This window comes from Sandaracinaceae bacterium (assembly GCA_020633055.1).
In the GTDB taxonomy this organism is placed as follows: Bacteria; Myxococcota_A; Polyangia; order Polyangiales; family Houyiibacteriaceae; genus JADJJE01.
The window spans coordinates 1-48,299 of sequence record JACKEJ010000018.1 but is presented as its reverse complement, the minus strand read 5'-3'; the positions used below and the strand labels follow the sequence as shown (position 1 = coordinate 48,299).

Genomic DNA, 48,299 nt, shown 5'->3' with positions numbered 1-48,299 from the left:
ATGCTGGTCATGACCTCCGCGCCCACCGACACGGGGGCGGTGCTCGAAGGGGACAAGGACGCGTTCGACGAGCTCGTGGCTCACATTAGCGAGGACCTCGGCGAGGGCATGCTCACCGGCGGCGCAGCAAAGGCGCTTACCGCGATGTGCCTGAAGATCGACCCGCGCTGCCGGGCCTGGCTCGGCCAGTAGCCCCCGGCGCAGCCGACCTCCTCCTCGAGAACAAGCCATGACCCGCAAGCAGACCACTCCCCGCGGCCGGACCGGCCCGAAGAAGACCGCCAGCATCGAATGGATCGGCGGCACCATCACGTTGCCCAGCTACGTCGCGGATCCCGGCGGGGAGCCGTATCGACCCGAAGCGCTGTTCTGGATGGGCGCCGAGGGCGCGCTGCTGGGCTCGCAGCTCACCAAGCCGGACGAGCTCCTGCGCATGGCCAGCGACAGCTTGGCGAGCACCATCGAAAACACGATGTTCGGCGAGCCGCACGCTCCGACGCGCGTGCGGGTGGCTTCACCCGAGCTGGCGGACGCCCTGCGCGCAGGCCATCCGGGGCTCGACGTGGTGTGCGCGCCGACCCCCGAGCTGGACGACGTGCTGGCGGCGATGCGCGAGTCGCTGGGCCAGGCAACGGGCGACCCAGGCGCACAGGAGCCGTCCTTCCTCGCGTGGGACATCACGGCGGAGGCGATGGGGGCGTTCTTCACGGCCGCTGCCGCGCTCTATCGCGCCAAGCCGTGGAAGGTGGTGCCCGACGACCAGACCTTGTTCGCGGTCACCATCGAGCGCTTCGACGTGCGCGACGGAGCCCTGTCGGTCATCGGCCAGGCGGGCCAGAGCTTTGGGCTCATCCTGTTCTCCAGCTTGGACGACTTCGAGGCCTACCTCGACGGGGCGGACGCCATGGAGCGCGGCGAAGCGCCGGAGCTGCCGGAGCACTTGGTCCTGAGCTACGAGCGCCGCGCCGTGCTGCAGCCCGCGCTGGTGAAGGAGGCCACCGCGCACGGCTGGGAGGTCGCTACCAGCAGCGCCTACCCGCTGCTGATGTCGCTCGACGAGGAGCTGATCGCGGGGCCGCCCGAGAGCGAACAGGTCACCATGGTCGAGGCCCTCGCGCTGGCGCTCACCCAGGTGCTCGCCGAGAAGAAGGCGCTGAAGAAGGCCTGGGCGGGGGGTGAGCCCTTTGCCCGCACGTTGACGGTGAGCACCGCCGAGGGCGAGGTCGAGGTCACGCTGCGCACGCCCTACGCGCGGACGCCGCTCGTGTTCGACGCATCGCACGACCTGCTCGCGGACTTGGCCGCGCTCGCCCGACACGAGCCCATGGACGACCACAGGCGGCAGGCGCTGGAAGACGCGCTGATGGAGCGCTTCGCCGCCGCCCCCGAGGCGCAGGACGTCGAGGACCCGCACGCGTGCCGCTTCCTGATGGACTTCGCGGCCAACTACCTGGGCCACACGGTCGCCTCCTTGGGCGCCGCGGACCTGCGCCGCGTGGTGTTCCAGCTCTTCCCACGCAAGGTCAGCATCGAGCCGTCGGAGGCGAGCTGGGTCGTGGACACGCTGCGTGCGTTCTACACGTTCCTCAAGCGCGAGCTCGGGCTGAAGCAGGCCGACGCGTGCCTGGCCGTGCTGGGCGGCGACGCGGTGAAGAAGCTGGAGGCGGCGCTCTCGAACCCCGGCAACTTCGGCATGGCCAAGTCCATGGTCATGGCTGGCGCCGAGGCGGGCTTCGACGTGCAGTCCCAGGAAGGCCTCGAAGCGTTCATGCAGTCCATGAGCAGCATGCCGCTCCCGGCGTCGTTCCCCGTTCCGGGCCTCCCGCAGCCGACGTCCAAGACGGCCACGCAAGGCAAGGCGGCCAGCCAGGAAAAGAAGGGCAAGCGCAAGGCCGCCCGCAGCGCGCGGCGGAAAAACCGGTAGGCCGTGCGCGTGCGCGTGACGACGGCCCGAGCGAGCAGGACCGATGCCCCGCAAGAAGACTGACGAAGAGCAACACGAAGGCGCCCCCATGCGCGCGTTCGCCACCGTGCGAGACTGGCGCGCCTGGCTATCGCGCCACCACGAAGCGGGTGAGACCCTGTGGGTGAAGTTCGCCAAGAAGGGCAGCGGCCTGCCGTCCATCACGTACGAGGAGGCGCGCGACCACGCGATCGCGTTCGGCTGGATAGACGGCCTCAAGCACGGGCTGGACGAGCAGTACTACACCATTCGCTTCACGCCCCGCCGGGCGCGCAGCAAGTGGTCGCAGATCAACCGCGACGTGGTGGAGAAGCTCATCGCGGCGGGCGAGATGGCGCCGGCCGGGCTGGCCCAGGTGGAGGCGGCGAAGCGCGATGGGCGCTGGGACGCGGCCTACGCCGGCCCCGCCAAGATGGAGGTGCACCCCGACCTCGCGCGCGCCCTCGAGGCCAACCGCGCCGCGCGGGAGTTCTTCGCCACCGTGAGCAGCGCCAACCGCTTCGCCATCCTGTACCGCGTGCAGGACGCCAAGCGCCCCGAGACGCGCGCGCGGCGCATCGCCCAGTTCGTCGACATGCTGGCGCGCGGCGAGGTGCCGCACCCCGACCGCTAGCTGAGCAGAACGGGACGTGACGAAGCACATCGTGTTGGAGCCGGTACGCAGCCGCGCGCATGTTCCTTTGATCTCGGTGTCGACGCCCGGCCCTTGCGCTGGCTATGGTCGCGCCACAGGGGATGCACCCATGGACGACAAGCACCGCACCGCCATCAGCAAGTTCCTCAGCTACGTGCTGCGCCACGAGCCCGGCGCGGTGGGCATCACGCTCGACGCAGCGGGCTGGGTCGAGGTCGACGTCCTGCTCGACGCGTCCGCTCGGCACGGCCGCCACCTGACGCGCGCCGAGCTTGACGACGTGGTGGCCACGAGCCCCAAGCAGCGCTTCGCCCTGTCGGAGGATGGTCAGCGCATCCGCGCGAGCCAGGGGCACACCACCGCCGTGGACCTCGGCTACGAGCCCGCCGAGCCGCCCGACGTGCTCTTCCACGGCACGGCGTCGCGCTTCCTGCCGGCCATCCGCGAGACAGGCCTGCTGCGCATGGAGCGCCACCACGTGCACCTCTCGAAGGACGAAGCCACCGCGCGCGCCGTGGGCGGCCGGCGGGGCAAGCCCGTCATCTTGTCCGTCAATGCCCGCGCGATGCGCGCCGCGGGGCACGTGTTCTTCGTCACGCCCAACGAGGTCTGGCTGACCGAGACGGTGCCCCCGTCGTTCATCTCCGGTTGGGACGCGGAGTAGGCGCGGGCCGCCGCGACACGACGTCGTGCTGGACAGTGAACGGTCCTCGACGCATGGCGCTGGACCCACGGTGGGCGCCAGGCAGTATCCGATGTGCAAGGGAACACGCGGGGCCATGCGCTTCGTTCGGCGCACCATGAAGGTCTCCCCACCGCTTGCGCTCCTGGCCTGCCTCCTGAGCGCGTCGTGCTCGAGGGGCTCGCAAGCCACGCCATCGACGGTCGCCGTCACGCCCTCAGCCGCGCGCGCGCACGTCCCCGAACGCTACGCGCTGGAGTGGCCGCCGATGAGCGCGTACGAGGACAGCCTCGTGTTCGTGCCGGAGGGGCTCTCGGCCGAGCACGGAAACGGCGCGCTGTGTCACACCAACGACGTGCAGGACGCGGAGACCCTGCCTGACGGCTCGGCGCGCTGCGTGTTGCCCGTGACGTCGCAGCTCATCGTGGGCGGCGAGGTGCTGCTGCTCGGCCTGGTGACACGTGGTTTCGAGCACGACGGCATGTACGGCCGGTACCGCGGCGTGGTCGCGGGCGTCGACGCGGGCCAAACGGACGATGGCCGCTGTTGCCGCGTGCGGCCCGTCGCGCTGTTCACGCAGTGGGACCACGAGGTCTACGACGCCGGCACGCAGGTCGTCGTGCAGGGCCATGTGGTGCTGGACCTCGACGGCGATGGCCGCACCGAGCTGTGCGTGGAAGAGCGGCAGGAGCGGGGCCCGGGCTTGTTCGAGCTCATGGACCTCGAGGAGCGCGGCGAGCGCTGGACACCGACCACGGAGCACAGGGCACGCTTCGCCTACACCTTCGATGGCGAGCGCCTGCGGCTCTTGGATGCGCTCAGCCCGCGTTGCCCAGTCGCCGGATACCAGCCGTTCATCCCACAGCCCGACTACCCCGACGGCGTCGGGTGGCGCGCGAGCGTGGGCGCGCGCTGAGGTCCGCTACGCAGCCCAGACGCCGCGACGCAAAGAATGGTCGTGCGACGGTCGGGGCCAGTTGCCAGAGCCACTCCCCTCTCGCTAGTGTGTCCCCATGCAACGGAGGGTCTCATCCCCTTGCGGCCGCAAAGCCCGAAGCGCAGTCAGCGTGTTGGTTGGTCTCGCGTTCGTCTCCGCGCCCGGGTGCTATTTGTCTCACCGGAACGCCGACGACGCGCCGAGCGGGACCGACGATGGCGGACTGCACCTCGACGCGAACGCTCCCTTGGACGCTGCAAGCGACGCACCTGACCCCTTGGACGCGGAGATCCCCACCGACGCCTCTGAGTCGTGCGCCCCGCCCGGTAGCTACGACACACCCTTGCGAGTGCTCCTCGAGGAGCCGGAGGGCTGCGCGGGGGTGAGCCCTGACACTCAGCTTGTGACCTTCCCGTTCGAGAACAACTTCGCCGTCGACACCTGGTGCGAGGGCGGTCTCACCCTTCTTGGCCCGTGTGAGTGGCGCGTATCGTACGTGTGCTCGAGCCCACTCCCAGGCTACGGCTCGACGGTGACAGGGGTGATTGGGATGCGCGACCGGCAGGTGGTTGGCCGACTCGAGCTGGAGGTGAGCTCCGACCCTGGCGGGGTATGCCGCGTCACGACGTTGTTGGGCGATGCGATGGAGCCCTTCTGAGTGCCGTCGCACCTACCCGCGATGGCGCACGCCCGCATGTACGGACTAGCGCTGGGCCACGGCCCCATGGGCAGTCGGCGCTCTCCTCGGAGCGCTCCTTCTCGTGCGCAGGCTCGCCGCGCGCGCAAGAGCACGGCGCCGCTGAAACACACGCGAGGACTCACGTCCTCAGCTGCGCGCCGAGGTTGTCCAGCGCCGCGTTCATTCCGACGCGAGTTCCGGCGACCATGTCCTCGCCGACGAAGGACGCCAGCTGAACCGTCACCTCGAGCCGCGTGCCGTTCGCCCGCGAGGCAAAGGTCCACGTCACGAGCGACGCGGAGAGGGGCGCCCCAGCCGCACGGATGATCTCGGAGTAGACGATCCGCGCATCTGGGACGATGTCCACGTAGCGGACCTCGCCGTCGTACTGCGGCTCCTGCTTGTCGCCGCAGCGAAACGTGTCCACACCGCCCGCGCGGAAGTCGTGTGCGGTGTACGTCACCACGGCAGTGTCCGAAGGCGCGCTCCAGCGCGCTCGCGAGTCGATGTCCTCGTAGGCCGAGAACACCACGTCGGGTGTCGCTGCGTACTCGCGCACGAACGTGAGCGTCTCGTGCCGTAGGGTCGTTCCGTTCATCGTCATCCTCCTCGCCTAGTCTCTTCCCGCTCCGGACCGCGTCTCGCGTCGACGCGCTGGCCCCTCGCCTACCCCGCGTGCTCCGCGCTCCCAAAGCGCTCGTCCAGCTTGGTGAGCTGACTGCTCATCCCCTCCAGCTGGCGCTGCGTCCACTCCGCGTCGTGCAGCGCGTCGAGGGTGAGCACCATGCGCACGGCCTCGCCCTCTTCCGTGAACACGGCTTCGATGCGGCTCTCGTACGTGGCCACGCCCGGCAGGAAGTCGATGACGTTGGTGAGCACCAGGCGCGTGCGGGGCTCCACTACGGTGAAGCGCGAGTGCGTCGGGTGCGAGGTGGGCTGCCCCATCTCGTTCATGGCGGCCACCATCTCCGGCGTGTCCGCGATCATGTCGTAGTGGAGCGCGCCGCCCGCGCGCGCGTCCAGCTCGTGCACCTCGGTGCGGAACCCCTGCGGCCCCCACCACGACTCGAAGCCGTCCTTGGTGGTCCACAGGTCCCACACGTCCGCGAGGCTCGCGCGGTAGCGGCGCTCGATGACGGTCTGGGCTCCTCGTCGTGCGTCTTCTCGGCTCATGGCTGCTTGCTCCTGTTGCTCTTGCGGTCGGCCGCTCGTTGCTTCGCCTCGACCGCCGCGCCGAAGCGGTCGAGCCGGGCCTCCCAGAGGTCCCGGTAGGGCGCGAGCCACGCATCCAGCTCGCGGAAGCGCTCGGGCCGGAGCGCGTAGAGGCGCCGCTGCCCGTCGGGCCGCATCGAGACGAAGCCCGACTCCGAGAGGATGCGCAGGTGCCGCGACACGCCGGACTGGTGGATGCCCGCCTTTGCGACGACGTCGCCCACTTGCTGCTCGCCACTGCGAAGGACCTCGACGATGCGACGACGCGTCGGGTCGGCAAGGGTCTGGAAGGCATCTGCGTGCATGATCATGTATATGCATGCTCATGCATTCATCGTCAACCTCGACGGGCCTGGCCGGGACGCGCGGATGGAAATCGGCCTTGACCGAAGGCGCTCTACGTGTGATTAACCGATGCGATAATTAACCAATCAGAAAACTACGAGAGAGCACGACATGAGCCACACGACCACCGCACACGACTGGGCCATGGACCGAGAGATCGTCATCACACGCGTGTTCGATGCGCCCCGCGAGCTCGTCTTCGAGGCGTGGACAAACCCCGAGCACCTCCCCCGCTGGTTCGGGCCGAGCGGCTTCACGGTGACCACGGAGGAGCTCGACGTGCGCGTGGGCGGGCGCTGGCGCTTCATGTTCGAAGGCCCCGACGGCACCCGCTACGACAACCGCATGGTGTTCCTCGAGATCACGCCACCCGAGCGCCTCGTGTTCGACCACGGCACCGACCAGGACGAAGACCCCGGCCGCTTCCGCACCACCATCACCTTCGACGCGCAGAGCAACGGCAAGACCGTGCTCACCCTGCGCCAGCTGCACCCCACGAAGGCGCAGCGCGACCAGAAGATCGGGTTCGGCGCGGTGGAGTACGGCTTCCAGACGCTCGACAAGCTGGCCGCGCACTTGCGGGGGATGTGAGCGTGCACGCCGACCCGCTGAGCACCACCTTCGCAGCCCTCGCAGACCCCACGCGCCGCGCCATATTGGCGCGCTTGGCGGAGGGCTCGGCCACGGTGAAGGAGCTGTCCGCGCCGTTCAGCATGAGCGCCCCCGCCATCTCCAAGCACCTGCGCGTGCTGGAGCGCGCGGGGCTCATCCATCAAGGCCGCGAGGCGCAGTGGCGCCCATGCACGCTCACGCCCGAGCCGCTCGAGGCCGTCGCGAACTGGACCGACACCTACCGCCGCTTCTGGGAAGGCAGCTTCGACCGCTTGGGCGACTACCTCGACGAGCTGCAAGGCCGCGCGCCCGGGCCTACGCAGGCCGCGCCGCCCCCACCCACACGTCCCAGCCGCAAGCCGCGCAAGTGAGCGCGTTCGGCTACGGGATCATCACGTCGCCCACCGGGAACGGGTTGTGCGCCACCTCCCAGCGGAAGCCGTCCGGGTCCACGAAGTAGCCGCTGTAGCCGCCCCAAGCGCGCTGCTGCGCGTCGTGTACCTCGGCGCCGGCGGCCCGCGCGCTGTCGAGCGCCGCATCCACCTCGGCGGGCGCACTCACGTTGTGCGACAGCGTGAAGGGCAGCGTCCCAGCGCGGGTGACCTCGCCGATCTCCTCGCGGGCGCCGGCCTCAGTCCACAACGAGAGCACCAGCTTGGCGCCCACATGGATCATGAGCACATCGTCGCCCGCGAACGCGGCGGGCCAGCCGAGGCCCTCGACGTAGAAGCGCCGCGCGCGGTCGAGGTCGGCCACCACCAAGGTCACGAAGTTGAGTCGGGGTTCCATGCCCTTGGGTACACCGTTCGGCGCGGCACCGCCACGGGCTCGGGCGGGGTGCAGCCGCGCGCGCGCACTCCATGGCGACACGCACGCGCCCGCCCCACGAAGCGCTCCCCAGGCGGGGACATGAGTGCGCTATGCTGGCGCCATGGCGCACTGGCTCGACATCCGACGAGCGCCCTTCGTCACGTTCACCTTCCCGTCGACTTACACCTACGAGCAGCTCGACGCGGAGTTCTGCTACCTGGAGGCGTACTACGCCGAGGTGGCCGCCAAGACCACGGGCCCCGTGGGCCTCTTGGTGGACGCGACGGCCGTGTCCAAGAGCTCGGCGCGCAACCGCAAGCGCATCGTGGACTCCCTCGCAAGCGTGGAGCCGCTGCTCAAGGCACGCGCCGTGGGGCAGGCCTACGCCATCAGCAACCCCATCGCGCGCGGCGGGCTCACCGCCGTCCTGTGGCTACGGCAGTCCCCGTGGCCCGTGAAGCTCTTCGCCACGCGCGCCGAAGCCGAGGCGTGGCTGAGCGAGCGCTTCGCCGAAGCGGCCGGCTAGAGTCGATCATGGCGCACTGGCTCGACACACGACGCGCCCCCTTCGTCACGCTGACGTTCCCAGCCGCGTACACCTACGAAGAGCTGGACGCGGAGTTCGCGCACCTCGAGGCGTACTATCGCGACGTGGCGGCGAACACGACGGGGCCGGTGGCGCTGCTGGTCGACGTCACCGCCGTGGTCTCGTCGTTCGCGCGCAACCGGCGACGCATCGCGCACTCACTGCAGACGGTGGCGCCGCTGCTGACCGGACGGGCCGTGGGTCAAGCGTATGTCGCGCCCGACCCCATCGCGCGAGCGAGCCTCACCGTGATCCTCTGGCTGCGACAGTCGCCGTGGCCCGTGAAGCTCTTCGCGACGCGTCCCGAGGCCGACGCCTGGCTGGCGGAGCGCTTCGCCGAGGCGGGTCACCCGTTGAGCGACGACGGCGCAACCTGACGGTCCGGCGCGCCCTTCACGCGTGCTCTCGCGCCGCCGGGGTGATGGCGGGAGCTCGGACGGAATCCCCGGCCGAGATCGTAGAACGGGTGTTACACCTACGCGCATGACCGAGACCACACACCCCGCGGTGCTAGCCAGCATGAACTCCGCCAAGTTCGCGATGGCGGGCGACAAGCAGTCCTGGCTGAGCCTCTTCGACGACGACGCGTTCCTGGCCGACCCGGTGGGCCCCTCGCCCTTCGACCCCTCCGGCAACGGGCAACGCGGCAAGGCCGCGATCGAGGGCTTCTGGGACAAGGCTATCGGGCGCAGCAAGCTCACCATCGTCGCGTCGCAGCGCATCCCGTGCGCCAACACCTGCGCGGCCGTGCTGCAGGTCACCAACGACCTCGGCGGTGGCAAGCAGACCGTGGTGGACATGGTGGGCATCTACGAGGTCAACGACGCGGGCAAGCTGGTGTCGCTGCGTGTGCACTGGAGCTGGGACCAGCTGGTCGCGCAGCTCAAAGCCATGGGGATGATGTAGCCCGTGCAGTTCTGGCTGAACCTGGGCTTCATCCGCGAAGTGGAGCAGCTGCCCGCGCTGGCCGTCGCTGCCGAGGCGGCGGGCTTCGAGGGGATCTGCGTGCCGGACCGCATGGTCATGCCGACGCAGCTGCAGACGGACTACCCGTACACGCCCGACGGGAAGATGTTCTGGCCCAAGGACATCCCCTTCCCGGACCCGTGGGTGAGCATCGCCGCCATGGCCGCGCGCACGGAGCGCATCCGCTTCGCCACCAACATCTACCTCGCCCCCCTGCACGACCCGTTCAGCGCGGCCAAGGCCGTGGCCACCGCGTCGCTGCTGTCCGGCGGGCGCGTGGTGTGTGGCGTCTCGGCCGGCTGGATGAAGGACGAGTTCGACATCGTGGGCGTGGACTTCGCATCGCGCGGCGCGCGCCTGAACGAGATGATGGAGGCCATGCGCCTGCTCTGGACGGGCGAGCCCGTGGCGTACGAGGGCGCGCACATCCGCTTCCCGGAGGTGATCCTCTCGCCCGCGCCCAAGGCCGAGATCCCCATCTGGTGTGGCGGCGGCAGCAAGGCCGCCATGCGGCGCACGGCGGAGCACTGCCAGGGCTGGCTGGGCCTGTGGTACCCCGCCGACAAGGCCATCGAGGCGGTCACGCAGCTGAAGGCCATGCGGGCCGAGTCCACACGCGCCGACGAGCCCCTGGAGGCGCTGGTGGGCCTGGTGGGCAAGCCCGACGCGGCCACGCTGGGCCCACTCGAAGCCGCGGGGCTGACGGGCATCATCGCCACGCCGTGGGCCATGGACGACGCGCGCGTGACGTCGCTCGAAGCGAAGCAGGCCGCCATCGCAGGCTACGCGCAGCGCTTCATGACCTGACGCACGTCAGCGCGCGGTCGGGCGGACCCAGCGGTCCTCCGCGGCGTCGTAGCGGTGCACGCGCTCGATGCGCTGGTAGTCGCACATCTCCACCTCCTGCTCCGACAGGTCGTCCGGCCCGTCCGCCTCGCAGAACGCGCCCCACGACAGGCCGCGCTGCACCATGTCGAGGCGCCCCTCCGTCGCGCTGGCGATGAACACCACCTCGGCCTCTTCGGTGCGGTCGGGTTCGCCCCCTTCCGTGTCTTCCCACGACTCCGACGTCGACGCGGTGCCCTGTGTGCGCAGCTCACCGGTCAGGAACACGGAGATGGACATCGACCCGGACGGCATGCCCGGACCGCTGCGGCTGCCCGCGTCGGTGAACATGTCGATGCTCACGTTGACCCGCAGCTCCTGCTGGCCGTCGCCGTCGTAGTCCGCCACGAACACGTTGGTGGGCGGGCTGTCTGCGCACACCGCCTCGACCTCGCCCTCCACGCGCAGCGCCCCGTCGCCGCCCGCCGCGCCGCCGACGACACGCACCAGGCGCGTACGCTCGCAGTCGCCACGGTAGTCGGCGTAGTCGGGGTCGTCGTCCTCGGAGGCCTCGGGGGGGTACAGCACGGTGGCGTAGATGCCCGAGGCGGGCGGGAGCGCAGGCCCGAGCACGCGCACGGTGGCGCCACGCACGCGTTGGCGCAGCAGGGTCTGCACCTGACGCGCGAGCGCGGCGGGCACGCGCGCGGGCTGCCACGGGCGTTCGTTCACTGCGACGGCCGGGGGCAGGTCGGCGGGGACCTCGCTTTCGGCGCGCGCGGGCGTGGTCGTCTCGGCGGGCTCCACGGGAACGGGCTCTGGCGTGTCTTCCGCAGCCGCAGCCTGCTCGCCGCCGGCGCCCGTCGGCTCGGTGGACGGAGTCTCGGAGGGCTCGGTGCCCGAGCAGGCCAGCAAGACCCCCGAGAGCCCCAGCGCCAGGTAGATTGCGTGCTTCATGTGGCTGTCCTCCGTCACGTCTGGCGCATCGTTCGAGCGCGGCCGGGAGCGTATCGCACTCGCGCGGGTCGTGCTCGGGCTCGCGTGCGCGTCGACCGGGCTCGCATGTTCAGCGCCTCGGCCGGCGCCGCCCACCGCCGCGGGGCACACGGACTCCCTCGCACCAGCGTCCACGCGCGCCGTCGCGTCTCCCGTGGCCTCCGCCTCGCCGTCCTCGCTGCCCACACCGTCCCGTGACGACGCGCACCAAGGGCTCGACGAGCGCACGTCCAACGCCGCGTGCGGTGCGTGCCATGCCACGGAACTCGCGCAGTACGCGCAGAGCCACCACGGGCGCGGCCTCGACAACCCCGTGTTCCGCGACGAGTGGCTGCCCGAGGCGCTGCCCTTCTGCGCCGACTGCCACGCACCACAGGGCGGCCCCGGGAGCGAAGGCGCACGCCAAGCGGTGGGCTGCGTCAGCTGTCACGTCGATGGCGACACGGTCGTGCGGGCGGCGGGGGCACCGACCCACGCAGACGTCGACCGCGCGCTGTGCGCCACGTGCCACCAGTTCCACTTCCCGACGCTGGCGCAGGCGCCGCGCTCCGCGTTCGAGCCGTCCATGTGGCTGCAGGCCACGTACAGCGAGTGGGAGCAGAGCGCGGCCGCGCGCGAGGGGCAGGGGTGCGTCGACTGCCACATGCCGCGCGGGGCTCACACGTGGTCGTCCGGGCACCAGCCTCCGCCGCTGCACGTCACGGCCAGGCGCGCGTCGGCCACACGGCTCACGCTCGAGCTGGAGGCGCGCGCCCACGTGGGGCACGCGGTACCCACCGGCGACGTGTTCCGCGCGCTCGTGGTGGAGGTGGAGGCACGTGACGGTGGCGGCGCGCCCATCACCCGCATGTTGCGCCGGCGCTTCGCAGGGCATCGCGGTACCGACGGCCGGGTGGTGCTGCAGGCGGGCACGGACACGCGCGTGCCGCCCCCCGGGCAGGGCACCCGGCGGGTGGACTTGGTGGTCCCCAGCGGACCGCTGCGTGCGCGCGTGTGGGCGCTGCGTCGCGCGCCGCCCGGCGGCCTGAGCGGCGCCGCCCGCGAGCCCAGGCCCGAGACGAACCCAGGCGCGCGAAGGCTGCTGTGGGAAGGCGACGTGCCGTAGCGCACGGGCGACCCCGCGCTCGGGCGAGCCGCGCCGCGCGTTACGCTACAGCCCCGCGGCCTTGGCCAGCACGTCGATGGCGGCCTTGTAGTTCGTCTCGCCCGTCGAGAAGAGCGGCACGATCAGCCGGCTGACCCCCAGGTCCGTGTAGGCGCTCAGCGCGTCGGGCTGGGCGGCCACGCGCCACGTGCCCGTGATCTCGAGCGTGTCGTAGTCGCGCCCCACCTCGGACGCGATGGTGCGCAGCTCGGCGAGCTGACCCGCCAGCTGCTCCGGGCTGCCGCTGGGCGCGTACCAGCCGTCACCCAGCTGCGCCACGCGCTTGAGCGCCTGCTTGGACGTGCCGCCCACCAGCAGCGGCGGGTGCGGCGTCTGCGCGGGCGTGGGGTAGCTCTTGAAGCCGGACCACGAGAGGAAGTCGCTCTGGTGCTCCACCACGTCGCCCGACCACACCTTCTTCATGGCCGCGATGTAGTCGTTGAAGCGCGCGCCGCGGCGCTCGAAGGGCGTGCCCATGGCCACGAACTCCTCTTCCAGCCAACCGATGCCGAGCCCCAGCATCAAGCGCCCGCCGCTCAGCACGTCGATGCTGGCCGCTTGCTTGGCGAGCAGCAGCGGGTTGGTCTGCGGCAGGATGTTCACGCCGGTGCCGAGGCGCAGCGTCTTGGTGACGGCGGCCACGTGCGACAGCGCGATCAGCGGGTCCACGAACCAGCCCTCCGGCTGGATGGGCATCTTGCCGGACTTGTCGTACGGGTAGCGCGAGTTGTAGTCCACGGGCACCATCGCGTGCTCGAAGGTCCACACGGACTCGATGCCCGCGGCCTCCGCGTACTGGGCCAGGGGGATCATCTGCGCGACCACTTCCGGGCCGCCGACGTTGATGGGGACGATGCCGATCTTCATGCGCGCGAGCGTACGCGCCGAGCGTCCCATGCGCGAGTACCCGCCGCGTCACGCTGTCACAGCGGGCGACGTGTCACGCAGCACCACGCGTGCGCCAGCGCTCAGAGCGGATCGAACGGCAGCCGCAGGTAGAACTGCTGCGCGTCGTAGGTCTCGCCGAAGCCCCCCGGGCCCGCGACCTCGTCGGTGCTGATGGTCCCCACGGCGCGCAGCGCGCCCATCTCGAGGGCACTCTGACCGTTCGTCTCTTGCTCGCCGCTCGCGCCCGTCGCGCTCAGGTCCACGGCGCTGACCATCGTCGTGTAGTCCGTGCCCAGCGCGTCCACCTGGATGTTGAAGCAGGGGTCCAGCAAGCACAGCAGCTGAGTGCGCGTGAGCGCATGCACGTCCACGTCCGCAGGCACCGCCAGCGGTGTACCCCACTCCGCGATCCACGCGGCGCTCACTTGGAGGACGCCGAAGTTGCCGGCTGCCCCGAACGCGCGGGTGAGCGCGCGTCCATCCAGCAAGAACCCACCTTGCGCGCCCGTGACGCGCACCTGGTCGGCGTCCGACAGCCCGCTCGTGGTCCAGTCCAGCTCGGCGACGTAACACTCTTCCGCGCGCGTTCCGTCGGGGCATGGCGTGTCGTCCTGGTTGACCGCCTGCAGAAAGTACCCACCGCAAGCAGGCGCGGCGCAGCGTCGGGAGTCGTGTCGCGCCAGGTAAGTCGTCAACGCACCGGGGGCACCGAGATCGCCGCTCGCGCCTTGGTCGCCAGGTGCCCCGCTGCCGCCGCCGCAACCAGCGGCCAGGACGAGCGCTGCGATGACGCCTATCCCGCGCACCTCGCGCGCCCGAGCCTTGCAGCGCAGCACGCCCACACGGTCTTGCCACCACCGCCCCGCACGTGCCCGGCGTAGGCACCCACCACCGAAGTCAGTCATGGCAGCAAGGTGCCATCCCGCTGCGGCGTGTGCACACGCGTCAGAGGCGCGTGATGAACGGCAGTGGCACGTAGAACTGCGTCGCGTGGTAGGTCTCGCCGAAGCCGCCCGGCCCAGGCACGGTGTCCGTCATCACCGTGCCGGTGGCCCGCAGCGTGCCCGCTTCGAGGGCCTGCGCGCCGCGCGTCTGATCGGCCGCCGAGGCCCCAGACATGCTCAGGTCCGCCGCGGACACGTTCTGCGTGGCCGTGTCGTTGAGCATGTCCGCCCGGATGTTGAAGCACGGGTCCAGCAGGCACAGCAGCGGTGTGCGCGCGAGCGCGTGGAAGGGCGCCGTGGACGGTGGGGTCACGGCGGTGCCCCACTCGGCGATCCACGCGCTGTCCACCAGCAGCATGCCGAACACTCCGTTGGTTCCGAAGCGCCGCTGCTCGAGCCGCCCTTCGAGGAGGAAGCCCCCCGTCGCGCTCAGCGCGCGTGACTGGTCCGTCTGGCCCAGTCCGCTCGGGCGCCAGTCGAGGGCGGCGACGTAGCACTCCGCCGCGCTGCTCCCGTCGGCGCATGTGGTGCTGGCCTGGTTCACCGCCGAGAGGAAGAACCCACCGCACGCGGGGGCAGGGCAACGCCGCCCATCCGCGCGCGCCAGGTAGGTGGTGACCGCGCCGGGCATGCCGAGGTCGGTGTCACCCGCGTCGCTCGTCGCCGCGTCGGCGCCGGCATCGGCAGCCGCACCCGCGTCGCTTCCTCCGTCGAGCGCACCGCCCGCGTCGCCCATCGCGGCGTCAGTGGTCCCCACGTCGACCGCGCCATCCCCCGCGGCCGCGTCGCGCACGCCCTGGTCGTCCGCGCTAGCGTCCGTTCCCGAACCGGTGTCCGCCTGCGCGCCGTCTTGCGTGCTTCCGTCGCTCGTGGTCGTCGCGTCCTGCCCCGCGTCGCCGCTGTTCCCGCCGCCGCCGCTACAGCCCGCCTGCGTCCGTCCGCACACCAGCACGAACAGCAGCGCAAACCGCGTGCCCCGCGACGACCATCCACCGAAGCTCATGCTCAGAAGGGTGCCACCGCGCGCAGGGCGTCGACAACCACCCGCACCTCGCGCCGCCTCGGCCCCCCCGCACCTCGCACTCAGTCGGCCGCGTCGCCAGTAGGCCGCGTCGCCAGTCGGCCGCGTCGCCAGTCGGCCGCGTCGTCAGTCGTCCGCGTCGTCGAACAGCTCGGCGCGCACGCGCGCGTCGGCCTCTTCGTCGGACTCGTCGTGGTCGTCCGCGTCGTCGCCGTCACCGCGTCCGTCCGCGCCACCCACGTCTTCACCCGACGCCAGCAGCGACAGCGCCAAGCCCTCGGCGCCGGTGGGCCACAGCCAGCTCGGCCGCGGGCGGAACACGCCCTCTTCGTCTTCATCGGGCTCGCAGCCGTCCACGCAGTCGCGCCACTGCGCGGGGATGGCGCCGGCCCCGTAGACCGCGCCCAACAGCGCGCCGACGATGGCGGCGTTGGTGTCCGTGTCGCCGCCGCGGCCCACGGTCTCCACCAGACCCTCTTCGAGCGAGCTGGCCGTGAGCAGGACGTGGAAGGCGTTCTGCAGCGCCACGCGCACCCAGCCCAGCTTGTCGCTGAAGTCGCGCGGGGGGCCCTCTTCGGCGTCACGCAGCGCGCCACGCACCACGGGGTGCGCGTCGATGCGCGCGGCGTAGTCCTGCGCCTGCGAGTACAACGCGCGCGGGTCGGTCTCGCCGCGGATGGCGCGCGCCAGGGTCACGGCGAACACGGCGTTGGCGTGACGACACGCGGGGTGCGGGTGCGTCAGGTTGGCGTCGTCCATGGCGGCCTTGGCCACCCACTCGTCGCCGCGCCGCGCCCCGAAGATGGCGATGGGCGAGACGCGCATGAGCGCACCGTTGGCCTGGCTGGCCTGGTTCGCGCCGTTGCGCATGGCGGGCGCCACGTCCTCTTCGTTCTCGAGCGCGCGCTGGCCCGCGTCGGTCGCGGTGCGCACGGTGTTGCCGATGTCGAAGGGGTCGGTGGCGGCCCAGCTCACGTAGTGGCGCGCGACGGACTCCTCGAGGAAGTCGCCCTCGTCCAGCAGCGACCAGGACAGCGCCAGCGCCATCTCGGAGTCGTCCGTGGGCTGCCCTGCCAGCGTGTTGAAGGTGCCGCCGTCGTGCAGCTCGCGCACCCCCTCGGGGTAGGCCGCGGCGATCTCCGCCGCCGTCTTGAACTCCACCAGGCTGCCGAGGGCATCGCCCGTCAGCTGTCCGTACCAGCACCCAATCGCTCGCGACCGTTCACCCTTGTCCATGACCGTCTTTCTCGAACTCATAGCGCGCCAAGAGCGCCTTTGTCTCCCCCAAGAACGCTTCGCGCTCGTGGGCCGGCCCCTCTAGCACGACATCGCCCCCCTCGCGGCGAATGAAACTGAACAGTCGCGCCGTGGCCCCTCCGCGCCCCAGCCGCGGCCGCCCGCGCACCGAGAGACGGAGCAACGGCTCGTCCGCCGCGCCAGGCTCGGCGACGCCCTGCCCCGCGTCAGCAGGTCCGCCGAGCGCGCCCGTGCCGGGCCCCGCGCCGAGACTCGACCCGAGCGCGCCCTTGCCAGCTACCGCGCCGAGCGCGCCATCCCCCGCGTCCACGAACGGCACGAAGAGCTCGCCGTGCACGTAGCGCTCGTGGTCGAAGCCGGCGGGGGGCGTGAAGCGCGCGTCGCTCGGGGCCAGGCGCTTGAAGCGGGCCACCTTGAAGGTCTTGTGCTGGTCGTCCACCACGTACCACGCGCCGCGCCGCTCGATGAGCAGCATGGGGTGCAGCTGCCGCTGCGAGAGCGCGTCGCGCCCCGCCGTGTAGTACTCGGCGTCGCACACGCGGTGCTCGCGCACGGCCTGCTCCAGCAGCGCCAGGTGCGCCTCCTCTTCGCTACGCTCACCTTCGCTGAACACCACATCGTCCACCGCCGCCACCAGCGCGCGCGCGCGCTCGCTGCCCAGCTCCAGCAGGCGCACCGCCAGCGCCTCGGCCTCGCGCGAGAGCGTGGGCACGGGCGCGCTGCGCAGAGGGGCCAACACCATCAGCAGCGCCAGCAGCTCATCCGCGGTGAAGCGCGGCGCGCGCGTAAACTGCTGCGGCAGCGCCACGTGCAGCCGGTCGCCCTCGAGGTACAGGTCCACCAGCTCGTCGGGGCTGCCGTCGGGCGTGCCCACGAAGGCCACCTGGTCCACCAGCTTGGCCAGCTCGGCCTGCGTCACGCCGAGCCGCGCACACACCTCGGCCGCGGGCACTCCGTCCTCGCTCTGCGCCAGCCACGGCACCAGCACCAAGAAGCGGCTGAGGTCACTGCTGAGGTCGCTCACGCCTCGCCCTCCACGCGCTCACCGTGCGCGGCCAGCACGGCCCGCAGCCTGCGTGCCACGACCTCGCGCGCCTCGGGCGGGTGCAGCAGCTCGGCGCGCAGCCCCAGGTCCAGCACTTGCTGCACCAGGTGCGGCAGGTTGGTGGTGGTGAGCGCGAACACGCCGTCGGCGTCGGGCTCGCCCCAGCTGGCGCGCATCAGGAACGCCACCTCCGGGTCCACGCGCACCCGACATCCGAGCGGCGCGTTCACCTCGTAGCGCAGGGGGTCCATGCTGGCGTAGTCCGCCGCGCGGAAGCTCGCGGGGATGTCGTAGTCGGGGTGCCCGGGCTTCTTGTCGTTCACGCTCAGCGACAGGACCCGCGACACCCGGAACACGCGCGTCTCGGCCCGGCGGTGGTCGTGCCCGCACAGGTGCCACACGCCGCTCTTCGAGAACAGCGCGTACGGGTCCACGTCGCGCTCGGTGGGCGCCGCGTCGGGCTTCTGGTAGCGCAGCCGCACGCGCTTGCGCCGCGCGAGGGCATCGCTCAGCTGCTCGAGCGCGTCGCTCACGGGCTCCTCGCTCAGGCGCGCCGGCATCACGCGCGGCGCACGCGGGGCGTCCTGCTCCGCGTCCGCATCCAGCTTGGCCAGCGCCAGCCGCAGGGCCGCGCGCCGCGGTGAGGTCTCGCTCCCCAGGGCCGCTCGGGCCGCGCTCGCCAACAGCGCGCGGTCCTTCCCGCTCAGCTCGATGGGCGGCAGGTAGCTCGCGTCGGCGTCCAGCCAATAGCCCCCCTGGCCGCCGTGCTCGGCGTCCTCGTCCGCCACGTAGCGCAGCACCAGCCCCAGCTCCGCCAGCTCGGCCTTGTCGCGCTCGAACTTGCGCCGCGTCGCGTCGTGGTTGCCCTCGGCGTAGTCCGGGAACAGCTCGCGCAGCGCGTCGAGCGACACGGGCGCGTGGGCCGTCTGCAGCACGTGCACCAAGTCCAGCAGGCGCTCGAGCCGCTTCATCGGAGAGCCGCGGGCTCGTCGAAGCGCGCCCACAGGAAGATGCGCTTGAACGTGAAGAGGTAGGGCATGGCGGGGGGCCCCAGCGTGCGCCTCAGGCGCGCCTCGTAGGAAGCCAAGAACGCGGCGTACGCTGCGTCGTCCGGCAGCGCAACGCGGAAGGGGTGCAGCGCCGTCCCTCGCACCCACTCGAGCACGTGCAGCGGCTCGGCCAGCACGTGCGGAAAGACGCGCATGTGCACGTTCACGGCGCTGGCCCCCAGGCCGTGCAGGATGCTCAGGTAGCGCTCGGGGGTCTCCACGTTGGCGATGGAGGCCACGCTCGGGAGCTCCCCAGGGAAGAGCGCGTGCTGCTCCTGGACGGTCTCGTCGATGGCCGCGTAGGCCGGGTGGTCCCCGTTGCACGGCAGCTGGATGGCCAGCTGCCCGCCGGGTGCCAGCTGCGCGCGCAGGCGGGCCAGCACGGAGGCGTGGTCGGGGACCCAGTGCAGCGCCGCGTTGGAGAACACCAGGTCGAGCGGCTGGGGGCTCGTGAACTGGGCCAGGTCCGAATGCGCGAACGTGACGGTCTGGGGGAGCGCGCTGGGCTCGCCAAGCGGGCTGGGCTCCGCGGTCTGCGCACCGGGCTCTTGGGACGCGCTGAGCTCCGTTGGCTCTCCGCCCTCCCCTCGAGCCCGCGCCAGCATGGCCTCGCTCAGGTCCACCCCCAGCACATGGCGCAGCCCCAGACGCTCGGGCAGCTCGCGGGTCAGCTCGCCCGTGCCGCAGCCCAGGTCCACGCCCTGCCCGCCGTCGCGCCTCTCGCAGAGCGCCACCAGCGCATCGAACGGCAGCCGCCGCTCGGCGGCGAAGCGGAGGTACTGCGCGGGGGACCAGACATCCATGGCCCACGATTATGACCCCGATGGCCTGGCCGCGAAACCGACCCCAGGACATGACATCGGGTGCCCGCGTAGGTGTATGTGCGCGCAAGTGCTCGTGTTTTCAGTAATATCAATATTACATGAAAGCAACCGTGATTACAGGACAATTACGCGCACGGCCGTTCCGGCTCTGCTAAATCGTCCGTCATGAGCACCTCGACCGTCGGAATCTCCGCCCTGGGCGTCCACTTCCCCTCCGCCGCGCTGCCCCTCACGGAGCTGGGCGCGCTGCGCGGGGTGGACCCAAACAAGTACCTCTCCGGACTGGGCTGCCACGAGATGGCGCTGTGCCCTGCCGGGACCGACGTGGTCACCCTGGCGGTGGGCGCGGCGCGGCGGGCGCTCGACAGCTGGTCGGGCACGCTGGCGGACATCGGGATGATTGTGGTGGGCACGGAGACCGCCAAGGACATGAGCCGCCCGCTGTCGGCCTGGGTCGCCGAGGAGCTGGGCCTGGTGGGCCCCGTGCGCTCGTACGAGGTGAAGCACGCCTGCTACGGCGGCACCCTCGCGCTGCGCCAAGCGGTCGAGTGGCAGCTGTCGGGCGCGGCGCGCGGCAAGTCGGCGCTGGTCATCGCGACGGACGTCGCGCTCTACGCCCCCGAGGACGGCGGCGAGCCCACGCAGGGCGCGGGCGCGGTGGCCATGATCGTGGGCACCCCCGACATCGCCGCCGTGGAGGTGGCCAGCTTCCCCTACAGTCAGCCCGCGTTCGACTTTTGGCGCCCCGTGGGTCAGGCCTTCCCCAGCGTGGAGGGGCAGCTCTCGCTCGACTGCTACAAGCTGGCCGCGGCCAGCTGCTTCGCCGACTACGTGGCGCACGAGCAGGCCGAGGCTGGCGGCAAGAACGCGCCCAGCGCGCTCGACGTGCTGAACCAGCTGGACAGCCTGTGCTTCCACGTGCCCTTCCCCAAGATGGTGAAGAAGGCCGTGGCCGAGGTGGGCGAGCGCCTGGGCCTCGACGAGGGCACCACGGCGGGCCTGTACGAGAACAAGGTGGTGCCCACCATGCGCCTCAACCAGCGCGTGGGGAACTGCTACACGGCCAGCCTGTGGGTCTCCGTGGCCACGGCCCTGGCGGGGCTGAAGCAGGGCACGCGCATCGGCGCGTTCTCGTACGGCAGCGGCTTCGGCGGCGAGCTGCTCACGCTGAGCGCCGGGCCCGCGGCCGCGAAGGGCGCGTGGATGCCCGCCGCAGAGCGCGACCTGGACGAGCGCGAGATGCTGGACGCGGCGGCCTACACGGCGCTGCGGGCTGGGCACGCGAAGGCCTGAGCGAAGGCGCGGCACGGGCGGCGGGGCGCGGCCAAGGTCACGCCCCGCTTGCGATCACGGCGCGTCTCTGACAAGCATCCGACCCTGATGAGCCGCACGATGACCCGCGACGAGATCTTTGCCGAGATCGTCGAAATCCTCTCCGACACCTTCGAGCTCGAGCGCGACCAGATCAAGCCCGAGTCCACGCTCTACGAGGACCTGGACCTCGACAGCATCGACGCGGTGGACATCTTCGTGCAGCTGCGCGACATGACCGGGCGCCGCCCGGACCCGGAGACGGCCAAGCAGATCCGCACGGTGGACGAGCTCATCACGTTCGTGGAGAACGAGATCGCGGCGGCCGAGCGCGGCGAGGCCGAGCCCGACGTGCCGATGCCCACCGGCGGCAGCGACAGCTGAGCGCGCCATGGGCGAGCTGACGCACCTCTTGGCCCGCATCCCGCACCGCGGGCCCATGTGCTTCATCGACGACGTGCTGGCCGTGGGCCCGAGCTCGGTCGAGACCACGATGACGCTGCGCGCCGACCACATCCTGGCCGTGGACGGCGTGCTCTCGCCCATCGCGGCCATCGAGCTGTTCGCGCAGAGCGCGGCCGTGCTGATGAGCCACCGCACGAGCGGCAGCGACCCGAACCCCGTGGCCGGCGCGCTGCTGGGCACGCGCGGCGTGGACTTCGTGGTGCCCGAGCTGCGCGTGGGCGACGTGCTGCGCGTGGTGGCCAAGGAGAGCTGGGGCGCGGGCGCGCTGGCGCAGTTCGACTGCGAGCTGTTCCGGGAGCTGCCGGGCGGCGCCGAGCCCGAGCTGTGCGCGCGCGGGACGATCAACGTGGTGGGCGAGGCGCTGCCTCCGGGGTGAGCTGTTCGAGCTCCTCGGACTGAAGAGGCTGCCTCAATACCGGCTACCAGTTGAGCTGTGGGGCACCCGGACTGAAGCGGCTGTCTCGATTCGGGATGGCAGTCGGGCATGTGGCCACCCCGGACAAAATCGGCTGCCTGGATTCCGGCCGGCAGTCGGGCGATGGGCACCCCGGACTAAAGTCCGGGGCAGCGATCTCAGGTGATCGCCAGCTCGAAGTCCGCCCCCTGCGGAGGCGGACTGCGTCTCGTGGGTTGCTGTCGGGTGTTCGGCGGGACGGGCGCGTTCTTGGATTTGCGGTGGCGCCGAGCAAGACAGTCCTCCCCCTTGTGGGGAGGACTTTTCCGAGTGCTCGGCGGTAGCCGGGCGCTCGGAAGGACGCTGCCCCGGACTTTAGTCCGGGGTGCCCCCATGCCCGACTGCCAGCCGGTATTGAGACAGCCTCGTTCAGTCGGTGCTGCCCCTACCTGCCTGCCTCGGACGCGACGAACGCTTCGGTCGCGGTGCCTCGCGCTCGCCCTTGCCGCGCCCCTTCGCTGCTCGCTTCCGAAAGACACATCGGGCACGATGCCGCGCATGGTGGACACCAACACGCACCACGCCATCGACCCCGAGTGGGTGGGCACGCCGCGCACCCTGCGCGAGGGGTTCGCCGAGGTGGCGCTCACCACGCACGCGCGCATGGCGGCCGACGCGCGCGGCCTGGTGCACGGCGGGTTCGTGTTCGGCCTCGCGGACTACGCGGCCATGCTGGCCGTGAACGACCCGTACGTGGTGCTGGGTGCCGCCGAGACGCGCTTCACCAAGCCGGTGGTGGTGGGCGACGTGGTGGTGGCGCGTGCGACGCGCGACGCCGAGAGCGGCGCGGGCAAGAAGCAGGTGGTGAAGGTGACCTGCACGCGCGGGGTCGAGACCGTGTTCGAGGGCACGTTCACCTGCTTCGTGTTGCCGGCGCACGTGCTCGGGCCGCAGCCCAACGCGAGCGCAGAGACCCAGGGAGACCAGCCATGACCGACATCAACGGCGGCAAGCTCATCGCGGACGTGCTGCGCAAGCAGGGGGTCCAGTTCCTGTTCACGCTGTGCGGCGGGCACATCTCGCCCATCCTGGTGGAGAGCCAGAGGGCGGGCATCCGCGTGGTGGACATGCGCGACGAGAAGAGCGCGGTGTTCGCGGCCGACGCGGTGGCGCGCATGACGGGCGTACCCGGGGTCGCGGCCGTGACGGCGGGGCCCGGCGTGACCAACACGCTCACCGCCATCCAGAACGCATACCTGGCGCAGTCGCCGCTGGTGCTGCTGGGGGGCGCCACGGCCACCGCGCTGCGCGGGCGGGGCGCGCTGCAGGACATCGACCAGATCTCGCCCATCCAGTCCATGGTGAAGATGACGCGCCAGGTGAAGCGCGTGAAGGACCTGGTGGGTGCGCTCGAGGAGGGCTTCGAGGTGGCGCTGGACGGCGTGCCCGGGCCCGTGTTCATCGAGTGCCCGGTGGACCTCTTGTACTCGCAGGAGCTGGTGCGCGGCATGTACGCGGACATGACCGGCGGCGGGAAGAAGAACTCGGCGCTGCCCATGCGCGCGCTGCACAAGCTGGCCATGGCGCACCTCTTCCGCGTGTTCCAGGGCGCCGACAAGGTGGCCGCCAAGCCCGCCCAGCGCCGCACGCCTCCCACCGCGGCGCGCGCCGACGTGCAGAAGATCGCGGGCATGCTCGAGGCCGCGCGCAAGCCCGTCATCGTGCTGGGCAGCCAGAGCGTGGTGGAGAGCATGGAGGCGCAGCAGACGGCCGACGCGCTGCGTGCGCTGGGCGCGCCCGTGTTCCTGGGCGGCTGCGCGCGCGGGCTGCTGGGGCGCGACGGCAGCGACATCCAGTTCCGTCATGCGCGGGGCAAGGCGCTGAAGGAAGCGGACTTCGTGCTGGTGTGTGGCTTCCCCTTCGACTTCCGCATGGGCTACGGGCTGGGCATCAACCGCAAGGCGGACCTGGTGACCGTCAACCGCAACCCGGTGGAGCTCACCAAGAACCGGCGGCCCACGCTGGCCGTGCTGGCGGACGCGGGGCGCACCCTGCAAGACCTGGCGCGCGCGGCGCGGCCCTCCCGGCTGGTGTGGGAGCCGTGGTACGCGGAGCTGCGCAAGAACGAGCAGAAGCGCGACGCGGAGATCGCCGAGCAAGCCAGGGCGCGCACCGAGTACGTGAACCCGCTCTACCTGTGCCGCGAGATCGAGAAGGTCATGGCGGACGACGCCGTCATCGTGGTGGACGGCGGGGACTTCGTGGCCACGGCCAGCTACATCCTCCGGCCCCGCAACCCCCTGTGCTGGCTGGACCCGGGCGTGTTCGGCACGCTGGGCGTGGGCGGCGGCTACGCGGCGGGGGCGGCGCTGGCGCGACCGGGGGCCGAGACGTGGCTCTTCTGGGGCGACGGCAGCAGCGCCTACAGCCTGGCGGAGTTCGACACCTACGCGCGGCACGGCCTGCCCGTCATCGCCGTCATCGGCACGGACGCCAGCTGGAACCAGATCGCGCGCGACCAGGTGACGCTGCTGGGCAGCGACTGCGGCACCGCCCTGCGCCGCACGGACTACCACAAGGTGGCCGAGGGCTACGGCGGCGTGGGCCTGGTGGTGAAGGACCCCGCCGACGTCCCGCGCGTGCTGGCCGAGGCCAAGGAGCACGCCCGCAACGGCCGCCCCGTGTGCATCAACGCGTGGATCGGCGCGACCGACTTCCGCAAGGGCTCGCTGAGCATCTGAACCCGCGGTGGACCTCAGCCCACGCAGCCGGGTCGCGCTGATGGCCCTCGTGGTCACCGCCGTGCCCACCGCCTGGGCCGCCGAGACCGCCCTGCGCGCCGCGTTCTTCCCGGCCGACTTCGAGCAGCTGCGCGAGCTCCTGCGGCCCACCATGAGCGCGGCGGCGCGGGGCCTGGTGGTGCTCACCGTGGTGCTGGCGGTGCCCAGCTACGTGTTGATGCGCCACCTGGCTCGCCGGCGGCTACGGCAGCTGCCCCCGATGCGGCCTGACTTGCGCGCGGGGGCCCGCGTCCTAGCCTTCCTGGGCGCCAGCTCGCTGCTGCAGCTGCCGGGGGTGCTGGTGACCTTCTGCTTCATGTTTGGGGCGGCTTGGAAGCCTGTTGCCGCGTGCGTGACGCTGGGCACGCTGGGGCTCCTGGGGCTCGCCGCGCTGGCCCTCCGCGACGCCGCCCGAGAAGGGCCCCGGGGGCGCTAAAAAATCCTTGACGGGGTGCCCCGGGCACCGTAGATAAGCGGCCCTTCGCGGGAATAACTCAGTGGTAGAGTGCAACCTTGCCAAGGTTGAAGTCGTGGGTTCGAATCCCATTTCCCGCTCCCAGATTTGCTTGTGATTCCGGCCGGTTAGCGAAAGCTACCCGGCCGTTTTCGTCTGGGGGCTGGGGGAGCGTGATGCGTCCCATTCGCGAGCTTGCGACGAGCGCAGGTTGTTCGGCCAACTAGAAGCCAACTAGTTGGTCGAATGTAAACTGGAGCCTGGCCTGAACGATCTTGCGCGCCTGCTCAGCGAGCTCGACCGACTCTCGCAGCCCGCGACCCAACTCCTCGATCTCTTCGTGGTCCCACTCACGTGCGCCCACGACGCCAGCGTAGCGCCGCGCGAGCCCGTGTTTGATGTGAAGGCGCTTCTCCTCGAACGTTCGGAAAGTCTCCCCGCGCACGAGGTCGCGGCACTCCTCGCACTGGAGCACCGTCCAGAGCGGGTCCTCCGAGGTCTGCGCGGGAAGCTGCTCCTCGTCTCGGGCGAACTCGCCGCAGTACGCACACACGTTGCGGTCGAACATGAGGGTCAGCGCGAACCCGATGCCATCGAGCTCGCTGCGGCCCCGCGCGTGCAGGTAGCAGCTGGTGCACACGATGTCGCCATCGAGTTCATGTTGGTGGCTCACCGGCACATCGCAGATTGCACACGACACGAGCTGGCGAACCTGCCAGAAGGGGACACCTGCGGTCATGAAGCACTCCTTGCATATGCATTGACGGGTTACTCTATCGTAGCGGGTTGGTCGCGAACACAGCGCACATGTGTTCTGCCCGGCGCCGCAGCGAGCGTGCACCTTGCTCTGAGAGCACGACGCACCCCCAAGCGGTCTGCCAGTTGAGGCGCACTGACCGCAAAGGAGCGTGTTTCGATGCTCCCGCGCGGGTGGTGAGCGGCGACGGCCTCCCGGCAACGTTCTGGGCGGCACCGGGTCCTTGGAATTGACCCGAATTCGGGGATGGTCTTCTTACGCTGCCAGAGGCACCATGGGCTGAATGTGCCTCTCGAACTCGGCCCGGCGTAGGTAGCCGAGCGCCGAGTGCCGTCGCTGCGGTTCATATCCTCTGAACGCTACACTCCGTGAAGCGTGCGTCTACGCAGCCGTTGAGCGCATGAGGTGTCGACGCCAAGGGTGAAGGTCGCAGCGTTGGTCGGTCACGACACGGGGGTAGCACTCCGCGTGCGTGGCCTCGCGCCGTGACTCCCTGTCGATTTTGCCGTTGCCATCACCTAGGCGTTGACTTGTTCGCCACCCACAGACTAGCTTTGCGGGCCACGTGGTTGCGCACAATTGGTGGAGGACGGAGCACATCTTGGCTTTGTGTTGACCTGCTGCCTGATGCCCGTCGGGAAGGCGCGCTACGCGGGTCTGATTACGTGTCGCAACAACCATTCAGCCGCATTCTCAAGGTCCGCCCCGAGGTTCTCACCGACTCGGGGATGATCGACATGATCGATCTCTCCGCCGTCGGGGGATCGCCACCCGGGAAGCGCAAGGGGGGAGGCCGACGACTCGCCGACGAGGTGCCAGCCTTCGAAGCCCTGCAGGACCCTGCGGCGTTCTTCGAGATGACGTATCCAACGGAGGACGTGCGTCACACGTTGGAAATCCTCGCGCAGCGCATGCGGGGTGACGACGGCACCTCTGGGACTATCGTGCTCTCGGGGCGATACGGTCTCGGAAAGTCGCACATCCTGCTTGCGGCACACCATGCGCTTTCGGCTCCTCGAGTCGCTCTCGCATGGTCCAAGCGGTGGGGCATCGCGCGCATCGAGCTCCCCGACGCCTGCCGCGTCGTGACGCGCAGCTTCATCCAGCGCACGGCAGAGAACCTCTGGGACGTGGTCTACGAGGCGTTCGGCAAGTCCGAGTTGGCCAAAGATGTCTCGACCTACCCCGACGCGGACACCATCGAGTCGTTCCTCGACGACACTCCCACGGTCTTCGTGCTGGATGAGCTCGAACGCTGGTACGACGCGCTCTCGAAGCAGAACCAGAGCCGCAACCGCAACTTCATCCAAGCGCTTTCCGAGGTGGCCCGGAGGAACCCCCGCCTGACCGTCGTCACGAGCGTGCTCGGAGAGAAAGCGGAGCCCGCGGAGACGCTACGTCGTGTGCGACCGACCGAGCTCGCCTTTCGCTCGTCCACAGACCGCCAGCAGATCTTGTTGTACCGCTTGTTCGAGAACCATGGCGAGCTCGACACCGCAGAGCGAGACGCGGTGGTGGAAGCGTACATCGACGCCTATTCGGACGCGGGTCTTGCCTCCCTGGACTCGTACCGGGAGCGGATGAGAGCGACGTACCCTTTCACTCCGGAGTTCCTCGACATCCTGACGAAGAAGGTCCCCAACCTTGGTGGCTTCCAGAACACACGGGGCTCGCTTCGCTTCCTCGCCAAGGTCATTCAAGCGACTCATCAGACGCGCCCAATCGTTTCCAGCCAGGATCTTCCCTTCCGCGAGCGAGACCTCCGCCGTGACCTGCAGAATCTGGACGCGACCGGCGGCGAGGTGGTGCGTCGCGCGCTTGGTGACAACCTCGAATCGGTCCCCTCGGACCTCAAGCATCGTGACGAGCTCTTCAGCGCGATTGTCTACTACTCCATTGCCGATCCGATTCATGCCGGCATCACCGAAGACGAGGTCCTCTTCGCCGTGCTCGACCCGGGGGAGAATCCGAACGAGATCAAGGACGCACTTCGTCGGCTTCAGGAGTACGCGTTCAACCTCCACCGAATCGAGAACCGATTCGTCTTCCGGTCTCAAGAGAACCCTCAGGCACGAGTTCGCGCGGTGGCTCACTCGCAGCAGGTCACGCACGAGGCCTGGCAGACCGTCATCCGCGAGACCATCCAATCCGCGTGGGGGCAGACCAGTGGCATGGTGCTCTACACACCGTCGTCCAACGACTCAGCCGCTACGCGCAAGAAGCTACACGAAGCCACCGGCACACCTGCGACGTATCTCGTGTCGACCACCACGCTGAACGCGCGCGACCGACTTCGGCTCCAGAACCTGGCGCCCAGGCGGAACCTCATGCTGCTCATCGAGCCTGCATTCCAACCCGATCGTCGCGCTGGTGATGACTACAGCCTCCTGACCGATAGCGAGCTGATGAATCGGGCCCGGATCATCGAAGCCTGCAAGATCCTGCTCGAAGGGCGCCCTGAGGAGGAACCGGCCAAGGTCTATCAACTGACCCGCGCGGCGGAGCAAAGGCGACTTCAACAGGAGGTTTCGGAGCGCTACGGCATCTACGTGTCTTGGCATCGCGCCGGACCGGATGACGCACCCGTCGACGACACCTGGTACGAGCTTTCTCGGATCGAAGGCCTCTCTGCAATCCGGTTTCGCGAGCACTTCGAGCAGCACTTTGGTGGCCAGCCCGCCATCGAACGGCGCGTCCAGCGGCTGTGGAGCGAGTACCAAAACCGCCCCGTGCAGCAGCTGGTGGAACACTTCGAGCAGACGCCCGGCGAGCCAATCCCACACCGCGCCGACATGGTCGTCGACGCGCTCAAGAAGCTTGCTCGCCAGGGTAAGTTGAGCCTCCAGTCGACCGATGGCCGGACGCATTGCCATGGAAATGTCGATCAACTGGCGACGAAGCGCGTCGCTAGCGCAATCATTCTACCGCCGATCGTCGGCCCCGAGCCTCCATCGGACGTTCCGCTACCGGTGCATCGGTTCGTTCAGGCGCGGCACGATCCCGAACAAGACGCCATCGTCATCACGTGGCAGTACCCGGAGAGCGACGTCCCCTACCGTACGGCGGTGCAACGGTACACCAGCGTCCGCGGGTGGAACCTGGGGGAGGAATACAAGCTCGACCTGGACATCACTCAGGAAGCGAACCGCTATATCGATGCGGGTACGAGCTTCGTCGACAAGCAGTTCCAAAAGGGGGTCTCGTACTACTACTACGTGTTCCTGATTGAGCAGGAGGCCGACGCGGCTCCCCGTACGGTGCTGTCGCAGCGTTGTGACGTACTGGCTCCGCTGGAATCGGAGGAGACTCACGAGAACCAGCTCCGCGTGGCACCGCAAACGACGCGACAGAAGCTCGTGACAGAGCTCGAGAAGCTCGTGATGTCCTCCAAACATGTGCCCGTCAGCAAGGTCATCGCACGGCTCGAGATCACGGTTCATCGTGCCGAGGACATGCCGCTGCTGAGTGCGTTGCGCGACTCGCTTCCAGTGGGCGTCGGAGTGGCGCGGGTGACCGGAGACTTTCAGTTCGTGATTCGTGGACCGCTATCAAAACAGGACGTCATAAAGGTCGCACGAGCGGTCCCCAGCGTCCCGGAGGCGACGTACGACGCCCTCCTGCACCTCGAAGATCGCGAGGAAGGCTAGATGGCGACCCTCGTCGAGCTTGGGGCGGGCCCCGTGAACGAGTCCGAGCGGGCGGTCGTCCGGCGGCTCGTCGACGAGCTTCCGCACTACTACCGTGTGTTTCCCAACGTCACGTTTCGGGACCAGCGCCACGGCCATGCGTACGAATACGACGTCGTCGTGCTGACCGGACACGCCGCATATGTCGTCGAGGTCAAAGCGTGGAGGGGGCCCATCCGCGCGGTCAACCGACGAGACTGGCAGCTCTCCAATGGGCGCTTCGTTCGGAACCCGCTCCCGCTAAACGACCAGAAGGCAAGAATCCTCAAGGGCGTCCTTGAAGACGTACGCCTTGTCAGCCAAGGCGAGGAGCTTCGCGCGCCCTACGTCCAGTCCGTGCTCGTCGCGTCGGACGACGCGCGCTTCGATGTCTTTCCGGACGACGACCCGTTCTGCGTCCGAGAGAGCCAACTTTCGGCGTACATCGACGACCTGAGTCGGCTTAGCTTTCGCGCGGAGCGCGACCGATATCAGGGAGGCATGCGCAAGCTCGCGGCCGCGGTCTCGGGACAGCTCGAGGCGAGGACGCTCAAGCCCCGCCGCTTCGGTAGCTACATCGTCACATCCACCGAGGCCCAGAGCGACGATGCCAGTACCTACTTGGCTAGGCACGCCGAGTTCGACGACGGCCGCATCTTCAAGATCGAGGACCACGCGGTTTCTCACTACCGCTACTCGGCGGAGGAACGTGAACGACGCTTGACGGCCATGCGGCGGTCTGCGGAGGCCCTTCACCGCATCGGCGACCATCCGAACGTGGTTCGTCTGCGTGAGTTCGGTTCAACCGATGACGGGTTCTTCGAGGTTACCGATTGGAGTGACACCGGCACGCTCGGAACCGCTCTTGCCTTGGGTTCGGTGGACAAGCTGCCCGTCGACAGAAAGCTGGCGATCCTGATCGGCATCGCACGCGGGCTCGGCGCTGCGCATGAGCACGGCGTCTACCATCGAAACCTTCGCCCGGACGCCGCGCTGCTCGCGCCCGACGGAACACCACGGGTGTGTGCGTTTGAGCTGGCGTACATCCCCGATGCGCAGCAGACGGTCTATGGCGCTGACGCCGTCGTCGACATTGATGACAACGCGTACCGCGCTCCCGAGCTTCGGGACACGTCGGACTACGACGTCTTCAGCAACACCGACCTCTACTCGCTGGGACGCCTCGCCTATGACCTCTTCCTGGGATTCCAGCCCGATGGCCACACGGCCGAACTTCGCGCGGACGTCATGGCAACACCGTGGGGGGCCGCGCTCTCCGAGCTCGTCGGGCGTCTCACCCAAGTGGACTCCAGCAAGCGTCCAGGCACGGCAGCCGAGGTCGTGAGGGAACTCCAGCAAATCCACGCCCTCGCCACGGAGCAACGCTCCGAAGGGCCGCCAACGAGCTATGGCCCGGAGGAGCGCATCGGCGACAACCGGGTCATCGACTTGCTGGCGCGGAGCTCGACCAGCCAAGTCTACCGGGTGAAGAACGAAGTGCTGCAGGAGGAGCTCGTTCTCAAGCTCGCCGCGCCGGACGCCGACGCCGAAGCGCCGCTCCGCGAGTTCCGCCTCTTGAGCCGTATCCACCACCCCAACGTCGTCACGGCTCGCTGGGGCGGCCAACTCGGTGCCACGGACGGCGCGGGTCACCCCCGCAGCTACCTCCTGCTCGAGTGGTTGAACGGCGAGACCCTCGCCGAGCGTCTGCAGCGCGGCCCGATGACTCTCGAGGAGGCCAAGACGGTCTTCTCGAGTCTCTGCAGTGCACTCGCCGCGGTTCATCGGGCCGAGGTGGTGCATCGAGACCTGAAGCCCGAGAACATTCAGCTGACGACTCGAGGGCCCGTGTTGATCGACTTCGGGCTGGCGACGCCTTTGGATTCGGCTGGTTCGGAACCCTGCGGGACGCGGCGCTATCAGCCAGCAGATCTTTCGACGGACGGCTGGGACTATTCCGTCGACGTCTTTGCCTTGGGTGCAGTGGCCTTCGAATGCTTCGCGGGCCGTCGCCCCTGGGGCGATGCCGAGCCACGCGCGGAGGTGCCCCCGGCGTCATGGCCCGCAGATGCCGTGCTTCCCGACTCTCTCCGCTCTGTAATCAACGACGCAATCTCAAACGACCGGCGAGTTCGGTTTCCCGACGGCGAGTCGCTGCGCCAAGCTGTGGAGCGCGCCACGCGAGAGCCGACAACCCCCAAGTCGGTCCCGCCGACCGCGCATACCACGCCAACGTCATCGACCGTCGCGGCGCACGTCGATCGGGTGGTTCCCTGGTCGGCCGAGTGGATCGAGGTGATGGCGCAGACCCTAAGCCCGAGCCATCTGCTCTTCGAGAGCCTTTGGGAACTCACGACCCCCAGCGATTCATTGGCGCTCGATCACCTCCTGGCGATCGAGAAGCACGCCGCGGACATCGAGAGACCTCTGGGCGTCACCTTTCCTTCGCTCTACGACGAGCTCCTCACAGAGTGCCACCCGCTCTCGCACGCGACGTTGCCCGAGGAAGCCGCACCGCTCTCCCTGCTCCCGGACGAGACGCTCGTGGTCATCGACGGGATGACGTTCGCCGACTGGTCCTACGTGCGACATATCTGCGGTGAGAGGTTGGTCACGACGTGGATGTGGCGTACTGGGCCAGTCGCACCCGACAGCCGTCCCAAGCGGCTTGGTTCACTCGCGCGCGCGTTCTGCAGTCCTCCAGAGCCCGTGCCGGGGGGAACACCGGGCGAGTTGGGGCGCGCTATCCACAACGGCGCGCGTTGCGCTCGGCTCGACCTCCCATTGGGCCGTCGAGACGATGCGCTTGAGGAGCTCCTGGTGGAGCGCAAGACTGCGTTGGATACGGTCCTGGCCCCGGCCCTTCAGACCAAGAAGCCCATCGCGGTCACGACAACGCTCGGCGCGACCTACCTGGGACATGGACTGCGCGAGGACGTTGGAGCGGATCAGGGCGCTCGAGGGGATCGCGTGCGTCGTGCGTGGCAATCCACGTTTGGAATTCGACGCTGGAGCTCTGACGCGCCCCCAAGTTCCGCCAACGCTCAGCCGCATCGTTCTTCGAACGGTCTCGTCTTCGTGGCGGGGCGCACAGCGTGGCCCGAACCCGCCGACTCACCTCGTTTCGCTGTCGGGGGCGCGAGCCTCCCTGAGCGCTTGCTACCCCTGCTCCGGGTCTCTGGGGGACCCGCCTCGTCATGACCTCGCGCTACATCGAGAAGTCGTTCCCTATCGTTCAGCTGAACCCGCTATCGCAGCGCGAGCGGAACGCGTTCAAGCCGGTGTACAAGATGCACAAATGGTTCGCGCGGCGATCCAGCAGCATCTTTCGCGCGATCCTGCTCGGTGCCGCACTTCCCGCCGAGGAAGACGGCGCTCCGCTCGACTTGATGGCCGAGTTCTACAAGGGGCACGGCGACGACCCACGACTAAAGCGTCCGGACGGCAAGCCCTTGCGCGTCCTCGACCCGTTCATGGGTGGAGGCACCACCATCGTCGAGGCGCTTCGGCTCGGGTTCGATGTGGTGGGGGTCGACTACAACCCCATCGCTTGGTTCATCGTTCGCGGCGAGACGACTCCGGTCGACTTGGACCAGCTCGACATGGCGTTCCAGCGGGTTGCCGACAAGGTCAAAGACGAGCTCCTGGGTCTCTACAAGACGCGGTGTCCGCTGACTGGGCGCGATGCCGACATCATCTACGGGTTCTGGGTGAAGCAGGGCGTGTGCACCGATCCCCTCTGCGGTGGCGTGACGGACCTCTTCAAGGACTACGAGGTCGCTCGCAAGCGTGGTGATGCATCTATCGCCTACATCCCCGACGTCGTTTGTCCTTATTGCAGTGAGGAGTTCGACTGGGAGCTGGACCGGTGCACGGTTACCGCTGGCGGACCGCAGGTTCTCGGGGACGGGGCTGCAGGAAAGAAGCGACCGCACACGACTCGTTTCGCGTTTGGCGTGTCGACCAGGGGGGTCGACTGTCCGCACTGCGGCGGAAGCGTGCCCGCGAGCGCGATTGGACCGCGCAAGCCAAAAAAGAAAACGGTTCAGCTTCATGTCCTGCTCGATTCCAGCACGGGCGACTTCTTCGAGGTACGTGGTGGCATCCCCGACGAAGTCGTCGCTCCCGTGAGCGGTCACCGCTTCGCCCCGAAGTCTGGCCCGGCCAAGGGCGGCAAGTTCTCTTGTCAGGAATGCGGTCGCACCCAAGCCATGGTCGACGCGGCGCGAGCCCATGGAAAGCCCCTGCCCTTCCGCTGCTACGGCTATTACGCCGTCACGCCCCATGCCGACGACGAGAAGGCGGGTGCCATCGCACTCGGGCTGCTGACCAACAACAACAAGTGGTTTGGGGCCGTCAGTGCCGAAGATCTCCAGCGCATCGAAGATGCCGCTGAGGAGCTTGAGCGGATCCGTTCGTCGCTCCCCCTGCCCGAGCAGGAGATCTACGACGGCTACAACACCAACCGCCTGGTGATTCACCAGTACAAGCGATGGTCGGAGCTCTATGGCCCGCGGCAGCTCCTGGCGTTGGGGAAGTTGTTGCGCGCGATTGGGGAGGAGCCGGATGCGGTCTTGCGTGATGCTTTGTTGGGGGCGTTTCAGAGTCATCTGGACAACGCGTCCAACCTCTGCGCTTTCGACGTGTCTCGAAACATGTTGCAGCGAGTCACAGCCGCCCATGATTTTCGGAATCCTACCACGATTTCTGAGAACAACGTGTGGGGCGTGGGCGGCGGAATCGGGCGCGGCCCCTTCGAAAATTGCGTACTCAAGTACCGCGATGGCTGCTCCTACCGCATGACTCCAGACTTGTTCAATGAGGATGGACCACTTCTGGTAGATGACGTTACGCCGGCGGGTTGGAAGCAACACTTGTCGTGTGGTTCGTCGTCTGATCTGGGAGCCATTGGCGATGCATCCGTGGATGTAGTGATTACGGACCCCCCCTACGCCGGCTCCGTGCAGTACGCCGAGATGTCCGACTGGTCTTATGTCTGGCTGCACCATGTACTCAAGGACCACTACCCTGACGAGTTTGGCTCCGAGATCACCCTCAAGTCCGAAGAGATCATCGAAGACGGGTCCCACAAGGACGCCGACTTCTTCTTCAACCACCTCGCGCAGGCCTGGCGCGAGTGCCGCCGTGTCCTCGTCGACGACGGCCTTTTGGTGTTCACCTTCCATCACAAGGAAGGCGATCGATGGACCGGCCTCCTCAAGTCGCTCTTCGAGGCGGGTTTCTACCTCGTCGCCGCCTATCCGACTCATAGCGAAGCGCTGAACAGCATCGTCATTCAGGCGACCAAGGGCATCACCTACGACATCGTTCACGTCTGTCGAAAGCGCCTCGGTGATCCGGAGTCGATCCCTTGGAGTGTGCTGAGGCGCGAGGTGCAACGCGACGCGCGCGCGCAGCTCCGAGAGCTCGAGGAGGGCGGCGACGTCCTGCCCGGTCCCGACGTCTGGATGATCCTTCTTGGCAGCGCCCTCCATCGATTCAGCCAGCACTACGGGAAGGTCCTCGATCACGACGGGACGGTCCTGGACCTCAACATCGCGATCGAGCGCCTGAAGGTTCTCATCCACGAACTGCGTGGTGAAACGCTGCCCCTCCCCGCGGCTCTCACGGACGCGGACGGCCTGACGCAAGTGTACTTGCTGCACCTGGTCGGCAACGAGTCCGGATGGACGCGAGATGGTTTGCACATCGAGCTGCGTGGCTACGAGCACACCCCGGACCGACTCGCGAGCGCCGGTCTCATCGAACAGGATCCGAAGGAGTCGGGACGCTGGATCCTGACGCCGGCGCTCAAGCGCGCCGAGCAGATCGACGGGCGGACCCATCCGTATCTCATCGACTCGCTCCACTACTTCTTGGGCATCGCACATCGCGGCGAAGACCTGCGGGCCGAGCTCTTGGCCAACAAGAGGCGGGGATTGGTTGCCGAGGGCTTGGCCTATCTGGCGAAACGCGACGCGACGCTCCGTGAGCTCTGCGCGCTCGTGCTTCGCGCGATCGAAGACGTCGGCACCAAAGAAGAGGTGGGGCAGCTCTCGCTCCTGGAATGAGGTCAACTATGCAAATGGGGGTGCACATCCTCCGGCGCGCTGCGCTCGGAACGTTGGTCAAGAAGGACGTCGTGGTCCCCGAGCCTCATGTGGGGGTCGTGGAATTCCTGCGGCAACTCGAGGGTGTCCATCCCCCACCCACAGACAACACGCCGCTCGGCATCGTCGGTCTGGAAGCGCTGTGCCACGCAGCGGGAGTTGAGGCGCCTGAGGTACTGCAGTCGATCCGAGCCCGGATCCACGAAGCGCGCCGCTACCTTGACCGGCACGGGGTTCCGCTCTGCTTCGTGATCGACTCCCCGCTGGAGCCGGACACGTCCAGCGGTCCGGTAATGGTGACGGAAAGCGAGCGCACGCCCATCCATCTGCTGGCTGGCTCGGGTCTACAGCAGATGACGACGGATGCCACGTGGTGGTGGACGCCGCAGGTCGGATGATGACGACGATTCCCCCTCAAGCAGAACACCGGTTGATCGAAGCGACGGACGAGAATGGCGGCCGCTGCTTCTACCGCATCCTCAAGGAGATTGGCGAGGGTAGCTTCGCGCGCGTGTTTCTCGCGGAGCGTCGCGTCGACGAGGACGGAGAGTCTCCCGACGAAGAACGCCAACTCGGACGTCTGGCGCTGAAGCTGGCGTATGGCAACAAGGGCAACGAGCTGCTGACCATGGAGGCATCACTCCTCCGAAAGATCCGAGAAAGCGGAGCCGGGCGTCACACGCGCTCCCGGGTCGTTCAGATCCTGGGCGACGGTGCGCCGCTTCGGCATGGGCTGGGCGACAAGCTGATCGAGCTGGAGTTTCTCGACGGCACGACCCTTGAAGCGTGGATGAAGTCCGAGTTTTCGGACGAGGCGGATCCCAATCTCGCGACCGTCGCCCAGGCCCTCGAGTTTGGACGTGAGATTCTAGAGGCACTCTGCGAGATCTCGCAGATCGGCGGGGGCTTGCTGCACCGTGACGTGAAGCCAGCCAACATCATGGTGACAAGCACCGGGCTGCGCCTCTTCGACTTCAATGTTGGTCGGAGCATTGCGCACGACAAGACGCTCACCAAGCACGTGGGGACGTTGGCGTACATGGCGCCAGAGATCCTCGCCGGTAGCGCGTACGACATTCGAGTCGACCTCTACAGCTTGGGAGTGGTGCTGCTCGAGCTGCTGACCCGAACGCGGTTGGAGTCGAACGCCTCTCCGAAGGCCGCCATGGAGCGCGTCACGAAATGGCGCGAGCTGCTGGTGCCGGCAGAAGTCCAAGAAGAACTCTGGGAAGACCTCGGCCGGCTTCTGGGCAAGATGGTATGCCTTGCGGAGTCACGCTTTGAGACGCCGGAGAGCGCATTGCAGTGCGTGGAAACGCTCGAAGAACGGCTTAGGGGTGAGCGGGCCAGCCGCGCTGGACCACGCAAAAGCGGTGATCACGCCCTCGATGCAATCGACCTAATCGGTCTCGTCGGCGAGCTGCGGGCAGAAGGGCTTCTCGCGGTGGTCTCCGATTCGCCCGACGTCGCCCCGCTGCAGGCCGTGATTCGCAAGAGAGTACAGGTCGACGACCCACTCGAAGACTGGCTTGTTGAACGGGTCGCGCGGGCAGTGACCGAGCAGAAGCGCACCCTGGTCGTGCTCGCTGGAAATGCTGGAGATGGAAAGAGCCATCTGATCGACCGCCTCGTTCACAAGCGTCTCGGGTCAATGTCCGGCTCCATCGAGTACATCGCCGACGCCACGCACGCAGACCGCCCGGAGCAGAGTCAGCAGGAGAAGCTCGAAGAGTTCTTTATGCCATTCGCGGACGACCCCGCGCCCGGTCGCAAGCCAGTCAGCATCATTGCGATGAACACCGGCATGGTCATTCGCTTCTTCGAAGCCGCCGAGGAGCGGTCTGCGAGCGGCGGACCCGAGCTCGGAATGCTCTTCGACGCCCTGCAGATCAAGCTCGGCCTGCGTCGAGGAAGCGCCCCCGAACTCCCCTTCGACTTGGTCGTCGTGAACCTCGACCTGCGCGACCTGATCGGCAAAGTGAACGGGATGCCGTCGTTCTTCGAGCTGATGCTGGACCGTCTCGATCCGACGCGAGAGGGAACTCTGCTCTTCGAGAAGTGGAAGGATTGCGAGACCTGTCCCGCGCGGCAGGTTTGCTCGGTACACTTCAACCTCGAGGCGATGCGTCAGCCGCAGGTGCGCCAGACGCTGACGAGCTTGCTGAAGCGCGCGTCGTTAGACCCTGCGGTTCACCTCAGCCCGCGGCTCCTCTGGGCGTGGCTCTACCGGATGGTCACGGGCGGCCTAGGGCATTTCAACCTCGAGATGGAGCGCGTCCCTGCGTGCGACGTCGTTCGGCGCCGTTCGGGCGACTATGGCTGGTTGCTCAGGAATCACTTCTACGAGATTCCGTTTGTCGATGACGATCTTCCGGACGCTCCCGTCTGGCGCGCCCTGCGGAGTCTGGACCCGGCGTTCTCGGTGGCGCCCAAGCTCGATTCGCTTCACACGCGCTTCGCCATCCAGAGCCATCGGGACGACTCGGAGGAAGAGATCGAGGAGCTCGGTGGCAAGGACGGCGAGCTCGCTGGTCTCAGCTTGCCCGTGCTTCTTTCCGACGGAGGGACACTCGCCCCACCGGAGCGTCGCAATGCAGCGGTCCGGCGGCGCGTGTTCTTTCATCGCGAGAGCTATGAGGCATTCGCGAACGCCGGAGCGGCGCCACGCTTCGAGCTGGTCCTCGATGCATACGAGGCGATCAGTGCCGAAGGAATTCGTGGGCTATCAGCGGAGCAGAAGGAGCGGTTTATCGCCCTCTCGACGATGGTCAGCGACGTGTTTCTGAGAGGCGCGGGGCGTCAACTCGGGCGACGCAAATTCCTGCGAGTGAGCCAACCGAACCCGAACGTGGATACTCATCTCCTCGTCGAGATCGACTCCGGTGTGATGAAAAAGCTCTTCAACCCGACGGAGCTCGTCCTGCCGGACGCCCACATCGAATCGCACCGAGGTGAGCCAGAGCTGATGCAGGCGCTCCGATACCGTCCCAAGACGCTTATCCTGGATGTGGGGGGACACCGACTGGTGGTCGACTTGGCTCTCTACGAATTCCTAGAACAAGTGGGTGAGGGTCGGCAACCGTCGAGGCGCGACCTGGCCCAGTTCGAGGCGTTGATCTTCCTGGGCGAGCACCTTGGAAACGCGGTCGCCGCAGAAACGCGCGGCGGTGACCAGACTCTCTTCGTTCTCGAACAGCGGGACGGCGCCTACGAACTCTATCGCCTCGCCCGTGACGCCTTTGGTTCTGCCAGTCTCACCCCGGAGGAAATCTGATGGCTGTGGACGCAGTATGGATCGACACCGTTCTCGCCACTGAAGACATTGCCGAACGCGAGACGCTCTCGATCGATGGAGTGGACTGCACTCTTCCCGCAGGGCGAACTCGGCGCCGCAACGACTGGCAGCGCCGCGTGCTGGACGACATCCTGCCGGACTCGCCGAACGCTGACGCGCCCGAGAAGACGCCGAACCAGATCATCTACAATCTGACGGATCTGCAACAGGCGGACGAGACCCTCAGCGATGCCCTCGCTCCCCACGGCGAGCTCGCTCCGCTTCGCCCGCTCTTCCTCTTCGAAACCAAAGGGAAGGCAAGCATACCGGTCGCCTTCCACGTTCTCGCCACCAAAGCGGTGTCGCGGCCGATCAAAAGCCGATCGTTCACGGACCGTACGTTCCTCCTCCTCATGCGGGATGACGGGGGGACACTCGATGTCGAGCTTCTCAAACGGTTTCTCGAGTACTTTCGCGCGCCTATCGCTGCCCTTGACCTGGCCCAGCAGACCGTCTTACAGCGGCTTCAGCCCGATTGGTCAGCGGACGAGCATCACTCGTTCGTGCCGCCCGATGGTCCGCCGGTGACGCCATTCCTCCCGAAGGCGGGTCGGCTGCTTCGGCGCGATATTGGACGACTGCTCGACGCCGGCCTGGGGCACGCGGAGTTCTTTCAATACGTGAACCGCTTGTTGGCCCTACATCTGGGCTTGTACCAGTCGCGCTTGGCCGCCGTCCTCAACCCCTCAGTGGACGCCATTCTGCAGGAGCTTGCATCGCCAGGATCCGTCTCCGTCGCGGACGTGGCTCGCATGGAGCAAGGAGACCATTTCAAGTATCGGTTCGAGGGCAGCCTCTGGGCGCAAGCTCCGGCGGGAGGCGTCTGGCGATCCGTCGGTTCCAAGTCGCGACCATATCAAGCCTATCGCGACGCGGAGCTCGAGCTCGTGAAGCTCCACTACACGCTCCTCCTTCTGAACCGAATTCGCGAGCTGGCACGCGACTACCTGATGAATGCTGACAGATACGACTCGTCGTCGGCCGAGAACGTGACTCGACTCCCATCGGAGGTCGTGCGCCGCATCCACGAAGACGAGGGCTTTCGCCGATTCATGGATCGGGGCATGCAAGCTCTCGCGGTTCGTTTCGTCCTAAACCAGGTCGCCGGGACTTCGCGTGATAGGTCGCTGGAAGAGGTGCGCAGTGCGCAGTCGGGGGGACACGCCCTCAAGCGGCTCTATCACCGCTACGATCGAGAGTCGTCACCATCTTCGTCCACAACGCGTGCCTGGAAACAGGGCGCTCAGGTCCTACGTTTGTTGTTGAGCGCGAGAGGCTCGGACCTGCTCCAGATTCGTCGAGGAGTCGGGGCCTACTTCGAGATCGGCGCAGGCCTTCTCCCGCTGCTGCTTATCACCACGATCGAACCAGGGCGGCAGAAGCTACCTGTCCACCGCTTCTGGTCAGAGCTGGAGGGGTACGGCATCGGTCTCGAGGCGGAAGAGCGCGAAGGGGTCCTGGACCGGCTGAAGGCCATGGGGCTCTTCGAGAGGTTCAGTGATGCCGGAACCGCAAGCTACGTCCGCAGCATGTTGTTGCAGCGGCACCGAGAGGACCGGGCATGAGTGAGAAGCTCTTTGGTACGCTCGCTGCGGACCTGCTCAAGCGTCATCTGGACCACGAAGTGGCCGCTAGCACCAAGGTGGTCATCGACTACTTGTCGGAAGCGGAGCGAAACGCACTCCACCGCGCGCTCATGACCGAAGCCACGCGAACAATCGAGCTCGCGGCTCGGCAAGCGTCCTACCGACTCAAGGCGCTGCCGGGCGCCTACGTCGACCTGCTGCCCGTCCTCGAGCGGGCGAAAGGCACTGTGGATCCAGATGCCAACCAGGGGACGGATGGCTTCGCCAGCGCCCTGCGAGACCACTTCGCGTCCGGAATGGGCGCTCGACCGCGAGTCCTGGTGACGATTACCAGCGAAGGCAACGAGACGCAGCGAAGCGCCAGCGACTCGGCTGTCGATCGGGGCCTCATCACCCGTCGCGCGCTTTGTGAGGCTCTCTGGACGAAGCGGGGCCGCGAGCTGTCGGCGTCACAAGCTGGCGTCCTCGAGCCTTTCCTTCGGAGGGAAGACACAGCGCGGAGTTCGTTGCCGGAAACCATTGGGAAGCTGAGCCGCTTTCTGGATAGGCTCGAACAACTCCCCAGAGATGAGGGGGGTCAAGCTCTGCCGGAACTGGGTTCATTTTTCGCCGACAGCAGTCCTGACTGGGACAAGGCGGGGAGGAAGTCGGCGAGTCGCCTCGAAGAGAATGCGGATTGCTACGAGACGGTTGCGGCACTCCACGCGAACCCTCTGGAGGACGCCAAGGAAAGGCTGAAGCAGCAGTTCGACGACCAGACGGTCAAGACGCTAGACCGCGCGGGGAACAGCGGACTTACCGAAGTCAATTTCGCTGATGTCGGGTTTCGGGAGAGCGAAGAGAAAAAGTCGAAGATACAGTTCGAGACCAAGACTATAGCGATTCGCGACGATCGACACTGGCATCTCATAGAAACTGAGTCCAGGCCTATCGTCTGCCTCGCTCAATCAAGCTCGAGCACACTAACCCTGAGCCTGACGCGCCCGCTTCAAGGCAAGGAGACGGTTCACCTCGTCGGCGTCGACCCACGACGCGGTGGTCCCAAGGGTCTCCCGGGGGCGGTCAAGACGCGCCAGGAGCGGGGGACCGTCGAAGTCGAAATCCCTGACGTAGCTGAGTTCACCGTTTATCGTCTCATCGTCTCAGGGGGGCCGAGGTCTTATGGGCGCGATATCGACCATCTCTGGGTCGTCGTCTATCCCAACGACGAAAGCGTCGCTGTGGAGGTCGATGGGCGCCTGGATCTCAAAAGCCAGGGATGGGTGGCATCCGATGTTCAGGCGTCCTTTGAGGTCTTTCGTCGAGACGGTACCCGTTCGGTCGAGACGCATCCGAAGCCAGCGCAGAGCTCCGAATCCACGTTCGACGAAGACGACCTCGAGGGAGAGGACCTCATCTCGCGTCTGAAGCTGGACGGAGGCCGGCTGCAGCCTCGTGTCTTTTGGCCTGACCCGGACGGAAGCCCCGAATCGGCAGACCAGAGCTCTGCGTACCCGTTTCTCGAAGCGGCGCCCTACCATCGGCTAAACGTCGACTCGCGACAACGCCTGACGACCGCACTCCAGTCAACACAGCGGTACCTCGGTGTGGTCACGAGCGTCAAGGTACGTGACGAGGAATGGGTGGTGACGCTGGCCGACAAGGCCCAGATCCGACTAACCAGGTCAAACGAACGCAACGAGGAAGAAGCGGTCGCGATTCTGCTGCAAGCGCCGGCCACGCGACTGCTTCGGAAGCAACGGGGTGACGGGGCTGACTGGGAACACGTCGATTTCGAGGAGCTGGAACCGACGTCCCGCTTCCTCGAGCTTCGTCGCCAGCTCTTCGACGCCTTGTTCGCGGCAGCCATGCGCGTTCGATACACAAACCCGGGAGACATCGGGTTGGCGATTCCCTTGATGCTGGTGGACCTGGAAGTGCATCGGAAGCTCATCGACGATTACGCAGAGTCCTGGGTCGAATGCTTTCGCGCCAGTACGAACGGGAGAGTCGCGTTCACTCGGCGGCATGCCGAGTTACTACACTTGGATGCCCTCGAACACCGAGACGAGGACGGATCATTCCGGAGCATCACAGTGCTGCCGACACATCCGTGGCTGCTGAAGGCAATGCTGGAGTTCCAGTCTTTGATCTCTGAAGAGTTCGGGGCCATGTCGACTAGTCAGAGATCTCGCTACGGATTGCACCTCCACCGGGCCGAGGTTCTACAGCTGGCAAGCCCAAGTCCAACCGATGAGTGGTACGTCGGCGGAGACAACGCGCAACGGCTCATCCGCGCCGATTCCCCTCCGTTTCACTGGTCATTCTTGCGCAAATCCGATTTTCATCAGACCGGCGGACTCGGATACTTATCGCGTGTAGTGCGCAACAAGATCCGCCGCTATCTTCAGATGCACCGGCATTTGGCGCATGCGCGACGGACGCTTCGAATCGGATTCATAAATGCTGGCGATGGCCAGCACCTTCTCGACGGAATACGAGACTATCTCGCGGACGAGGTCAAAGCCAGCACGGTGGAGATCGAAGAGTTTATCCCAAGCATCGAAGTGCTACTCTTTTCCGACCATCCAGGTGATACGGGACGAGCTTTCGACCGGTTCTTTGCAGACTCGCTCCACGACCCGAAGGACCACCTTCCGAGTCAGCTCTTGCTGCAGAAGTTGGCGTACCTCAAGAAGGATCACCCCTGCCCGCAGTCGGATGCTGACTTCGTACATATCTGCTTTTACCAGGGGATGGCAAACGACGATCGGGGGGATGCGAAGGACCGCGAAATATCGGATGGATGGGACGCGGCATTCCTGGACGGTCTCCTTGCGACGCCGCTTCGCGAGACGCGACGGGATGGGGATCGTCATCGAACAGAGCGAGGCGTATGGCTGGGTTCGCAGAGCCATCCCGTGCGCGCGGGGATTGCGATGCTCCAAGCGCTCTTACGAGGACAGCGCTGCGGGACGGTTGACCCGGAGTTGATGTTGGCGTGGGGAGCCCCGCTTCCCTCGCTAGAGCGACTCAAGCCGATGTACTCGCATAGTGATTGGGTCGTCCACCTCGACCGCACGGTAGGGCTCGATCTGTTCCAGGAGTTTCAGAAGCAGTCAGCCGATCGGAATGAAGAGGGAGTCACGGTCATCGAATATAGTGACCAGGAGGATCCGGATACCCCTGGTTACGATACGATAACCGTGACCTGCAATGCGCGCCCCTACATCGAACAGCTCAGCAAGGTGTTGAGCTATTCGGGACTCGATTTCGACACCACGGACGAAGTCGCTGCACGGTGCGGGCATGGGCTCATCGCGGACATCAACTCCCTCTCCGGTTCGTGGGCCCTCGACTTCATCCTGGGCAACGTGAGCAATGCGTCCTGGAACAACCGACTCAAGGGCAACGTCGGAGCCGCGTTGGCGTATCGATGGTTGGCGCGGGTCGAGTCCCAGTTCGTCAAGGAGCGCTACGGTGACGATGTGCTCCCGCTCTACCTGTCTTTGGAGGAGCTCATTCGCGCGACGCCGGCCGCGAATCTCCCTCTTAAGGATGGTTTGTTCAAGCGATTCAGCAATGACAATGACTTTGCGGATCAGGACGACGCGGCTGCAGCGCGCACCATTTCCGACGACCTGTTAGTGCTCTACTTGACGCCACCACGAGAAAGTGAACGAGCTAAACTCTATGGTCGTATCATCGAAGTCAAGTTTGGATCATACGCCAATATGAAGGATACGCAGAGAAAGGCTGTCTCCCAGGTTCAAGGGACGTATGATCTGCTGACAAAGCACCTTTCCGGCAATGCGGATCGCCGTGACGCGCCCTTCCGTCATAAGCAGCTCGCGTTTCTATTGAAATCGAGAATCGAGCAGGTGCGCGCGATGAGCGAGCTCCACTCGGAGCAAATCGAGCGGCTGGACGTTAGACTCCTCAGCGCGAAGATCGCTTCGGGTCAGTACGACGTCGACTACACCATCGGCGTTGGCGAAACGCATGCGTGTGGGGACGTTTTCTTGCTGTCGACGAAGGAAAGCGACCAGCCGCCCGAGGACGTAACGATCGAAAGCGACCATGGCGTCCGCATCATCAAACTTTCGTCGCAGACGCTGCGCTGGCTTGCGTTTGACGAATCGGACCAGGACACCCTCTACAACGCGCCTACCGACACCGTTCCAAATCTGGGGATCTACGGCAGGGAGCTGCTGCCTGCGTCCGCACGTGAGGCGCCCACGCAGGCCAGTTCGGACCCGGAGGTCGCGGGCTCAGTGGATAGTGTCCCTGCGGTCCATGGGGTGCTGGCGCCGAAGGTGAGTCACGTGTCTCCGGACCCCAAGCCGATCGCGAGCGAGTCGACAGGTGGTGCAGCTGCGTCCATTTCTTCTCCGGGCGGCATCACCGTCCATGACGAGGAGCCGACACGGCCTGCCGGAACACCTTCGGCATCGAATGAGGACGCGCAAACCGAGGCGAGGCCGAGGCGAGGCGACCTGGAACACGCTCAGCCAGCGGAAGACGCGCACTCGCATCCGTCAGTCAAAGCTGCAGCGTCGGCGCCAGTGAAGATCGCGCCGTTCGACAGGAAGGCGGTCTTGGCCGTCGTCGAGCGGCTTTCGAGAGCTTTGGAGGGTCACAAGATCCGGCTCGAAGTCCCACCCTCGATCAAGGAGGCAGAGCTCGGACCGACACTCGTGAGAGTGCACGTCAAGCTGCAGCCCGGTGAGTCCATTGCGTCGGTGAGGCGGATCAGCGAGGACCTCGCTCGCGACATCGGCACACTGAGCCCCGACGTGCACGTGACCAACGTACCGGAGCGTCACTCCATCGGTGTGGATTTGCCGATTGCAGGGCTCGGGTACGGGATCGATTTCGAGGAACTCGTTGCGCACGATTCGTTTGCTGCAGCCGGTCGTGACCTTGAACTGGGCTTCTGCGCGGGCATCGACGTCACCGGAAAGGCGGTGTGGGTGGACCTGGCGAAGATGCCGCATGGACTCGTCGCCGGAACGACCGGAAGCGGCAAGACGGTGTTCTTGCGCCAAGTCTTGCTAACGCTCCTGATGCAGCATGACCCCAATGCTCTCCGGCTTCGCCTGTCGAGCAGCAAGCCGATGGACTTCATGCCCTTCGTGCATGTTCCACACGCGGAGGGGCTGCCGATCGCGGATGGGCCGGGGGGTGCGCTAGCGTTAGTGCGTGAGCTGGGTGATGAGATGGACCGACGGATCGGTATCATCAGTGCCGCGGCCTGCGACAACCTACGGGAGTATAACGGTGAAGTCAGCCCGGAGGAGCAGCTCCCATACCTGGTGGCCGTCATCGACGAATACTCGGAAACCGTCCTGTCGTTCGAAGCGAGAAGCGACCGCGCCGAGTTCGAGAAGCTCGTCGCCCGGCTCGCGCAGAAGAGCCGGGCCGCGGGAATCCACCTGGTGATCTGCATGCAGCGGCCCGACAGTACCGTCCTTCAAGGACCCATCAAGTCGAATATCCTGCACCGTTTCGCTCTCAAGCTCCCACAATCTCACGACAGTCGTGTCATCCTCGACGAAAACGGCGCGGAAGCTCTCCTCGGGAAGGGCGACATGCTGTACAAGGACGGCAACGGGCACATGCACCGGCTGCAGGTTCCGAACTTGGAGAAGAGGACGTTGAGGCGCGTTCTCGCTGATGTTGTCGGTGGCGATGGCGGATAGTCGGCCCGGACGTGACCCATCACAGACACCGAGATGATTGGCGCGAGCCGCTCGGTCAGCCTTCGTGCCCTGCGGTGCGTCACAACCTCCCCCCGCCCCAACAGCGCAAATGCGCGAACCGCATGAAACAAGGCGAGTCGTGCTTCGCGAGCACTGTGAGCCACGAACGCTCAGCCGTCGACCACCTCCCCTCTCGGAGTCGGGTGCTCAGGGCCGTCACAACCTCCGCAGCTCGTGAGGGCTCGATTGACTTGGACGCGGTCTACACCGGCCGCACGACGAGCCTCCACGAGTTGGACGGGGAGCTCCCGATGAAGTCCAAGGAAGACCTCATCGGGGGTGCGGCCACCGAGGACGGCTCGAGGGATCAACGCGTTGTGGTCCTCCACGAAGGCCGCGATGAGCTTCCTCAGCGTCGCCTCTGTATCGAGGTCGTGGAGGTACAACCACCGGTGCTTGAGCTGGGCCCAGAACGACTCGATCAGCGAGTTCGAGTACGTGACATCGACCTGGGCGCGCACGCGGCGGAGCAAGCCCGCGAAGTCCTCATCCTCGACGGCGATGTTTTCCGACCCCCCGTCCGTCACGACGGTGACGACGCCTGCATGGTCACGAACGCACCGGACGGCCTGGTGGAGCAGCTCGTTGGTAGCGTCCGCCTTGCAGGTTCCGCCCATGGTCCAGGCGAGGATCTTGCGGGTGTAGTTGTCGATGACGACATGGACCCAGACGACGGTGCCGTCGACGAGTCGGATCTTGCTGGCATCGATGTGCCAAATCTCGTTGGGAGCGGTCGCCCGCACGCCGACCTTCGGGCGGCGCGGATGCACACGTTTGCGAGGCCGACGGAGCCCTTGGCGGCGGACCTCGCGACACCACGTCGAAGCGGACGCGATAGCGTGACCACGGCGCAGCGCGAGCAGCGAAAGCGACGCGATCGAGAGGTGCCGAAGCGCGAGATCGGTGACGTACTCTCGGATGGTCCAACGCTCCGTGATCGTGAGCTGCTGCGGGGTCCTCCTCGGACAGGAGGGGGTATCTTGGAGCCGGCACTCGAGAGCCCGATGCTTCCACTCGCGCATGCGTTGTGGGGTGAGCCCCAGGACGCGGAGTGCGGCACCTCTCCCCAGTACGCTCTCGGTCTTCCGAACTGCGGCGAGCAGCCGGGCCTTGTCTTCCGCGGCGGGCACCGGGCGGTCCGCAATGCGCCCGCCGAGGACCGCAACCAGCGCGAGCAGCAGCCTAACCACGGCGCGCAGCTTTGCGTTTGCGACTTCCACACGGGCGAGCGCGACCTGAAGCTCCACCAGTTCCCGGTCCTCGGCGTGCAAGGCCACGACCGTCGGGACCGGACGCGTCGTCCAAGACCGGCGTGTCGACGGGGGAATATCGATGTCGTGGAAGAGCGTCGCGTCCCCGGACGCCGCGATGGCGAGCCGGAGGCGGTGGTCATAGGTGCGGCGGCGGGCGGCAGTCACGGTGGGCGTCGTCTTGGCCTGCTTCCCAGGCGTCGTCATCCGGAGCGCCGCACGGGGATGACCGACGTTAGCGGAGCACTTTCGCCAGCCGCCGTTTCCAGTCGCCGGGCCTACGGTGCTGATGGTGCAAAGCGATCACGACAAGCTCGTCCTCGAGTCTGGCGAGCACCACAGCGTAGGGAAAGCGGTCAGTCAGGAACCGACGAACGTCGACGTCCGCAACGCGCTCGACACGAACGCCAGCACGCGGGAAGCGGTCGCACAGCGCGATCTGCGTGCGGACCTGCGACCACAGATCATCACCAAGGTCGATGTCGATCTCGGCGTAGTAGCGGGCGGTCTCCTCTGCCTCGAGCAGTGCCTCGTCGAGCCAACGAACGGTCGTCATCAGCTGTTGGCGACCACGAGGAATCCAAGAAATCTGACCGGCCCCAGCGCATGGTCTGCGCGAGGGCCGGCCTGGATCACTTCTTCGTGGCCGTTGCCTTGCGCGGCCTAGGGCGCTTCGCGGCGCTCGCGGACTCGCGGAGCCTGTAGCTCTCGCCCTCGATGTGGATGACGTCGGCGTGGTGGACGACGCGGTCGACGAGTGCGGTGGCGCAGGCGGCGCCTGGGAATATGGAAGGCCAGTCCGAGAAGGACTTGTTGGTGGTGAGGATCAGGGGGCGCTGCTCGTAGCGTTTGGAGACGAGCTGGAAGAGCAGGTCTGCGGAGCGCTGTTGGTAGGCGAGGTATCCGATCTCGTCGATGCAGAGGACGGCCACGCGCGCATAGCGCTTGAGCCTGCGCTGTAGTGCGCTCGCGGACTCCTGGCCCTCGAGATCGAGGAGCAGGTCGGCGGCGGTGATGAAGAGGGCGGAGTAGC

The 48,299-nt window shown here is 67.3% G+C and carries 42 protein-coding genes and 1 tRNA gene; 27 read left to right on the top strand and 16 right to left on the bottom strand.

The window, feature by feature from the left end:
* The first annotated feature begins 9 nt into the window (after nucleotides 1-9).
* The 6 genes from H6726_32500 to H6726_32475 all read left to right on the top strand — a co-directional run bounded on the left by H6726_32500 (nucleotide 10) and on the right by H6726_32475 (nucleotide 4,874).
* Entirely contained in the window at nucleotides 10-192 is a 183-nt protein-coding gene (locus tag H6726_32500; protein ID MCB9662405.1) for a hypothetical protein, read from the top strand.
* Between the two features lie 37 nt (nucleotides 193-229).
* Nucleotides 230-1,924, top strand: coding sequence for a hypothetical protein (locus tag H6726_32495; protein ID MCB9662404.1), 1,695 nt, complete (start codon nucleotides 230-232; stop codon nucleotides 1,922-1,924).
* 43 nt (nucleotides 1,925-1,967) lie between these two features.
* Nucleotides 1,968-2,576, top strand: a complete 609-nt coding sequence (locus tag H6726_32490; protein ID MCB9662403.1) for a YdeI/OmpD-associated family protein — start codon at nucleotides 1,968-1,970, stop codon at nucleotides 2,574-2,576.
* 130 nt (nucleotides 2,577-2,706) lie between these two features.
* Nucleotides 2,707-3,261: an RNA 2'-phosphotransferase gene (locus H6726_32485; protein MCB9662402.1), complete on the top strand. Its 555-nt coding sequence runs from the start codon at nucleotides 2,707-2,709 to the stop codon at nucleotides 3,259-3,261.
* 115 nt (nucleotides 3,262-3,376) lie between these two features.
* Nucleotides 3,377-4,195 carry a hypothetical protein gene (locus H6726_32480; protein ID MCB9662401.1) on the top strand — a complete coding sequence of 273 codons (819 nt, stop codon included), beginning with the start codon at nucleotides 3,377-3,379 and terminating at the stop codon, nucleotides 4,193-4,195.
* A 193-nt stretch (nucleotides 4,196-4,388) separates the two neighbouring features.
* Nucleotides 4,389-4,874: a hypothetical protein gene (locus H6726_32475; GenBank protein MCB9662400.1), complete on the top strand. Its 486-nt coding sequence runs from the start codon at nucleotides 4,389-4,391 to the stop codon at nucleotides 4,872-4,874.
* A gap of 160 nt (nucleotides 4,875-5,034) precedes the next feature.
* Here H6726_32475 and H6726_32470 read toward each other — a convergent pair whose 3' ends face one another.
* From H6726_32470 to H6726_32460, 3 genes are all read right to left on the bottom strand, one after another.
* Nucleotides 5,035-5,493, bottom strand: coding sequence for an SRPBCC domain-containing protein (locus tag H6726_32470; protein MCB9662399.1), 459 nt, complete (start codon nucleotides 5,491-5,493; stop codon nucleotides 5,035-5,037).
* A 68-nt stretch (nucleotides 5,494-5,561) separates the two neighbouring features.
* Entirely contained in the window at nucleotides 5,562-6,068 is a 507-nt protein-coding gene (locus tag H6726_32465; GenBank protein ID MCB9662398.1) for an SRPBCC domain-containing protein, read from the bottom strand.
* Nucleotides 6,065-6,412, bottom strand: a complete 348-nt coding sequence (locus tag H6726_32460; protein MCB9662397.1) for a winged helix-turn-helix transcriptional regulator — start codon at nucleotides 6,410-6,412, stop codon at nucleotides 6,065-6,067. Before H6726_32460 ends, H6726_32465 begins: the two co-directional genes overlap by 4 nt.
* 151 nt (nucleotides 6,413-6,563) lie before the next feature.
* On the opposite strand from H6726_32460, the gene H6726_32455 reads away from it, so the two are divergent.
* Together H6726_32455 and H6726_32450 are read left to right on the top strand one after the other, a co-directional pair.
* Nucleotides 6,564-7,043, top strand: coding sequence for an SRPBCC domain-containing protein (locus H6726_32455; GenBank protein ID MCB9662396.1), 480 nt, complete (start codon nucleotides 6,564-6,566; stop codon nucleotides 7,041-7,043).
* Nucleotides 7,044-7,045: 2 nt separating this feature from the next.
* Nucleotides 7,046-7,435, top strand: a complete 390-nt coding sequence (locus H6726_32450) for a helix-turn-helix transcriptional regulator (protein ID MCB9662395.1) — start codon at nucleotides 7,046-7,048, stop codon at nucleotides 7,433-7,435.
* A 10-nt stretch (nucleotides 7,436-7,445) separates the two neighbouring features.
* Here the strand turns inward: H6726_32450 and H6726_32445 are convergent, their stop codons facing one another.
* Nucleotides 7,446-7,853: a VOC family protein gene (locus H6726_32445; protein ID MCB9662394.1), complete on the bottom strand. Its 408-nt coding sequence runs from the start codon at nucleotides 7,851-7,853 to the stop codon at nucleotides 7,446-7,448.
* Nucleotides 7,854-7,995: 142 nt separating this feature from the next.
* Between H6726_32445 and H6726_32440 the strand changes: the two genes are divergently transcribed.
* The 4 genes from H6726_32440 to H6726_32425 all read left to right on the top strand — a co-directional run bounded on the left by H6726_32440 (nucleotide 7,996) and on the right by H6726_32425 (nucleotide 10,233).
* A complete protein-coding gene (locus tag H6726_32440; protein ID MCB9662393.1) occupies nucleotides 7,996-8,400 on the top strand; it encodes a hypothetical protein in 405 nt (134 codons plus the stop codon).
* Nucleotides 8,401-8,408: 8 nt separating this feature from the next.
* A complete protein-coding gene (locus tag H6726_32435; protein ID MCB9662392.1) occupies nucleotides 8,409-8,837 on the top strand; it encodes a hypothetical protein in 429 nt (142 codons plus the stop codon).
* A 106-nt stretch (nucleotides 8,838-8,943) separates the two neighbouring features.
* Nucleotides 8,944-9,366 carry a nuclear transport factor 2 family protein gene (locus H6726_32430; GenBank protein MCB9662391.1) on the top strand — a complete coding sequence of 141 codons (423 nt, stop codon included), beginning with the start codon at nucleotides 8,944-8,946 and terminating at the stop codon, nucleotides 9,364-9,366.
* Nucleotides 9,367-9,369: 3 nt separating this feature from the next.
* Nucleotides 9,370-10,233, top strand: coding sequence for a TIGR03619 family F420-dependent LLM class oxidoreductase (locus H6726_32425; protein ID MCB9662390.1), 864 nt, complete (start codon nucleotides 9,370-9,372; stop codon nucleotides 10,231-10,233).
* 6 nt (nucleotides 10,234-10,239) lie between these two features.
* Here the strand turns inward: H6726_32425 and H6726_32420 are convergent, their stop codons facing one another.
* A complete protein-coding gene (locus tag H6726_32420; protein ID MCB9662389.1) occupies nucleotides 10,240-11,208 on the bottom strand; it encodes a hypothetical protein in 969 nt (322 codons plus the stop codon).
* Between H6726_32420 and H6726_32415 the strand changes: the two genes are divergently transcribed.
* Nucleotides 11,207-12,352 (top strand): hypothetical protein, encoded by a 1,146-nt coding sequence (locus H6726_32415; GenBank protein MCB9662388.1) that lies wholly within the window; start codon nucleotides 11,207-11,209, stop codon nucleotides 12,350-12,352. The two genes, H6726_32420 and H6726_32415, sit on opposite strands and share 2 nt — an antisense overlap.
* Nucleotides 12,353-12,397: 45 nt before the next feature.
* On the opposite strand, the gene H6726_32410 is transcribed toward H6726_32415, so the two are convergent.
* The 7 genes from H6726_32410 to H6726_32380 all read right to left on the bottom strand — a co-directional run bounded on the left by H6726_32410 (nucleotide 12,398) and on the right by H6726_32380 (nucleotide 19,398).
* Complete coding sequence (locus H6726_32410; GenBank protein MCB9662387.1) at nucleotides 12,398-13,258, bottom strand: LLM class F420-dependent oxidoreductase; 861 nt, start codon at nucleotides 13,256-13,258, stop codon at nucleotides 12,398-12,400.
* A gap of 101 nt (nucleotides 13,259-13,359) precedes the next feature.
* A complete protein-coding gene (locus H6726_32405) occupies nucleotides 13,360-14,184 on the bottom strand; it encodes a hypothetical protein (protein MCB9662386.1) in 825 nt (274 codons plus the stop codon).
* Nucleotides 14,185-14,224: 40 nt separating this feature from the next.
* Complete coding sequence (locus tag H6726_32400) at nucleotides 14,225-15,226, bottom strand: hypothetical protein (protein ID MCB9662385.1); 1,002 nt, start codon at nucleotides 15,224-15,226, stop codon at nucleotides 14,225-14,227.
* Nucleotides 15,227-15,370: 144 nt separating this feature from the next.
* On the bottom strand, nucleotides 15,371-16,501 hold the full coding sequence (locus H6726_32395) for an ADP-ribosylglycohydrolase family protein (protein MCB9662384.1): 1,131 nt from the start codon (nucleotides 16,499-16,501) through the stop codon (nucleotides 15,371-15,373).
* Entirely contained in the window at nucleotides 16,467-17,525 is a 1,059-nt protein-coding gene (locus H6726_32390; protein ID MCB9662383.1) for a WYL domain-containing protein, read from the bottom strand. The genes H6726_32395 and H6726_32390 overlap by 35 nt, the downstream gene beginning before the upstream one ends.
* On the bottom strand, nucleotides 17,522-18,517 hold the full coding sequence (locus H6726_32385) for a WYL domain-containing protein (GenBank protein ID MCB9662382.1): 996 nt from the start codon (nucleotides 18,515-18,517) through the stop codon (nucleotides 17,522-17,524). Before H6726_32385 ends, H6726_32390 begins: the two co-directional genes overlap by 4 nt.
* Complete coding sequence (locus H6726_32380) at nucleotides 18,514-19,398, bottom strand: methyltransferase domain-containing protein (GenBank protein ID MCB9662381.1); 885 nt, start codon at nucleotides 19,396-19,398, stop codon at nucleotides 18,514-18,516. The genes H6726_32385 and H6726_32380 overlap by 4 nt, the downstream gene beginning before the upstream one ends.
* A 186-nt stretch (nucleotides 19,399-19,584) precedes the next feature.
* Here H6726_32380 and H6726_32375 point away from each other — a divergent pair, with 186 nt between their 5' ends.
* The 7 genes from H6726_32375 (at nucleotide 19,585) to H6726_32345 (ending at nucleotide 24,924) form a co-directional block, all read left to right on the top strand.
* Nucleotides 19,585-20,712 (top strand): hydroxymethylglutaryl-CoA synthase family protein, encoded by a 1,128-nt coding sequence (locus H6726_32375; protein MCB9662380.1) that lies wholly within the window; start codon nucleotides 19,585-19,587, stop codon nucleotides 20,710-20,712.
* A gap of 99 nt (nucleotides 20,713-20,811) precedes the next feature.
* On the top strand, nucleotides 20,812-21,114 hold the full coding sequence (locus H6726_32370) for an acyl carrier protein (GenBank protein MCB9662379.1): 303 nt from the start codon (nucleotides 20,812-20,814) through the stop codon (nucleotides 21,112-21,114).
* A 7-nt stretch (nucleotides 21,115-21,121) separates the two neighbouring features.
* Nucleotides 21,122-21,571, top strand: a complete 450-nt coding sequence (locus tag H6726_32365; protein ID MCB9662378.1) for a hypothetical protein — start codon at nucleotides 21,122-21,124, stop codon at nucleotides 21,569-21,571.
* Between the two features lie 576 nt (nucleotides 21,572-22,147).
* Nucleotides 22,148-22,582, top strand: a complete 435-nt coding sequence (locus H6726_32360; GenBank protein MCB9662377.1) for a PaaI family thioesterase — start codon at nucleotides 22,148-22,150, stop codon at nucleotides 22,580-22,582.
* Nucleotides 22,579-24,330: a thiamine pyrophosphate-binding protein gene (locus tag H6726_32355; GenBank protein ID MCB9662376.1), complete on the top strand. Its 1,752-nt coding sequence runs from the start codon at nucleotides 22,579-22,581 to the stop codon at nucleotides 24,328-24,330. Before H6726_32360 ends, H6726_32355 begins: the two co-directional genes overlap by 4 nt.
* A 7-nt stretch (nucleotides 24,331-24,337) precedes the next feature.
* Nucleotides 24,338-24,805, top strand: coding sequence for a hypothetical protein (locus H6726_32350; GenBank protein ID MCB9662375.1), 468 nt, complete (start codon nucleotides 24,338-24,340; stop codon nucleotides 24,803-24,805).
* A 47-nt stretch (nucleotides 24,806-24,852) separates the two neighbouring features.
* Nucleotides 24,853-24,924: transfer RNA gene (locus H6726_32345), tRNA-Gly, on the top strand.
* 122 nt (nucleotides 24,925-25,046) lie between these two features.
* Here H6726_32345 and H6726_32340 read toward each other — a convergent pair.
* Nucleotides 25,047-25,562, bottom strand: a complete 516-nt coding sequence (locus tag H6726_32340) for a hypothetical protein (GenBank protein MCB9662374.1) — start codon at nucleotides 25,560-25,562, stop codon at nucleotides 25,047-25,049.
* Between the two features lie 746 nt (nucleotides 25,563-26,308).
* On the opposite strand from H6726_32340, the gene H6726_32335 reads away from it, so the two are divergent.
* The 7 genes from H6726_32335 to H6726_32305 are packed head-to-tail and all read left to right on the top strand — an operon-like array spanning nucleotide 26,309 to nucleotide 45,956.
* Nucleotides 26,309-29,227 (top strand): ATP-binding protein, encoded by a 2,919-nt coding sequence (locus tag H6726_32335; GenBank protein ID MCB9662373.1) that lies wholly within the window; start codon nucleotides 26,309-26,311, stop codon nucleotides 29,225-29,227.
* Nucleotides 29,228-32,446 carry a protein kinase gene (locus H6726_32330; GenBank protein MCB9662372.1) on the top strand — a complete coding sequence of 1,073 codons (3,219 nt, stop codon included), beginning with the start codon at nucleotides 29,228-29,230 and terminating at the stop codon, nucleotides 32,444-32,446.
* Nucleotides 32,443-35,316: a DUF1156 domain-containing protein gene (locus H6726_32325; GenBank protein ID MCB9662371.1), complete on the top strand. Its 2,874-nt coding sequence runs from the start codon at nucleotides 32,443-32,445 to the stop codon at nucleotides 35,314-35,316. The genes H6726_32330 and H6726_32325 overlap by 4 nt, the downstream gene beginning before the upstream one ends.
* A gap of 20 nt (nucleotides 35,317-35,336) precedes the next feature.
* Entirely contained in the window at nucleotides 35,337-35,753 is a 417-nt protein-coding gene (locus H6726_32320; protein MCB9662370.1) for a hypothetical protein, read from the top strand.
* A complete protein-coding gene (locus H6726_32315) occupies nucleotides 35,726-38,629 on the top strand; it encodes a protein kinase (protein MCB9662369.1) in 2,904 nt (967 codons plus the stop codon). Before H6726_32320 ends, H6726_32315 begins: the two co-directional genes overlap by 28 nt.
* Nucleotides 38,629-40,254, top strand: a complete 1,626-nt coding sequence (gene dptG / locus H6726_32310; GenBank protein MCB9662368.1) for a DNA phosphorothioation-dependent restriction protein DptG — start codon at nucleotides 38,629-38,631, stop codon at nucleotides 40,252-40,254. Before H6726_32315 ends, dptG begins: the two co-directional genes overlap by 1 nt.
* A complete protein-coding gene (locus tag H6726_32305; GenBank protein MCB9662367.1) occupies nucleotides 40,251-45,956 on the top strand; it encodes a hypothetical protein in 5,706 nt (1,901 codons plus the stop codon). Before dptG ends, H6726_32305 begins: the two co-directional genes overlap by 4 nt.
* 170 nt (nucleotides 45,957-46,126) lie before the next feature.
* Here H6726_32305 and H6726_32300 read toward each other — a convergent pair whose 3' ends face one another.
* The 3 genes from H6726_32300 to H6726_32290 form a co-directional block, all read right to left on the bottom strand.
* Complete coding sequence (locus H6726_32300) at nucleotides 46,127-47,473, bottom strand: transposase (GenBank protein MCB9662366.1); 1,347 nt, start codon at nucleotides 47,471-47,473, stop codon at nucleotides 46,127-46,129.
* 28 nt (nucleotides 47,474-47,501) lie between these two features.
* On the bottom strand, nucleotides 47,502-47,822 hold the full coding sequence (locus H6726_32295) for a hypothetical protein (protein ID MCB9662365.1): 321 nt from the start codon (nucleotides 47,820-47,822) through the stop codon (nucleotides 47,502-47,504).
* Between the two features lie 76 nt (nucleotides 47,823-47,898).
* Nucleotides 47,899-48,282 (bottom strand): ATP-binding protein, encoded by a 384-nt coding sequence (locus H6726_32290; GenBank protein ID MCB9662364.1) that lies wholly within the window; start codon nucleotides 48,280-48,282, stop codon nucleotides 47,899-47,901.
* Between the last annotated feature and the right edge of the window lie 17 nt (nucleotides 48,283-48,299).

Coding starts and splice junctions, on each gene's coding strand:
- H6726_32375 (MCB9662380.1), top strand. CDS start 19,585: ATGAGCACCTCGACCGTCGGAATCTCCGCCCTGGGCGTCCACTTCCCC.
- H6726_32330 (MCB9662372.1), top strand. CDS start 29,228: ATGGCGACCCTCGTCGAGCTTGGGGCGGGCCCCGTGAACGAGTCCGAG.
- H6726_32385 (MCB9662382.1), bottom strand. CDS start 18,517: ATGAAGCGGCTCGAGCGCCTGCTGGACTTGGTGCACGTGCTGCAGACG.
- H6726_32360 (MCB9662377.1), top strand. CDS start 22,148: ATGGTGGACACCAACACGCACCACGCCATCGACCCCGAGTGGGTGGGC.
- H6726_32480 (MCB9662401.1), top strand. CDS start 3,377: ATGCGCTTCGTTCGGCGCACCATGAAGGTCTCCCCACCGCTTGCGCTC.
- H6726_32405 (MCB9662386.1), bottom strand. CDS start 14,184: ATGACTGACTTCGGTGGTGGGTGCCTACGCCGGGCACGTGCGGGGCGG.
- H6726_32465 (MCB9662398.1), bottom strand. CDS start 6,068: ATGAGCCGAGAAGACGCACGACGAGGAGCCCAGACCGTCATCGAGCGC.
- H6726_32415 (MCB9662388.1), top strand. CDS start 11,207: ATGTGGCTGTCCTCCGTCACGTCTGGCGCATCGTTCGAGCGCGGCCGG.
- H6726_32300 (MCB9662366.1), bottom strand. CDS start 47,473: ATGACGACGCCTGGGAAGCAGGCCAAGACGACGCCCACCGTGACTGCC.
- H6726_32395 (MCB9662384.1), bottom strand. CDS start 16,501: ATGAGTTCGAGAAAGACGGTCATGGACAAGGGTGAACGGTCGCGAGCG.
- H6726_32470 (MCB9662399.1), bottom strand. CDS start 5,493: ATGAACGGAACGACCCTACGGCACGAGACGCTCACGTTCGTGCGCGAG.
- H6726_32455 (MCB9662396.1), top strand. CDS start 6,564: ATGAGCCACACGACCACCGCACACGACTGGGCCATGGACCGAGAGATC.
- H6726_32335 (MCB9662373.1), top strand. CDS start 26,309: ATGATCGACATGATCGATCTCTCCGCCGTCGGGGGATCGCCACCCGGG.
- H6726_32420 (MCB9662389.1), bottom strand. CDS start 11,208: ATGAAGCACGCAATCTACCTGGCGCTGGGGCTCTCGGGGGTCTTGCTG.
- H6726_32495 (MCB9662404.1), top strand. CDS start 230: ATGACCCGCAAGCAGACCACTCCCCGCGGCCGGACCGGCCCGAAGAAG.
- H6726_32295 (MCB9662365.1), bottom strand. CDS start 47,822: ATGACGACCGTTCGTTGGCTCGACGAGGCACTGCTCGAGGCAGAGGAG.
- H6726_32490 (MCB9662403.1), top strand. CDS start 1,968: ATGCCCCGCAAGAAGACTGACGAAGAGCAACACGAAGGCGCCCCCATG.
- H6726_32365 (MCB9662378.1), top strand. CDS start 21,122: ATGGGCGAGCTGACGCACCTCTTGGCCCGCATCCCGCACCGCGGGCCC.
- H6726_32370 (MCB9662379.1), top strand. CDS start 20,812: ATGACCCGCGACGAGATCTTTGCCGAGATCGTCGAAATCCTCTCCGAC.
- H6726_32340 (MCB9662374.1), bottom strand. CDS start 25,562: ATGACCGCAGGTGTCCCCTTCTGGCAGGTTCGCCAGCTCGTGTCGTGT.
- H6726_32445 (MCB9662394.1), bottom strand. CDS start 7,853: ATGGAACCCCGACTCAACTTCGTGACCTTGGTGGTGGCCGACCTCGAC.
- H6726_32400 (MCB9662385.1), bottom strand. CDS start 15,226: ATGAGCTTCGGTGGATGGTCGTCGCGGGGCACGCGGTTTGCGCTGCTG.
- H6726_32325 (MCB9662371.1), top strand. CDS start 32,443: ATGACCTCGCGCTACATCGAGAAGTCGTTCCCTATCGTTCAGCTGAAC.
- H6726_32435 (MCB9662392.1), top strand. CDS start 8,409: ATGGCGCACTGGCTCGACACACGACGCGCCCCCTTCGTCACGCTGACG.
- dptG (MCB9662368.1), top strand. CDS start 38,629: ATGGCTGTGGACGCAGTATGGATCGACACCGTTCTCGCCACTGAAGAC.
- H6726_32440 (MCB9662393.1), top strand. CDS start 7,996: ATGGCGCACTGGCTCGACATCCGACGAGCGCCCTTCGTCACGTTCACC.
- H6726_32500 (MCB9662405.1), top strand. CDS start 10: ATGACCTCCGCGCCCACCGACACGGGGGCGGTGCTCGAAGGGGACAAG.
- H6726_32430 (MCB9662391.1), top strand. CDS start 8,944: ATGACCGAGACCACACACCCCGCGGTGCTAGCCAGCATGAACTCCGCC.
- H6726_32355 (MCB9662376.1), top strand. CDS start 22,579: ATGACCGACATCAACGGCGGCAAGCTCATCGCGGACGTGCTGCGCAAG.
- H6726_32485 (MCB9662402.1), top strand. CDS start 2,707: ATGGACGACAAGCACCGCACCGCCATCAGCAAGTTCCTCAGCTACGTG.
- H6726_32380 (MCB9662381.1), bottom strand. CDS start 19,398: ATGGATGTCTGGTCCCCCGCGCAGTACCTCCGCTTCGCCGCCGAGCGG.
- H6726_32305 (MCB9662367.1), top strand. CDS start 40,251: ATGAGTGAGAAGCTCTTTGGTACGCTCGCTGCGGACCTGCTCAAGCGT.
- H6726_32410 (MCB9662387.1), bottom strand. CDS start 13,258: ATGAAGATCGGCATCGTCCCCATCAACGTCGGCGGCCCGGAAGTGGTC.
- H6726_32460 (MCB9662397.1), bottom strand. CDS start 6,412: ATGCACGCAGATGCCTTCCAGACCCTTGCCGACCCGACGCGTCGTCGC.